Origin of the sequence: Exiguobacterium sp. s6 (assembly GCF_018618155.1) — a bacterium.
GTDB lineage: Bacteria > Bacillota > Bacilli > Exiguobacteriales > Exiguobacteriaceae > Exiguobacterium > Exiguobacterium mexicanum_A.
In genome coordinates this window covers 1-57,671 of the sequence record NZ_JACSLN010000002.1, presented here as the reverse complement: position 1 = coordinate 57,671, position 57,671 = coordinate 1, and the positions used below count along the sequence as shown (strand labels likewise).

Genomic DNA, 57,671 nt, shown 5'->3' with positions numbered 1-57,671 from the left:
CTTGACGATGACCGGATACGACTACTTTTTACTGCGCTCGCTCGACGTCCATATCCCGCTCTCGAAGCTGCTTCGCGCGGCATGGATCACTAACGCGATGAACGGCATGATCGGGTTTGGCGGCGTCATCGGCATCGCGCTCCGGACGTCGCTGTATCGTCCATATACGGACACGTTGCGGCTGCTTCGGGCCATCGGTTGGATGACCCCGACGCTCATCAGCGGCTTGTCGTTGCTTGCCGCAGGCGTGCTACTCGGGCTCTTCCCGGCTAGCGCGCTCACCGAAACAAAACAGTGGATTTGGCCCGTGCTCCTCGCGACACTCGCCGTCCTACCGCTCTATATCTATGTGACGCGGAAGCGGTCGAACTTGGATTGGCCCACATTGCTCGGCTATATCGCGACGTCGCTCGCCGAATGGGTGACGGCCGGACTCGTCGCCTTGTATGCCCTGCATTTGCTCGGAGGCGAAGCACCGCTCGCGGCCATGATGGGCGTCTTCATCGTCGCGACCATCGTCGGGGTCGTCTCGCTCGTCCCGGGTGGTGTCGGTTCGTTTGATCTATTATACCTCGTCGGGATGACCCAGCTCGGTATCGACCAAGAGATCGTCTTGTCTTCCTTGATTGTCTATCGCTTCGTCTACTTCATCGTCCCGTTCATGATCGGCCTGTTCTTGGCGGCGCTCGTCTTCGGGGACCAGGTCGTCAAACAGATCGAGTATAAGCCGATCATCGGGTCGTCCTATGAAATCGGAACCGTCGTCTGGCGCATCGTGTCGCGCACACTCGCCAAGACCGGACGGCTCGCCGGAAGCCTGATCGCATTGATGACGAGTCTCGTCTTGTGGTTCCAGACGCTGTTACCGAGCGTGTCACCGCTCTATTCGACCGCCCTCTGGTTACAGTGGGTCGGCACGCTCGCGCTGTTCACCGCCGGTCTGTTGACGCTACTGACCACGTTCGGGATGTACATCAGGACGAAACGCGTGCTCTGGCTCGTCGGCGTCGCAGTTTTCATTGCCAGTATCGGTGTCATCGCACGCGGCTTCAATCTGTTTGAAGCGTTCGTCGTCGGTGGGTTCGCCTTGTTCGTCTGGTTGACCCGGACCCAACACAAACGCTATCGCTCCATCGTGACCGTCAGCCGTTTCGTCCGCAACGTCGCCTATGTCGGCCTCTACGTCGGCACGCACGCGTTCCTGCTGCAGTCGTTCAGTCAGACCGACACGATTTTCTTCGACCCGGAAGCTGCCGCCGGGTTGAGCCTCGCCGCCGTCGTCTTGTCCGGACTGCTGTTGATTGGCATCTTCACGCTGTTCAACCGGTTGAAACGTCCGAAGCTCGGCACGTCGTTCGAACCGTCCCGCTTCGCGGCGTTTCAAGCCACGCATGCGACGACGAGCACGTTCGATTTGGCCTATATGAACGATAAGCTCGTCTACTATGGGCCAAACGACGAGGCGTGTCTCTTGTTCGCTGAATCTGGCAATCACGCCATCGTCCTCGGGGATGTGCAAGGAGCGCGAGACGCCGCATCACACCTGTTGCTCGCCTTTATCGAAGAGACGGACCGGCTCGGCTATATCCCGCTCTTTTATCAAGTCACCCCGGACTGGATGCCGCGCCTGCACGACGCCGGTTTCACGTTCTTCAAACTCGGTGAAGAGGCGACGGTCGACGTCGCCACGTTCTCGCTCACCGGAAAAAAGCGCGCCAACATGCGCTCGCTCCATAACCAATTCACGAAGCGGGGCTATACGACCGACATCGTCATGAACCCGTCATCCGAGTTGATGGTGTCGCTGCGCGGCATCTCGGACGACTGGCTCGGCAATCGAAGCGAGAAAGGCTTCTCGCTCGGCTTTTTCAATGAGCAGGCCTTGCTTCACTATCCGGTCGCCCTCCTTCGTGACGAGACCGGACAAGTCGTCGCCTTCATCACGTTGCTCCGCGGCAATGATACCGTCTCCATCGATTTGATGCGTTCCCATGGTGAGGCTCCGCCCGGATCGATCGAGGTGCTGATTCTGCATGTGATCGAGTGGGCTCGGGCCAATGACTACGCCCACGTCGGTCTCGGCATGGCACCGCTCGCCTCGGTCGGTGAGCAACCGTTCGCGTACTGGCCGGAGCGGATTGCGGCCGATATCTTCGAGAACATCAGTTACATCTATCCGTTCAGCGGGCTCCGTCAATTCAAACGCAAGTTCACACCGACGTGGGAAGCTAGATATTTGGCCATCCGCAAGCGTCGGAAACTGCTCCCGTCCTTGCTTCGGACGGCACGGTTGATTAGTCGGAAACGAGAATCTTAAAACGCCAAAGAGCGCCTCGCATGCGAGGCGCTCTTGCTTTCGATTATTTTACGGTCACGCTGACGTTATCGATCGTCACATCGTGCGCGCCGAGCGGCGAGCCTTCCGTGCGGCCGAGCAAGAATTTCATCGCTGTCATGTCCGTCTGGCCCATCGTGAGCTCGAACTCGTACGACTTCGTCTCAGGAGTGACTTGGACGATCTCGCTCAAGTAACGTGTGTATGCCGCGTTCTCGATTGTCACTTCCATGTTGCGGGCCACTGTCGATTTGGCGTCAAAGCGCACGACGTACGTTTGACCTGCATGCAACTCGAGACTGCCCTGTTCCATGAGCACGCTCCATGGCTCTTGTCCTTCTTGCGTGATTGACAACTGAGCCGCCTCGTTCACCGCTTCGACCGCCGCTTGGGCGTCAAAGTGGACGTACGAGCCCCAATGCGTCAACCCTTCTGTGAACGAACCGTTCTTGAGCGGTGAAGGATCGACCTCAATCGGTGTCACATCGAATAATTGCACATCATCGAGTGTGATTGTGCCTTTGGCAGAGCCGAGGACAAATTGGAGTTGGCTCAACAAGTCCGTCTCTTGTCCCATCGTGAATGGAATCTCGATTGCTTTGAACTTACGTGTCAACGACACGTCTTGGAGCGGGAGATACGCGTCTCCGTCCAATCCGTTCAAGCCGACTTGAAGCGATTTGATGCGTTCTGACTTGGCGTTGAAGCGGAGCACGTACTCACGGCCTTCTGTCAATTGAATGCCGTTTTGGACGAGTGTCGCCGGTTGGCCTTTTTTCTTGTTCGTGACGAACTCAAAATGACGGGCTTCCTCGTCAACTGTGCCTGTCCCTTTCGTCGCGCCTGGGTCGAACTGCCAGTACGTCAACCGGTCCATCGCCCCTTGGTCGAACGTGCCGTTATAGACGTGGTTCCCGTCTCCGAGCATCGGTTTCGTCGCATTCGGGTCGAGTGCTTCACGCGGTGTCTGTTCGACACGGACGTTCCCGATTTGAACGCCTGCCGTGCTGACTCCGACGTTGAACTCGAGGCGTGCCGCGAGATCTGTGTCTTCCGTCATGTCGAACGTCATCGAGTACGTCTGGACGTCGGTCGTCAAATCGAACGAGCCTTCATCCGAATACTTGGCGTAACCGCGGTCTGGTCCGCCGCCGACTTTGACAGCAATCGAACGGGCCGAGTCGGCACTCGCATCGAACGTCACTTTATAGTGACCGCCTTTGCCGAGTGACACGTTTTGAATCAATTGGTGCGAGTAAGGCTGACTGCCGGCTTGCGTGATCGAGATATCCGCGAAGCGTGAACCTGCTTGCTCAATCACGTCGATGGATCCGGCCCCACCAAAATCGGGTAACGCCACATAGTTCCAATTCACAGGGTCGAGCGCCTGCGAACCGTTCGTCACGGTCGTGATTGGCTCAGTGTAATCTTGATCGTAGACGAGATTGCCGTCTTCAGTCGGTTGTTTCGCCCCGTCCGGAAGCACGATCGTTTCATCCGTATACACCGGTTCGACCGCTTCGCGATAGTCGCGGTTCTTCAAATCGAAGACGCGGACATAATCGACTTTCATTTCGGCCGGGAATGGTGTCGTCGCATCGACGTCTCCATCAAACCAGCCGCCGACGGCCAAGTTCATAATCAAATAGAAGTTTTGATCGAACGGTGCCGGATAGCTATATTTTGTCGCTTGGTTCAACCCTTTCGAGTACCAATCGTTTTGAGTCTGGTACAATTCCCCATCGACGTACCAGCGCAACTCGCCGGGTTCCCACTCGACCGCATATGTATGCCATTTGTCGATGCCGTCGCCTTCTTCAAAGTGATAGTCTTTACCCGTATATTTATTGTTCGGCCAGTTCTCGCCGTAATGGATCGTTCCGGCGACCTTATCCGGCTGACTGCCCCATGATTCCATGATGTCGATTTCACCAGACGCGGCCCAGGCACCGTAGCGGTCCTGTTCTGGCAGCATCCAAAACGCCGGCCATAGCCCTTTGCCAGTCGGGAGCTTCGCCCGCATCTCATAGCGGCCATACGTTTGACTGAACTTGCCTTTGGTCGTCAACTTCGCCGACGTGTAATCGTATGACCCGAGTTCGTCTGTCACTTGTTCTTTTTTTGCACGGATGACGAGGTTCCCGTTTTTTACGAAAGCGTTTTCGTTTTTGTCCGTGTAAAATTGCTTCTCATTGTTTCCCCAACCCGGTGTGACCGGCGTACCGTCTTGGTCCTTCAACCAGTTCCCCGTGTCAAAATTCCACTTCGTTTGGTCAATTTTTGATTGGTTGAACTCATCCGACCAGACGAGCTTCCATTTCGTGTTGTCTTTTTTCTCCGGTTTTTCGGCAGATGCGCCTTGTGCGGCTGACAAGACAAGACCGGTCCCGAGTGCAAGTGCGACCCATTTCTTCATTACATTTCCTCCTTTGGCATGAATGAAGGCAGGGACGACGCAATCGACCTTGCCTCTGTAAGTGACGTACAAATTGAAAACGCTTTCCGAAAGCGCTTTCGTTAATTTCATTATAAATTTTTCCCATACCTAGATTCAACCATTTTCTTGAAGTGAAATGAAAATGACATAAAAAAGCATCGACCCATGACTCAAGTCGATGCTTCCGTGACTGTCCAATCTGAAATCGTGACTTTGAATCCAGGCGCCTCCGTATCGGGACTGCAAGCGTACGGTCCGACGCGTAACGTCGACACGTCATGGAGATGTGCAATCCGCAACTGTTCACGCGTACCATCCTCGTATTCGAAGAACACCTCAACATCTCCATCTGTATAGACAAGTTCGAACGTCAACCGTCCGTGAATATCCTTGTTCGGGAAATCACGCGTCGACCAATCCGAATAGCCAAAGGATGTAACGACGGCCCCGAGGTGTGACGGTCCGTCCGGGATATATTCAACGGACGTCTTAAGCCAATGGTCGTCGTTAACGTACAGCAGGATCCCGGCCTGGTCATATGTATGGCTCGGCCCCATCTCAATCGTCGCCCGGCACGTGAACCGCTCGGCCGAAACGGCCGTCACCAACGCGTGCGCCGTCATCCGGTTGAATCCGTAGTGGGTGTTTCGCCAAAAGTCGGTGTCTGGTGCTGTCTGGAACGTCAGGCTCTCACCTGCGCTCACTTCATTAGGTTCATTGATCCACGTGTACTGCTGCCACATGATTGATTCCTCCCCACTGGCCTCGCATCGCGAACAACAATGGAATCATCGGTTCGTGATACGGGATGAATTCACCTGAACGGATCATGTCGAGAATCGTCGCCTCATCCGCCCACTTTACGGCCTGCACTTCTGATTCCTGTAACGTCAACTCGTCGAGGTCGACTTCTGCCTCGACAAGATAGATATCATCGAACCCCTCGTCAAAGTTGACCGTCAAATGAGGCCTTGTGTGGGATAAATCGAGTTTCAGCCCGATTTCTTCTTCGAGCTCGCGCATCGCCGCCTGTTGGCTCGTATCGCCGACCGTGGCGCTACCACCGACCGTGATGTCCCACATGTTCGCCCAACCGTCTTTGAACGGTTGGCGCTGCTGAATCAACATCTGTCCGTCCTTGTTGAAAATGCAGACGTGGATGACGAGATGATAATCGCCGTTCTCGAGACGGTTGCCCCGCTGCCACGTCCGCCCGGTCTTCTTGCGGTCCACATCATACACATCCCAAAACTCCATCGTTCCATCCCCTTTATGTCGCCGCGCTAGCACCTGCGGCTTGGTCTGACTTCGCACAGTCGATGGCGACGACGATCGAGATGAGCATGTGCTCCATCGTCTCGTCCATCACTTGAATCTCGTAACTGTCGCCCCATGACAACCATTTCTTTTGGACGCTGCCGATGACTTGGCCGTTCTGCATCACTTGGAAGTCCATGTCCCACCAGTTGCCTTGCACATCGATTCCGGCCGCATCAATCGTATAACGCGGTTTGAATAACGTAAACTCTTTCGAAATCGTGACCGTCTCTTGGCCTTCGACGTCGACATAGAACTTCGGCAAGAAACTGAACGTCTTTTTCGTGATGGTCGTAATCTCATGGCCGTCTTTGTCCGAGATGGTAAACGACTTCGGAAGCTTCATGAAGCTCCCTTCGACGAAATACAAATCGTTCTCATCCGCATCCTTGATGGTGAAACGTCCGCGCAGGCTGAAAACCTTTTGTTTCATGTAGAGCGTGTTCATCGTCATCCCTCCGATTGTGTGTGATACCTTATATACGGTTATATGCCCACAAACGATTCATGTTTATCAAAACATATGGTGTCTCAGTTTTATGAATATTTATTTTATCCACAATTATCATTATTTCCTGGGACAGACTGATGTCATCGTGTCGATATGGATAGAAACACGATACAGTCGATGAGCTGCAATAACCCCTTCCTAACCAAGTAAAGAAGGACTATACGAGTAGTGTTCGCATAGTCCTTCTTCCGTTCTTATTTTTTGATTTTCCCACGGTTCTCCAACAACTCAAAAATACGCTGTGCTTGATCCGTGTTATCGATCATGCCCGTGAACTGCTCTTTTTGAGGACCGTACGCATAGACCGGCACATCGTCCCCAGTGTGACCGTCCGTCGTCCAACCCGTTCCTGAGCGGACGTCGAAGATTTTTTCAATCGCATTGTCAATCTTCGTCACGTCTTTCGTTTCGGCAGCTTGCTGGACCGATTTGATTTCAGCATCCGTCAGCTCAAGGTCGATCCATTCGTTCAAGACGGTTTCCACATCTTTTCCTGCTTCAATCTGTTTCGCCATGAAGTCCGGCGTCCGTTTTGCAGCTTGAATCGCAGCCGGGTCCCAATTATAGTTCCCGTCTGATCCGATTGAGAAGCCGCCGGTCGAATGGTCGGCCGTGACGATGACCAACGTCTCCCCGTTTTCTTTCGCAAAGTCTTCAACGACTTTGAATGCGTTCTCGAAGTCTTTCATTTCACTCATCGCGCCAACGACATCGTTGTCATGACCGGCCCAGTCGATTTGACTGCCTTCTACCATCAAGAAGAAACCGTCGCGGTCATCTTTCAACCGGTCGAGCGCCGACGTCGTCATATCAGCCAGGCTCGGCTGGCTGTCGTCCCGGTCAATCATCTTGTCGAGTCCGACCTCGGCGAATAGACCGAGCACTTGTTTATTCTCGTCCTGCTTCATCTCTTCTGCCGATGTTACATAGCTATATCCATCTTGTTGGAACTGTTTCGCGATATTGCGGTCCGAGCGTTCGAAGAAGTCGGTCCCACCGCCTAGCATGACGTCAATTTTATGTTCCCCATTGATTAACTCATCATAATAATCGTTAGCGATGGCGTTCTCACTCTTGCGCTCTTCTTCGTGGGCACCGTACGAGGCCGGTGTCGCATGCGTGATTTCAGACGTTGCGACGATTCCCGTCGACATGCCGTTCTCTTTTGCCTGCTCGAGGACGGTTTTCACATCCGTCTTATCGTTATCGACCGCGATGGCATTGTTATACGTCTTCACCCCGGCGCTCATCGCCGTGGCCGCTGCCGCCGAGTCCGTCACGTTCTCTTCTTCATCTTCAGGATACGTCGACTGTAATCCGACCAAGTGCGGGTCGAATGCCGTCTGCGGCATATCTACCCCTTCTGTATCGTTCATATAACGAAGCGCCGTCGTGTACGGCACACCCATCCCGTCCCCAATCATAAAGATGACGTTTTTCGCCTTGCCGTTCTTTCCTTCTTTCGCCTGTACTTCGGCCTCATTTTGTTGCATCCCAATCAGTCCACCCAGTGCGAGTGTCGACACGACCGCCAATGGAATCACTTTTTTCATGGATTTCTTCATTTCCTTAGTCCCTCCCGAATATGTACTGCTTGTGCTGACTTTTGTAGACTAAAGGAAATCTGTTAAGATGCTTTTTCAAAATCGCGTCAATCCTGTATAAGTTTTGTAAAGACAAGAAAACGCCGTCTCGAAAACGAGACGGCGATTCTTTCGTTATCCGTTTTTCATACTGAACGAGTCGACGAGCGTGAACGTGATGTCTTTCACGTCGAGACCGCCGAGCGCGAAGTAGAGCTGCAAATAGTTGTGTTGGTTCAAGAAGAACACTTGCTTCGTCTGCGTCATCCATTCCCCGTCCGTGCCGTTGAACGTGAACGTCGGGCCCGGGATGTTGTTGGCGAACAACGTGACCGGCATCTGGGCGAGTTCGCCTGCGTCCGACTTCGCCGTGATCGTCACGTCGTATGTGCCCGTTTCATCGACTGAGACGGCAAAGACGTGCGTGTTCCCCGTCGATGTGTCGGCGTCACTCAAACTGACGCTCTCCCCGTTTTCGAGGTGGCGATACGTCACATCGAAATCGATGACTTGTCCGGCTTCCTCGTCGAGTCCAATCACTTCGACCGTGCCGTCATGAATGCCGAGCTCGCGCTCCATCGCCGGTGACTGCAAGACAAAACGACAGATGTTCGCCGCACTCCGGAGCAGTTCACCGCGCGTGAGCGACCCGGCCGCGAGCGCCTCGCCCGTGTTGTCATCGAACGAGTTCGTGTCCGGACGGTCGACGACCATATACAAGTCGTTCTGCGACTGGACCATCGCCGCCGTGTTCTGACGGTTCGCCGGCTCGTCTTCTTGGTGGTTCACTTTCGCCCACCAGTCGGTCATGACGATGCCGTCAAAGCCCCACTCGTCACGGAGGATACGTGTGTTCTGGTCATAGAGCCCGGCCGTCCACACGCCGTTGACGGCGCCGTACGTCGTCATGATCGATGACGCCTTGCCTTCTTTGACGGCCATCTCGAACCCTTTCAAGTAAATCTCACGCAGCGCCCGCTCTGAAACGATTGAATCGATATCGTGACGGTGTGCCTCTTGGTTGTTGGCGCTGAAGTGTTTGAGCGTTCCCGTCACGCCGACGCGATGCATCCCGTTCAATTGGGCGATCGCCATCTTGCCGGTCACGTGTGGGTCTTCCGAGAAGTACTCGAAGTTCCGGCCGTTCAGCGGGTTGCGGTGGATGTTCATCCCAGGTCCGAGGAGCGTATCGACGCGATTTTTACGCATCTCGAGTCCGGTCATCTCGAACAGGTCTTCCACCAATTCGACGTTGAACGTCGAGGCGAGGAGCGTCCCGTTCGGAAGGGCGAACGCCTTCGTCCCGATATCCATCCGGATGCCGGACGGGCCGTCCGCGCAACATGCTGCTGGGATGCCTAATTCGTTCAAGCGGTCCGATACCCCACCGAACGCGGCGGCCGTCCCCGGTGTCACGCGCGGCGAGTTCATCCCTTGTCCACGCACGATGCAGGCGAGGTCTTCATCCGTCAATTGATCGAGGAACGCGTCGAGCTCGGCCTTGCCCGCGTAAACGTCCTTCAGTGTTAAGCCGTTGTCACCGGCGTAGTCGCGCGTGACCGGACGTTCGGCGAGATAGCGTGCCTCGACATCGACCGCACGGAGCGGCGTCGGCACGTATTCGACCAAATAGCCATGCTCGCCGACGACCGGCTTGATGCGGTCGAACGGGGTGACCGGGGCCATGTTCTCGCTGAGCGTCTCAACAAGTTGTTGGGATGCCACTTCATACGCGAACACCGGTCGCGCCGAGCGGACGTCGGTCCCGAGGTGAAGCTCGTATGTGCCGGCCTCGAGAACAAAGCTTGACGCGTTCCCGGTCGCGCCGTTGTCGTCATAGCTCGCGAAGTCCGTGACCGGTACGCTGAGTGTGAGCGTCGTCCGTTCCCCAGGTGCGAGCGTATCCGTCTTATCGAAGGCGACGAGCGAACGCGATGGGTTCCCGAGCGTTCCTTGTGGCTTCTCGACGTACAGCTGGACGACTTCTTTTCCGTCCACGGTGCCCGTGTTCGTCACATCGACGGTCACCGTGATCACGCCGTCCTGTTCGCTCGCCGTCGCGACGTCGGTCGTGAACGTCGTATACGATAAGCCGAAGCCGAACGGATAGAGAACTGAATCCTTAGCGAACGTCTCGAAATAGCGGTAGCCGACGTAGATGTCTTCTTGATAGATGCCCTTGTCCGCATGTCCGAAGTTTTTCGTCGATGGGTAATCCTCAATCGATTTGGCAATCGTATCGGTCAGCTTACCAGATGGCGTGACAGTACCCGTTAAGACGTCGACGAGTCCGGTTCCACCTTCTAATCCCCCTTGCCATGCGTAGAGGATTGCGCTCGGTTGATGCGCCCAGTCCATGTCGATGATATTGCCGACGTTCAAGACGACGGCGGTTTTCGCGAATTGTTTGGACACTTTCTCAATCAACGCCTGCTCGATGTCCGTCAACAAATAGCTGCCCGGGTCGGCCGTGTTATCCCGGTCCTCACCAGCCGTGCGTCCGATGAAGATGAGCGCCAAATCAGAAGCCCCGGCTGCTTCCGCGACGAGCTCGTCCGTTACCGCCATCTCTGGCTGCGACCACGGTTCACCGGCCCAACCGACACCTTGGTCGAACGGATTCGCTTCGACCCAAGTCTCGTACGTCTCAAGAAGCGACGCGTTCAATCGAATCCCTTCTGTCGCCTGAAGCGCCTCGAGCGGACTCGTCACGTGCGAGACGTTGACCATCCCACCTGATCCCGTTCCGCTCTTGTAGTAGTTGAATTGGCTGCGCCCGAAGACAGAAACGGTCGTCCCCGATTGAATCGGAAGCGTCGCCTGCTCGTTCTTCAAGAGGACGGCCCCTTCTGCGACGGCTGTCCGCGCCAATTGTTTATATGTATCCCAGTTCAATGTGTAAGTCTTCATCGTGTCATCTCCTTCATTCCATTTGCGATTTCAATCAAACAGTCTTCGGCTTGCGGGAAGTCGCCGAGCTTGTCCATAAAGGCGTGATCCATCCCGCGATATTGAATCAGTCGTGTCGGCACGCCATCGCGCGCCAGTTTCCGTGCGTACGCCTCGCCCTCGAGGCGAAGATAGTCGTATTCGGCCGTGACAATCAAAGCGGGCGGTAAGCCGGTCACATCATCCGCGAGCAACGGTGACACGAGCGGGTCGGTCAGCTCGGCCTTACCCTGTAAATAAAGCTGGTTGAAGAACCCTTCATTGTCAGCGAGCGCCATCACCACCCCACGGATCAAGTCGTGATGATGCTTGATCTCATAGCGGTCGAGCGTCCATTCATAGTCGTCTGTTGGAATCGAGCCCAGATTGACGACCGGATAAATGAGCGCCTGGAAACGAATCATGTTCGTCTCGTTCGATTGGTCGAGTAAGCAACACGCGGTCGCCAAGTTCCCACCGGCACTGTCGCCGGCGACCGCGATGTCGTCCCGTGACACATTAAGCTCATCGGCACGCTCGTGCACCCATTCGAGCGCCCGGTAACAGTCGTTCAATCCGGCCGGAAACGGATGCTCCGGCGCGAGCCGGTAATCGACCGAGACGACGAGGGCGTTCGCTTTCTCGGCGAGCAGTTTACACGGGTTCTCGACCGTATCGAGTGTCCCGCCGAAGAAGCCACCGCCGTGAAAGAACAGAATGGCCGGTAACGTCTCTTCCGTGCGCGGCCGATACAGGCGCGCCGGGATGTCGCCGTCAGTGCTTGGAATCAAAACGTGGTCTGTCGCGATGTCCATCGTCGTCACGTCACGGTTCGGCCAACCCATGCTGGCACGGGCAGACGCCAAGTCGAATGACGTTTCCGGCTCGGATGCGGCATATCCTTTGATGACGGCTAACACCCGTGGGTCGAGGTCTCCGGTCACATCAGCGTCTGGGACGGGTTTGATGATTGTTTCGACGCCGTTCTCATGATTCATGTTTTGAGACTGGCTCAAGAGCCTCACCAGCTGTGCATAAGTTTGTTTCATCACTGCATCCTCCTTATGTGATTAAAGGGTTTGCCCTCGATTGGTAGAATAAGGATTTATCATCTACGAAAACGAGGTCATTCTATGTACAGTACAGTTGAAAGAGACACACACTTCCAGCACGTTCTTAATCACCTACAAACCGACACAGGCGTTCAAGGTGTTGTTCAGCTCGGCTCCGGTGCCGCAGGATATCAGGACCGTTATTCCGATATCGATTTAATGGTGGCTGCCCGCACTGGCGTTGACCCCCAATCAATCAAGCGGCATTTGGCCGAATACTTTCTACAGTTATCCCCGGTTTTCATTAAAGAAAAGCAGTTCGGACCAGATATCTATTTATTGATTGTCCTGCTTGAGAACCGCTTAGAGTTTAACGTCTCCATCGCCCCGCTTGAAATACTCCCGGTTCGTTCCCCGCTTTGGAACGTCGTGGTCGATCGGAACGGGCAACTTCTCCAACACATGGAAACCGAACATGAACGGTTCATCGCCAGCCCAATCAGGTACGAGACTAGCGACGTTCCCTTCGAATTTATCTATGCTTCGCTGGCACTTGAGAAAGAGTTGAAGCGAAACAATCCTATCTATGCATTGAAGATGCTCGAGACGTTGCGCGAGTTGACGTTGACGGCCCAGACATTGAAAGAGGGGCGAAAAGTCCATCAATTCAAGGCGTATCACACGTTGAACAGTTCGTTCATTGAGGATTATTTACGGACGTATCCCGCTTCCATCAATCCGGTATCAATCCAACGCGCCAAGCAATCGATTCACACTTTATTCTCAGCCTGCTTGGAAGACCATCCGCAATTCAAACTTGAACCGTATATGCAGCGGTTGCTTCATGAGGAATGACATGCACAGGCTCCTGCTGAACGCACGTTGGCTATAAAAAGTCCGTTCGACTTGTCCAGCTTCACACTCGACCGATTTTCGGGATGAACGACGAACGGGTTGCTTTCGTGTATAATGAAGCGTAATACAAATTGCTAATGAAAATTTCTCGAATAGAAGTTTCTTACACGAAAATGAGGTAAACCTATGAATCAACCAAGCTTTTCAGACTATCGCCTAAGCGAAGATATCCAACGCGCACTAGGCATCATGAAATACGAATCACCGACCGAGGTCCAACAGAAAGTCATCCCGCTCGCACTCGAGCGTCAAGACTTGGTCGTCAAAGCCCAAACCGGGAGTGGTAAGACCGCAGCGTTCGGGATTCCGGTCACGGAACTCATCGAATGGGAAGAAAACAAGCCGCAAGTGCTGATTCTCACACCGACGCGCGAACTCGCCGTCCAAGTCCGTGAGGATATGACGAACATCGGTCGTTTCAAACGCATCAAGGCGACTGCCGTTTACGGCAAAGAACCGTTCTCGAAGCAACGTGATGAATTGAAACAGAAGACGCACGTCGTCGTCGGGACACCGGGACGCGTCATGGACCACATCGAACGGGAGACGCTCGTCCTCGATAAAATCGATTACTTGATCATCGATGAGGCCGACGAGATGTTGAACCGCGGTTTCCTCGCTGACGTCGAGGCGATTCTTCAAGAATTGCCGCGCGACCGCGTGACGATGGTGTTCTCAGCGACGTTCCCGAACGACATCGAGCGTTTATGTCAAAAGCACATGAACGAACCAGTCCGTGTCGCCATCGAATCGAGCGGGGTTACCGCCTCGACGATCGAACACGGCTTGATTGAAGTGCGCCGCGAAGACAAGCTCGCCGTGCTTCAAGATGTGACTGTCGTCGAAAATCCGGACAGTTGCCTCATCTTCTGCCGGACGAAAGAACACGTCGACACGGTGTACAGCGAACTCGACCAAGCCGGTTACTCGTGCGAACGACTCCACGGTGGCCTCGAGCAAGAGGACCGCTTCGCCGTCATGGAAGGTTTCAAGATGGGTAACTTCCGTTATCTCGTCGCGACCGATGTCGCAGCACGTGGGATTGACGTCGATAACGTCAACCTCGTCATCAACTATGACGTGCCGATGGAAAAAGAGAGCTACGTGCACCGGACCGGACGCACAGGCCGTGCCGGTAACGCCGGGAAAGCGATCACGCTCGCGACGCCTCACGAAGGCAAGTTCGTTCGCGCCATCGAGGCGTTCATCAAGTTCGATATCCCGGAGATAGATGCCCCGACCGAAACACAAGTCGCGCGCAACAAAGCCGCGTTCGAAGAGAAGTTGAGCGGACGACGCGTCGTTCGCAACAACAAGACGGCCCGGATTAACCAAGACATCATGAAACTTCACTTCAGCGGCGGGAAGAAGAAAAAACTCCGTGCCGTCGACTTCGTCGGTACGATCGCCAAAATCCCTGGTGTGACGGCAGACGATATCGGGATCATCACAATCAATGATCAGATGACGTATGTCGACATTTTGAACGGCAAAGGCTCACTCGTCCTTCAGGCGATGGAATCGACGCCGATTAAAGGTAAAAAGCTAAAAGTTAGTAAAGCCCATAAGTAAACAATCCAGGTTTCGGAGAGGATGATCTCTCCGGACCTTTTTTGTGTTTAACTAGCATTATCGAAAGCGCTTTCGGAAACTATTAAAAAAAACAACGTTGTTGAGAGAACGCTTTCAACAAAATCATACCGATAACCAGTCTTGAATTCAACCTTCCTCACCTGATTGTCATAAAAATAGCTCAGGCGTTGCGCCTGAGCCTTCGTCTTTTCAATGTAGAAAATCCATTTTCCCTTCGATTGTCGAACTATACCCTCGTTGCTCGACTTCACCTTGGTCTGTCACCCGATAATAATACTCCGCGTCAGGCTCACTAGAAAACGTCACATATATCGTGTATGGATCCGTACTCTCGTACCCCTCTGTCCGAAACGGGATCGTCGTGACGGTGAACGTTTCATTCGGATATCGTTCTTCGAGTTCGTCTTCAAGAATGATGACATCCGCCGCGACCCGGTCCTCGATTAAAGACGGGCGAATCGCATAAAACACCGCATACGCGATGATGCAGAGTACACCCAACAGACGCATCAACGTCCGCCATTTCCCACGAAATACATAGGACGCCGCAAAAATCAGCGTAACAATAACAGCTGCCATCAAATGTTCAATCAGCTCTATCGGATGCACTCGATGTCCTCCAGTCGGAATTTATTAGTCGAGCAGTTCTTCCGAGATCAACTTGAATCCTTCAATCTCCGTATCCTCTTCTAATTCAATCAACAGGCACCGTTTCCCTTTCACGTTCACTTGTCTCACGTACTTCAGGTCTTGCGGACTGATCGAGATATTGGCGACTTTCGTATTGATTTTAATCGACTTCGACGTGTATTTCGGGACAACGCTGCTCGCCTTCATCTCATATTGGCGGTCGTCGACGACTTGTTGGAACGCCTGCTCGACCTTCTCCGTCGTCACGTCCTCGACCCCGCTCGCCTTCAACACGATTTCGACGGTGCGGGCGTCAATCATCGGCACGCTCTCGTCCTCGTCCTCGCGTTCCGCTTCGGCTAGGATCATCTGATTGATTTCATCATAGACGGTGGCGAGCGTCCCGACGTTCACTTCTTCGCCGATCACAGTTTTGACGACCTCCTCGAACATCGCCTTTTCCTCGACCGCCGTCACGATCTCGGTCCCGTTCAACACGTTCTCGATGAATCCGAAGTCCGGTTGGTGCGCCTTCTGCGCCGCATACAGGATATGGTTGACGTCGGCCGCATTGTCTGTGAAGCACGGGAACAAGAAACCGCCGACCGGGGCGTCGAGCTTGATGACCGGGTTGATAAAGATGTTCGATTTGAACTCTCGCTCGATATAGTCGAACACGAGTGACTGTTTCGGGAGCTCGGTCTGGTTGATGCTACCGAGAATGAACCGCGACGTCCATACCTCGTCACGCATATCGATTTCCGTCTCCTCCGAATGGCGACGCGTCGGCTTATTGTATTTGAAGCGGATGAACGTGATGACCATGTCTTTCTCGAACGGTGCGTCCTGCACCATCTTGAGTGCGACCCGCTGCATCATGCCGGTCCATTCTTCGATGTCGTCTGTCCGGAGTGCTTCATACAATAACGTTTGCGTATGATCGGTCTGACCTGCTTCTGGATGCTGAAACTTCACTTCGAACAACTTCTCGTCAATCTTGCCGCCGAGCACTTTCTTGAAGTTGGCGAGGAACAGCTCTTGATGCTCCTGTTCGACAAACGGGAACGAGCGCAACTCCTCGTGGAAAATCTCGTTGCTGTCTTGGCGAATATAAATATTATAAATGTCAGCGATTTTGACCGCTTCCGCATTCAACTTGAAATGCTTGCGAATCGCCGCGATGTCTTTTTGATTCATTCATCCCAACTCCTTCGTCCTTTACTACAAACCGCCTTCATTATACCAATAGTTGGTGCTTGCGCGTATGTCAGTAGTGCTAAAGCCGGGACGTCTGATGTCATGTATCATGTCCCTGACCTCAAGTTTTATAATCGTTGGATTCATTTTTGGTAAATTTGCGTATTTCTCACTTCCTTGCCATGTATATTCGAGGTGCATCGTACGTTTACGAGGCGCGTCGTTCAGTCGTCATACATAATAGGAGGCACAAACATGCTTAAAAAATGCATCAGTTCGTTATTCGCCATCGTCTTGGTCACCACAACGCTTCACTTCACGACCCCGACCGCTTCGGCGCTCCCGCCAGGTATCCCATCTAAGTCAATGGCGTTATCTAAATTAAACGCCTTGACGGTGAAAAATGAAGGGTCGATGACCGGCTATAGTCGTGACTTGTTCCCCCATTGGAGCAGCCAAGGGAACGGTTGTAACACGCGGCACATCGTCTTGAAACGCGACGCCGACTCGGTCATCGATGAGTGTCCGGTCACCACCGGTAAGTGGTACAGTTACTATGACGGCATCACATTCACATCAGCGTCTGACATCGACATCGATCATGTCGTACCTTTGGCCGAAGCGTGGCGCTCAGGCGCCAACAGCTGGACGACGACGAAGCGTCAAAGCTTCGCCAATGATTTGAATGGGCCGCAGCTCATCGCCGTCTCGGCCAGCTCGAACCGTTCGAAAGGGGACCAAGACCCGTCGACATGGCAGCCACCACGCACCGGGGCGCGCTGTGCCTACGCGAAGATGTGGGTCGAGACGAAGAGCCGTTGGGGCCTCAGCCTCCAATCCACAGAAAAGACGGCCTTGCAAACGGCCATCAATGCTTGCATCTATTGATTCAGAAAGGAGTCTACGATGAACCAGCAATCTTCAGTGTTTAAAGCTTCCCACGGTGTCATGACCGAGGAAGTCGGCGTCATCAGTGGAGAACTTGAATTACGGACGACGTGCCAGGAAGACGGCACGCTCGAGCTCGCCATCACGTACGTCGGGGCGGCCGAGTGGTATACGTTACCGGGGAAAGGCTACAAACTGCATGATGTGCGTGACCACGAGGTCGTGCATCGCTTGCTCGTGAACGTCCTCGAGCGCGCATAACAAATGAGCCGACACGGCATCGTGTCGGCTCATTGTTTGTACTTCTCTAATAATGTCTTCGGGATATGGCAGTAATCGTCCGGACATCGCTCAAGCCTGTCTTGATGCTCGTCCGCGCTTCGGATGTAGTTCGTGAGTGGCAATACTTCTACCGCGATTCGGTCCGCATCGCTTCGGTTGTCGATCAATGTGCGTGCGACTTCCAAATGGCGTGGGTCTGCACTATAGACGCCGGTCCGATACTTTTCGCCGACATCTTCGCCTTGGCGATTGACGCTATACGGGTCGATGATTTCAAATAAGTAATTCATCAACTCCTTCATCGTGACGACGCTCGGATCGAACGTCGTTTTGACGCATTCGGCGTAGCCGTCATATGCTCCGTCAAGCGTATCCGTCGCTCCGTTCGCCCGTCCGGCCTCTGTTTCGATGACACCGGGTAACGTCTTGATGAACGCTTGGACGCCCCAGAGGCAGCCACCTGCTAAATAAACGGTTTCGATCAGTCTCACTCCTTGTCTGTCAGGTTTAGGCAATTCTAGTTATACTATCGTTATACATGATTATATCCAAAAAGGAGCACCATTTTGAAAACAATCAGACTCGCTCTTCTTCTATCCGCAGCACTCCATGTGATTTATGTTGTCGCCACGTTCGGAATCGGCTTCATCCGCACGCTCAATTATACACCCGACATCATCGCCGAGGCGGACAACGTCACTATGCTTCAAAACGAGATGGCCCTCGGGACGACTGGATCGCCATTGATCTACGTCTTCACATGGCTTGGTCTTGCCATCGTCCTAGCGATTGGAATGCTGACAGTTCAGCGGATCCGCCAAACTCGTTAAACAGGAAGGGAATCCAGGATAAATTCGCTACACTCGTGATAGAACCTAATTCAGGAGGGATGTCGTTTGAATCTCATTCAGCAAATCAGACAAATCTATGTGCCGGTGCACGACTTGGATCGCGCGGTACGTTTTTATCGGGACACGCTTCAGCTTCCGCTCTTATTCCAGGCAGACAACCTCGCCTTTTTAGAATGTAGCGGTGTGCGGCTCATGCTGTCGCGTCCCGAAAATGAAGATTTTGCGAAAGCGAGCTCTGTGCTATATCTCCAAGTGAACCATCTCACTGAGGCGTATGAACAGCTTTTGGCGAAAGATGTTCAGTTTATCGACGAGCCGCACCTCGTCGCGAAAATGGAGAATCTCGAGACGTGGATGGCTTTTTTCAAGGACTCTGAGGGTAACACGCATGCGTTGATGAGTGAGATTCATACAAAATGATAGGTTGCGGCTGTTCGGTGACCTTTCTTTTATTTTTTGACTAGTTTCTAGTGACTTACTCAATCGTTCCTTTACCATTTTTTAATCTGTTTGAATTACTTCAGCCAACCTCGCGACTTGAAGCTCAGTTTTCACTTCATTGATGGAAGAGATTGTTCGCTTCGATCGTTCGGCCATTTCTTCAGGAAGATCTTTTAGACGTTCTCTTGAATCTGCTAGCTCTTTTTCAATTCGATCGTACTTGTCCTGATCAATTTTATTTTCATTCTTTTCTTCTTTCCAAAATTGCAGTGTCTCGATGGCTTTTCCACCCGTCCTTTTCACCTTTTGATAGGAAGAAATTGTATAGTTCGCCGTTACAATGACATTTGTAGATAATTCTAGAGCTTCCCTAGCTTCGATTGTCGAGGTTCGAACGTCCTCAATTTGATAAACGAGTTCCGTATCCAATTCGTGCTCCATTTCTAATAGCAATGCTGGATCATTCTCAGTTTGGTAGGTCTCATATAATTGACTCACCCGTTTACGCGTCTCAGCCATCTCTTGTTTGATACTCGATAAGTGTTCTAGTCGAAATAAAACGTCATCCACTTCATTTAACGTGCTGTTGGCAGAACTTAAATAAGAACTCATTTTACCTAACACCGGACTACTAACCACACTGTTAACTCCTGAAATGAAAAGCGTTGCTGAATTGATATGTTCTAAAACGTTACGGACAGGGACCATATTTTCTTTTAACCAATCGACTTGTTGGACGAGTTGGGTTAAATCTTGATTGTATTCTTCTAAATCATTAATGATTTGCGGTACTTCTTTTTCAATGGTTGTGACAGATTCTGCTTGCATATCGTCGACGCGCGATTGCATCTCCGCTTGAGAAATAGACTCGTTCGTATCCCGATTCATATTAAATTGGCTAACAAAGTATCCGACTGTACCAGATACGACTACAGACGAAGCGATTGTGATTGGGATCAAATATCTTTGAAAAAATGATGTTCTTCTTGTCGTTCGTTCTCGTTTCGATTCCATTTTTGGAAAGCTCCTCTGCGCTTAAAAATATGATTTTTTATAAAAAATACCATTTTATGATGATTTTTATCTATATTGTAAATTCGAAACTGATAATCGACAATCCTTTTTAAATTGGACATAAAAAAGATTGGATTATGGTCTTAGTCTCTATTTAAAAATGTCTTCAGGACAAAATAAAAGGTTGATGAGCGTTGGCTCATCAACCTTTTATTAGACCTCATTTATTTATGGTAAGGCTCATTCCGGTTGATCCGATACGCTCGATAAATCTGTTCACACAAGACGAGCTTCATCAATTGATGCGGGAACGTCATTTTTGAGAAGGAGATCGTATCATCCGAGCGTTTCATGACGTCGTCCGATAACCCGAGCGAGCCGCCGATGACGAACGCGATTTTGCTCTTGCCGTACGTTGCGAGTTGATCGAGCTCACGGGCGAACTCTTCGCTCGTCCGTTGCTTGGCGTCGATGACCAAAGCAATCACATGCGTGTCCGGACTGATTTTCGCTAAAATCCGCTCGCCTTCTTTTTGTTTTACTAGAATCATGTCCGCTTCACTCAAATGCTCGGGCGCTTTCTCGTCCGCGACCTCGATTTCCTGCACTTTCGCATAGGCCGACAGGCGTTTTGTGTACTCGGCAATCCCTAGTTTCAAATACTTCTCTTTTAGTTTGCCGACCGTGATAATTGAAATATTCATCCAATTCTTCCTTTTTCCACAGTTTTTTTGGAGTTATCCATAGGGTTATCCACAGAGTTATCCACAAATCCACATGTTGATAATCATTTTTTGCTTGACACAACATATGTTGCGTCGGCATCACAGAACTCACATGTCACTTGTCCACTTGTGGATAGTTCTTCGAGCAACGGGTATTCCCCCGTCTCATCGACAATGATATCTAAAGCGATTTCAACATGTTCCTTGCATACTTTTTTTTCCACAATGTTTCCTCCTTAAAAAAGAAGCGTCGCCGCTCCTTTAGGTTGCTTCAGTTAATGTTGCCTCGGTCTTGCCTGCCTTGCCGCGTCGCGTATATTCAATCGTGACGTTATCGCCAACCGTGGCGTCACGATACAGCGCGTCCCGCAAATCGACGTAACGTTTGATGTCGCGGTCGCCGATTTTGACGATGACGTCACCGACGCGAAGGCCGGCCTCTTCGGCTGGACTGCCGGGCGTGATCGCCTCGACGAACACCCCGTCCTCGTTATCAAAGCTGATGCCGTATTCTTCCCGGACGTTACCCGGTACGGCGATGACTTCTTGAATCGTGACGCCGAGCTGGGCCCGCGTCACTTTCCCATCCCGCTCGAGCATATCGATGACCGGCAGCGCGACGTTGACGGGAATCGAGAAGCCGACCCCTTCGACGCTCGCCTCGGCGATTTTCATCGAGTTGATGCCGACGAGCTCGCCGCGGATGTTGATGAGTGCCCCGCCGGAGTTACCGGGGTTGATGGCGGCGTCGGTCTGGATGACCTCGGCATTGTAGTCCATGAGTCCGTCACTGTTCGTATCGACCGGCACGGTGCGTTCGACACCACTGACGATACCACGGGTGACCGAGTTTGAAAAGACGCCGAGCGGATTGCCAATCGCCATGACGGTCTCGCCTGCTTGAAGCACGGTCGAGTCCCCGAGCGTGATCGGAGCGACATCGATATTGGCCGGCAGTTCGACCGATGCGACAGCTAAATCGTTGAGCGGGTCCTCGCCGAGAATCGTCGCCGAAGCGACTTGTCCGTCAGAAAACGCGACGTTGATCTCGTCCGCTTCTTCGATGACGTGGAAGTTCGTGACGATATACGCCGTGTCGCCGTCGACCTTATAGATGACACCAGAGCCCGCTCCGGCCTCCCACTGCGAGTCCGAGGTGAACGCCCGCTGGATGTTCGTGATGCTGACGACGGACGTTTTAGCACCCGTCACAGCGCTCGTGATGTCGGATTCCGTGATGGTGACGGCTTGTTCCGTCCGAATCAGTTCATTTGTCACAAAACGAGAGGTTGGGGAATCCCAGAGCATCATCGCCAAAAAGAACAAAGCCGCTCCTAAGAATCCGCCAACCCCTCCGAGTAACAACGGTTTTAAGTTCATTCGCGGCTTATGGCGCACATGTTCTTCTTGTTTCGGGCGCCACTCGCTGCGAGATGGGTACGTCGGTTTTACATCGTTCATTGTATCTGCTTCGTGCTCTAAAGGTTCGACGTCTTGAGGTTCATACTCATGGTGTCTCTCTTCATTCACGACGCGTCCCCCCTTCAAGACAGTGTGTTATCTGTCTTTTCCCAAGTTCGCTTATAAAGAAACGAGCGAAGTGGGGGTCGATGGGTCGGTATCGCACAATTTGATGCGACCGAGGTCGACATCGCGCATCCCGAGTGTTTGGGAGACGCTCATTTGAGCGAGTTCTTTCATATTGTTGTCTTTACTGAGGTGAGCCAAATAAATCCGTTTCGTCTGGTCTCCGATGACCTCGCTCATCGCGATGGCCGCGTCTTCGTTCGAGACGTGACCGTAGTCCCCAAGAATCCGTCGTTTGACGCTCCACGGGTACCGTCCCATTTGGAGCATCGAGACGTCATGGTTCGATTCGAAAATAAAATCATCGGCCCCGCGGATGACGCCTTTCATCCGATCGGACACATAGCCCGTATCGGTGATGTGGGCGAGGCGTCTGCCGTCATGCGCGAACTGGTAGAACATCGGGTCGGCTGCGTCATGGCTGACGTTGAACGACTCGATTTCGATATCCCCGAACTGTTTAATCTCCCCTACCTCAAAGTGAAACTTCAAGGCCGGGTCGACTTTTCCAATCAACGATTCCATCGCGTCCCACGTCTTCGCGTTCGCATAAATCGGTAAGTTATATTTTCGAGCGAGAATCCCGACACCTTTAATATGGTCGGAGTGCTCATGCGTGACGAGCAGTGCATCGATCCCATCAAACGATCGTCCAATCTCAGTGATGCGTTGTTGCATCGCCTTCCCGGTCAATCCGGCATCGACGAGCAATTTCGCCCGTTCCGTCTCAATGTAGAGGGCGTTCCCGGTCGAACCGCTCGCAAGCACACTATAGCGTAAAGTCACTCGATCACTCCTTTCATTCTTCTGAATCAAATTCGACCCGTTCGACGGTCCCATCGATCGCATTGACGAAGTAGACGTCCTCGTCAATCGTGATCGACCATAGCGGCGGCATGATGATCAAGCTGCCGGAACTGTCGAGCGGCAGGCTATAGAAGCCCGTATTGATGGCCCGCATCTCTTGGTTCGGCTGGAAGTACTTCCGGGCCGCGAGTTGCGAGATCGCCTCGCTCGCCGTCAAGACGAGATCGTCTTGCGACTTCGAGGACAAGTTCGTCAAATGACGTTGTTTATAGTCGGTCACTTCAAGCGCTTCGTTCAATTGAAGCAACAGGAGCGACGGACCGATGTACTGCTCGGTCCCCCCATCGATCTCGGGGTTCGAGAAGATCTTATTGTTCTCATACGTCTGCACGAAGGCGACTTGACGCGTCTCGGCGTCATAGCGCCAGTACGCATACTCGGAACCGAACGGGACATACTCGGAGACGAACGTCGACGCAGTCGTCCGTAAATCGTCTTGATCGAGCGGGACCGGCTGTTTGAGCTCGACTTCGAGTTGCATATTGTCGAGCGTCGTCGCCAGCTGGGCTTCCCGGTTTTTCGTGATCATCGAGGCCGACATCTGTTCCGACGACCCCGTCAAATAACCGATATCCCGACCCATCCGCGGCAACTTCGACGCATCGACGTTTCGTTGGTCCAAGATTTGCGCGATCGACGTATTGTCGTTCGTCACGACCTCTGTCGCCCACGTTTCCGTCAAAAGCTGGAACAACAGGTAGATGTTCAGCGCGAGGAAGGCGAAGAGAAGAATCGTTTTCGCTTTACTCCAATCCACGATACATCATCCTTTCTGTCCAGTCATCCGGTTGATCGAATGGGATCCATCTTCCGGCTTCCCGAACGAACCAGTTCGGGGAGAACGTGACGTAACGGCTCGTGTCTTCATTGTATTCAATCTCATAACCGAGTCGAATCTCGGTCACGTTTTCAAATCGTCCGGCATTGACGAGCGTATCGACCACATCTTGTCCATCCGCGAGCTGTGTCGTCCCGACCGAGATCAAGCGATCGATCTCGAGATGGTGCCGAGTGATCGATCGGACTTGCGTCCCGTCGTTCTCGACACGCAACGTCGATAAGTCGACGGCATCGTTATTGATAAACGCCTCCCGTTGACTGAACACCGGGAAACCCTTCACGTGAAACCGGAACACGGTCGTTTCAAAGCCTTTGTTGGCCGGAGTGATCGCATCAAACCGAAGCGACAACCCTTGGCTCTCCGACGTCTCATCGACCCAACCTCCGTGGAAGTTGACGAACTCGACGATCGTGTCGAGTCCGATAACCGACTCCTGTTCCGAACTGTTGCGTGATAAGTTTCGATAACGGCTCGCGTTCAGGTTCGCATCATATTCGGCGACGCTAATCCCGTTCGTGAGGGCGCCCACGGAGCTGGCCGGATCGACTTCTTGTACATTCGGGTCGCCCGGGAAGAACGTATCACGCATCCAATCGAGACGGGCCGATATTTGAATTTGAGATACGTCGTAAGCGAACAGCTCGTTCATCTCCGGTCCGACGACGGGGATGTAGTTGACGCGTTCATCCGTGTACGTGACACGACGCATCGATCGATCTGAATCTTTCAAGAACAGACTGTTGACGTCCCCTTGGCCGACTTTCGACAAACGCCCTTCCCAAAGTGATTGGTCGCTCATGATCGTGCGGATGCGCCACGTGTCGTCCTCCATGAAGATGAGGGCCCGCTGTGGCACTTTCCCCGACAAGCTGTATGAGCCCGGAAGCATGTAGCTGAGCGTATCCGCATAATACGGCTCCGGTAAAATCAATTCGACGGCCTCATCGACACCCGCATACAAACTCGGGACGTTCTTGACGGCGAGCGGTTTAAATTCGCTCGCCTCGAACGACTCCCGGATGACACGCATAATCTGTTTCGGCGAGTTTTTCGTGGCGAAGACGGCGTTGTTCTCGTGGACGACCGTCTGGGCCGGTACGATGACTTGGCGCGGTTGTCGCTGAAGCGACTCATCCACCGTCGCGACTTGCGTCTCAGACTGGACCGACTGATACTTCGGATGGTAGTCCCAGAGGATGACCGTTTGGACGATGGACGTGACGATCAAGGTGAGCAAGACGAGCGATTTCACTAGTTCTGGCTTCGCCAAGAAGCGTGGTCGTTCCATCAGTCATTCACCTCCACGATCGTATCGAATGGGATGGTGAAGTAAATCGTCGTCCCGCGTCCGAACTCACTCTCGGCCCAAATGTCGCCGCCATGGGCGGAAACGACTTCTTTGGCAATCGACAATCCAAGTCCGGTCCCGCCGATATTGCGGGCCCGAGCCTTATCAACCCGATAGAACCGTTCAAAGATTTTCTTCAAATTCGATTTCGGAATGCCGACCCCTTCATCTTTAATACCGATGACGAGACGCTTGGCACGGAGCATCGTCCGGAACGTGATTGTCCCGCCTTCTGGCGAGAACTTGATCGCGTTCGTGATGATGTTGTCGATGACCTGCGTCATCTTATCTTGATCGGCGTGGACGTATACCCGGCGTTTCATGAGCTTCCGGCGGAACTGGATCGTCTCGCCTTTCGTCATCTCATGCCGGTCGATGATGTCGTTGAAGAACTGGATAAAATCGAACTTCACTTTTTGCATCGTATACTCTTTGCTGTCCATCTTCGATAGCTGCAACAGATCGTTGACGAGGCGAATCATCCGCTCCGTCTCATTCTGGGTCGTCTCGAGGAAGCGCGGGGCGAGCTCATCGTCCTTGTATGCGCCTTCCGCGAGCACTTCGAGGTAACTCCGCATCGTCGTGAGCGGCGTCCGCAGCTCGTGGCTGACGTTCGCGACGAACTCACGGCGGTCTTGCTCGACTTGTTCTTGCTCGGTCACATCGTGCAGAACGACGATGAGACCGGTGATCGGTCCGCTATGCTTTTGAATCGGTGAGAAGTAGGCGCGGACGAGGAACAGCTCTTCGTCCGTACTGAGGTCGATCAGTTTTGGCGGCATCGTCCCGTCTTCCGGGATGACGATCTCGTCATCGAATTCGAGCAAGTTCTGTAGGTTCGCCCCCATCGCTTCTTCTTCAGCGAGCCCGATCATATCGCGGGCTTGGTCGTTCATCAAGATGACGCGCAACGAACGATCCGTCGCGACGACCCCGTCCGACATGTTCTCGAGGACGCTCGTCAAGCGGCGCCGTTCGGCTTCCGTCGTTGCGTTCGCCTCCATGAGTTCATCGGTCAATTCGTTGAAGGCGTAAGCAAGTTGGCCGACCTCGTCGTCGGAATAGACTTTAACTTTCCGCGAGAAATTCCCTTTTCGCATCTCGACGGCTTGACGACGCATATCCGCAATCGGTCGCGTGATCGTCCGTGACAGCAACACTCCCAGGATCGATGTGATGATGAGAGCGATGAGTGTCCCGGTCGCGAGAATCCTCGTCACTTGTTCCATTTGGTTATAGATGGACTGCATCGAGGCCTCGATATAGATCATACCGGTCGTCGTCCCATCGACCTCGGATTTCACCGGGACGGCGACGACACGCATGCGTTCGTTCGAGTCTTCATAGACGAGCGTCTCTTGCGCTCCGCTCGTCGCAAACGATTTTTGAATGAACGAGTTCGCCGTCCGTTGTCCGACGAGACTTTGGTTATTCGGATTCGACGTCGCCCGGACGACACTGTTCGTGTCGATAATCTGGACTTCGCGAATGTCATCAGCTAGCGTCGTGCTCTCCGTAAACTCAGACAGCAGTTGATCCAGTACCTGGTTCAACTGCTGGTCCGAGGTCGAGTCACCGCCGTTCGATGCGATCCCTTCACTGACGTTATAGCTCAGAAGGTTGGCACGATCGACGAGCGACTGCGAGAAGTTGTTGATGTATTGTCGTTCGAGGGAGCGCACGAAGTACACTCCGATGACTTGCATCGCAACAAGAATGAGCAGCGCATAGATGACGACGAGCTTCCACTGGATAGATTTAAAGAAGTTCGTCCGTTTCATCGTTTAGTCTTCTTCTCCTGCTTTTAAATAGTAACCGACACCGCGGCGCGTGATGATATACGTCGGCGTCGATGGGTTGTCTTCGACTTTTTCGCGCAAACGTCGAACCGTCACATCGACCGTGCGGACGTCACCGAAGTAGTCATAGCCCCATACGGTCTGGAGCAAATGCTCGCGCGTCATGACTTGCCCGATGTTTTGGGCAAGATAATGGATGAGCTCGAACTCACGGTGTGTCAGTTCGATTTTCTCTTCCCGTTTCGTGACCATGTATGAATCCGGATGAATCGTCAAGTCACCGATGACGATATCATTGGCGTTGGCACCTTTCGTTTCTGGGGCCGGGGCTGTCGCATGACGGCGCATGTTCGCCTTGACGCGGGCCAAGAGCTCGCGCGAGCTGAACGGCTTCGTGACGTAATCGTCAGCACCGAGCTCGAGTCCGAGCACTTTATCGATCTCAGAGTCTTTCGCCGTCAACATGATGATCGGCATATCGTACTTCTTCCGGACTTCACGGCATACTTCCATACCGTCTTTGAGCGGCAACATGATGTCGAGCAAAATCAAATCTGGTTTGACTTCTTCGACTTTCACGAGCGCTTCTTCCCCGTCATATGCGACGTGGACTTGGTAACCTTCTTTTTCAAGCTTAAACTTCAATATATCTGCGATTGGTTGTTCGTCATCTACCACTAAAATCGTACGATCCATTCAGTGAGTCCTCCTCTTATCGTTAAACGTACATGTCTACATTGTAACTCTTTTTCTATAGGTTAGAAAGCGTGGTCCATTTCCGTGGAAATGAAAAGAGAGCCACGAGGGCTCTCTGTCTTATGCTTTGTAAATATCACGCAAGATGACCGTTTGCTCACGTGCCGGTCCGACCGAGAACGTCAACAATTCGATACCTGTCAACGCTTCGATGCGCTTGACATAGTTCTGCGCGTTCACCGGCAAGTCTTCGAACTTGCGAACGCCTGTGATGTCTTCTGTCCAGCCTGGAAGCTCTTCAAACACCGGCTTGCACTGTTCGAGCACGCGGAAGTTCGGCGGGTACTCGTCGAGGAGCTTGCCTTCGAACTCGTAGGCTGTACAAATCTTGAGCGTCTCAAGACCTGTCAACACGTCAATCGAGTTGAGGCAAAGGTCTGTGATGCCGCTGACGCGGCGCGAGTGGCGGACGACAACCGAGTCGAACCAACCGACGCGACGCGGACGTCCCGTCGTCGTACCGTACTCTTTTCCGACCTCACGGATCGTGTGACCGATCTCATCGTCAAGCTGGGTCGGGAACGGGCCGTCTCCGACACGTGACGTGTACGCCTTACAGACGCCGACGACGTGATGGATCTTCGATGGTCCGATTCCGGCACCGCTCGATACGCCGCCTGAAGCTGCGTTCGATGATGTGACGAACGGGTACGTTCCATGGTCGATGTCGAGCAAGACACCTTGTGCGCCTTCAAATAACACTTTCTGTTCTTCGTCGAGCGCGTTGTTCAACACGACCGATGTATCACATACGTACTTGGCGAACTGTTGGCCGTACGCGTAGTATTCTTCGAAGATGTCATCGAATTCGATCGCATCGACTTCATACATCTTCACGAACATGCGGTTTTTAATCGCGAGGACGGTCTTGAGCTTCTCGGCGAACACTTCTTTGTCGAGAAGGTCAGCGATGCGAATCCCGATACGCGCCGCTTTGTCCATGTAGCAAGGACCGATCCCTTTGAGCGTTGTCCCGACTTTGGCGTCGCCTTTCGCGTCCTCTTCGAGCTTGTCTTGCAACTGGTGGTACGGCAAGATGACGTGGGCCCGGTTCGAGATGCGGAGGTTATCCGTACTCACGCCACGCTCGTGCAAGTACGCGAGCTCCGTGACGAGCGATTTCGGATTGACGACCATCCCGTTCCCGATGACACATGTTTTGTCCGAGTAGAAGATCCCCGATGGAATCAAGTGAAGTTTATACTTCGTATCGTTGAAGACGATCGTATGACCAGCGTTGTCTCCCCCTTGATAACGCGCGACGACCTCGGCCTGCTTCGATAAGAAGTCCGTGATTTTCCCTTTACCTTCATCGCCCCACTGCGTTCCCACTACGACTACTGATGACATAATGAATCCTCCTTGTAGATAAACGTTCTATTCAAACCATCCGTAAGTGTACACTTGCTTCTCGTGAAAGTCAACCTAATACCGAACGATATTTTTATGTTGTAACCTTTCGTTCGTTATTGACGCATCATTTCTCATCCAATGAATGAATTCTTCAAAAATCGAATACGTTTAGGTCCAAAGACCGACAAAAAAGGCGACGTCTCGTGACGTCGCCTTTGGCGGAATGACTCGTCCTACATCGGTGGCGCAAAAGCTTGCGTCTCCATGTTGACGAACTTGTTATATTCTTTTCGGAACGAGAGCTTGACCGTCCCGGTCGGACCATTACGCTGTTTGGCGATGATGATCTCGATCGTGTTGGCGTCTTCACTCTCTTTATCGTAATAGTCGTCCCGATAGAGGAACGCGACGATATCGGCATCTTGCTCAATCGCCCCGGATTCCCGGATATCTGACATCATCGGCCGCTTGTCTTGACGGCTCTCAACACCACGGGAGAGCTGGGACAAGGCGATGACCGGCACTTGAAGCTCACGCGCGATCGCTTTGAGCGTACGCGAGATTTCCGAGACTTCTTGTTGCCGGTTCTCGCCCGGCTTACCGTTCCCGACGATGAGCTGCAAATAGTCAATCATGATCATGCCGAGGCCGTGCTCTTGTTTCAAGCGACGGCACTTGGCTCGGATCTCGTTGACCCGGAGACCCGGCGTATCATCGATATAGATACCGGCTTGTGACAGCGACGACATGGCGAGCGAGAGACGCCCCCAGTCCTCGGCCTCGAGCCGACCCGTCCGCAGACGCTGGGCATCGATATTGCCTTCCGCACAGAGCATCCGCATGACGAGCTGCTCGGCACCCATCTCCAAACTGAAGATGGCGACGTTCTCGCCGGTACGGACGGCCACGTTTTGCGAGATGTTCAAGGCGAAGGCCGTCTTCCCGACGGAAGGACGGGCCGCGACGATAATGAGGTCGTTACGTTGAAACCCGGCCGTCATCTTGTCGAGATCGCTGAACCCGGTCGCGATGCCGGTAATCTCCCCGCTCGATTGGTGCAGTTTTTCAATCGTCGAGTAAGCGTCCGATAAGACGGAACCGATCGGATGAAAGCTCGACTGCCCTTTTCGTTGCGAGACTTTCAAAATGTTCCGCTCAGCATCTGACAGGACGGCATCGACCTCGTCTTGGCGTTCATAGCCGTCCGAGACGATATTCGTCGCAGTCCGAATCAAGCGGCGGAGTGCCGCCTTTTGATCGACGACGTTCAAATAATACCCGATGTTCCCGATGGCTGGAACCGCCTCGGCGATTTCCGCCAAATAGTTCAATCCACCGATCTCATCGAGAATGCCTTGAGCTTGAAGCTCCGAACTGAGCGTGACCAAATCGACGAGTTCGCCCCGGTCATTGATCTTCAGCATCGCCTCAAAGATCCGTTGATGGCTGACACGATAAAAGTCGTCCGGGTCGACCCGTTCCGAGGCCGTGATCAGCCGATCGGAATCGAGAATGACGGCCCCGAGGACAGCTTGTTCCGCTTCGACGCTATGTGGCGGGGTATTGACTTGAATCGCATCACTCATACGTGTCTACCTCACCTTCACGCTTCTTGAACATGAACGTTTAACATAGCCGTGACGTCGTGGTGCAACTTCACCGGCACTTTCGTAAACCCGAGCGCTTTGATTGGGTGTTCAAGCTCGATTTTACGCTTGTCGATCTTGTAGCCCATCCCTTTCAACGCTTCACCGATTTGTTTGCTCGTGACCGATCCGAAGACGCGACCGCCCTCACCTGACTTCGTCTTGACGACGATCGTCTCTTTTTCAAGCTTGTCCTTCAACTGCTGGGCTTGTTTCAATTCTGCTTCAGCCGCTTCTTCGGCGCGTCGCTCTTTTGCGGCGAACGCCTTCAAGTTACCCGGTGTCGCTTCGACCGCCAAGTTCTTTTTAAAGAGTACGTTCTTCGCGTAAGCGTCCGCGACGTCTTTGACGTCACCAGCTTTACCTTGACCTTTAACATCTACTTTTAAAATGACTTTCATTCAGAATCCTCTCCCTCTGTTTCATCTGTCATATAATGATCAATCGCTTCTTGTAATAACGTTTTCGCCTGTTCCCGGCTCACGTTCAATTGTGTCGCCGCATTCGTCAAATGACCGCCCCCGTCCAGCATCTCCATGATGACTTGGACGTTGACATCACCGAGCGAACGGGCACTAATGCCGGTTCGGCCGTCGGGTAAGACGGCGATGACGAACGATGCTTTGACGCCCTCCATATTAAGGAGCTGGTCAGCGGATTGGGCGATCAACACTTGATGGTGCACTTCATCGTCCGAGGCGACGGCGATCGCCATGCCATCGGAATAGATGTCCGTGTTTTCGAGAATATGAGACTGTTCGATATACGAATCGAGGTCTTGCCGCATGAAGTGCTGGACGAGCACGGTGTCTGCCCCTTGAATCCGAAGGAAGGAAGCGGCATCGAACGTCCGCGACCCGGTCCGCAAGGTAAATCCTTTCGTGTCGACCACCATACCCGCAAGGAGCGACGTCGCTTCTAAAATCGATAGCTTGCGCGTACCGGCCTGATACTCGATCAACTCCGTTACGAGTTCGCACGTCGAGGATGCGTACGGTTCCATATAGACGAGGACCGGATCTTCAATGAACTCTTCACCACGACGATGGTGGTCGATGACGACGACCCGTTCCGCGCGGTCTAGAATATCCCGCGAGATGACGAGCGACGGCCGGTGCGTATCGACGACGACGAGGAGCGTCTGTTCGTCGATGAGCGGTTGAGCCTCGAACTCGGTCAAAAAACGGCTATACAGCTCTTCGTCGTTTTCGACTTCATTGACGAGACGTTGAATCCCAACGCTCGTCTCGCCGGCCGGGATGACGACGTACGCCTCACGTCCGACAAATTCAGCTAGTTTCATGATGCCGATGGATGCTCCAAGCGAGTCCATATCCGGGTTTTTATGCCCCATGATCAGGACACGGCTCGACTCGCGAATCAAATCGCGCATCGAGTTCGAGATGACGCGGGCGCGAACCCGGGTCCGTTTCTCGGTCGGGTTCGTCTTGCCGCCGAAAAAGCGGACTTTCCCGTTATGACGTTTGACGACGACTTGGTCCCCGCCGCGTCCGAGCCCTAAATCAAGGCTCGATTGCGACAAGTTCCCCAGTTCCGTCAGCGTCGTCTCCCCACAACCGATTCCGATGGAGAGTGTGAGCGGAATTTTATGCTCTTTCGTCGCCTCGCGGACCTCATCGAGAATCGAGAAGCGATTGTTCTCGAGTTCGGAGAGCGTCCGTTCGTTCATCACGAGAAAGAAACGATCGGCTGCCGTTCGACGCATATAGATGTGGTATTTTTGAGCCCATTGGTTCAAGAGGACGGTCACGCGTCGATTGATTTCACTCCGGACCTGTTCATCCACAGCGGTTGACATCTCATCATAGTTGTCTAAGTATAAGACGCCGATCACCGTCTGTGTTTCCGAGTATTTTTGTTCAATCTCTGCCTCATCCGTCATGTCGAACAAGTAAAGGGTCTGATACTCCTTATTGTAGAGGACCCGATAAACGCGGTCTCCGACTTCGATGGTCGCCTCGTCCTCTTCTTCCTCAATCAACTCGGTGAACGCCGAGTGAATCGAATCGATCGAGATCCCGAGTTCCATCTCGAGCTCAAAGATGAGTCGAGACTGTTCATTGAACCAGCTGATGCGACGAGTTTCGTCAAAGACGAGAATCCCAATCGGCATGCCGGTGAGCGCTTCTTTCCCGACGTCTTCGATTCGATGCGACAAAGAATGGACGTATTGTTCCCACGCCTTGCGTTCTCGTCGAATCGTCACTTGCTGATAGATGAAAAAAATCAGCGTGCCCACGAACAGGGTGATTGCCGCCACAATGCTGTAGAACGCCAATCCTAACGCGACAAGCAGTCCAATCACATATGGAACGGCGTGACGCGCGTACTGGTTCTTCACTGATGTTATTGCTTCACCACTGTGCATGTGTGCCTCCTAAAATGAGTGGTGTTCCACCCATGATATCTAAATGGTTTCTGCTCTATCATACCATATCCGTCCGTTTCACTTACACTCCTACATCGGCTCGGAAAACAAAAAACGACCTATCCCGAGGGATAAGCCGTGTGTCAAAAATTACTCTGCAACGTATGGAAGCAAAGCCATTTGACGTGAGCGCTTGATAGCGACAGTAAGTGGACGTTGGTATTTCGCTGAAGTACCAGTCACACGACGTGGAAGAATTTTACCACGCTCCGAAACGAAGCGTTTGAGCAATTCTACGTCTTTATAATCGATATGAGTGATGTTGTTCGACGTAAAGAAACATACTTTACGACGACGACGACCTCCTGGACGACGTGCCATGTGAAGACCTCCTTTTTAGTTTAGTTTCGAATCGACGCGATCAAAATGGTAGATCGTCATCCGATAAGTCGATTTTTCCGCCGCCCGAGAACGGGTCAGCTTCAAAACCTTTGTTTGAGTTCGAGGACTGAGATGAAGTCGAAGAAGCGGCTGCGCCCCATCCTGATCCACTTGACTCACCACCACCGAAGACATCTCCAGCCGGTGCTGTATCACGTTGCGTTGAAGCACCGCGTGGTTCAAGGAAGCGTACGCTATCGGCTACGACTTCTGCCCGGTAACGACGTTGGCCATCTTGACCTTCGTAACTACTGATTTGAAGGCGACCGTCTACGCCGGCCATGCTGCCTTTTTTCAAATATTGTGCTACGTTCTCTGCTTGTTTGCGCCAAACGACACAATCAATAAAGTCCGCCTCGCGCTTCCCATCTTGTCCAGTGAATGGACGATCGCAAGCGAGAGTGAAGCGAGTTACGGCAATCCCGCTCTGCGTATAACGCATTTCTGGATCGCGTGTCAATCGACCAACTAACACAACTCGGTTAATCATCTCAAAGCTCCCCTTTCGCAATATGAAGCGTTAAGAATTAACGCTCGTCTTTAGTTGTCATTTGACGGACAACGTCATCAGAGATCTTCATGAGACGCTCTGTTTCTTGAATCGCTTTAGGCTCAGCAGTGATGTTGAGAAGAACGTAGTGTCCTTCGCGCATCTTGTTGATTTCGTAAGCGAGACGACGTTTACCCATGTCTGTTGTTTTATCAACAGTACCACCGTTTTCAGTGATGACGTTGTTGAAGCGTTCGATTAAAGCTTTCTTAGCTTCCTCATCAACTGATGGACGGATAATGTAAAGAAGTTCGTATTTACGCATTATCTTTCACCTCCTCTTGGACTAACGGCTCCTACCGGTTGTAGGAGCAAGGAGCAAACAATTGTTTTACTCACGTCATAATATACTATCAAACTTCTGTTCATTTTACAATACATTTCCGGAAAATGGCTTAAACGTTGAAGCGGAACGTGACAACATCGCCGTCTTGGAAGACATACTCTTTTCCTTCTGAGCGAAGTTTGCCTTGTTCTTTAACTGCCGTCATGTTGCCGGCAGCTGACAAATCTTCATACGATACGACTTCGGCACGGATGAACCCACGTTCAAAGTCAGAGTGGATGACGCCCGCACATTGTGGAGCTTTCATGCCTTGCTTGAACGTCCAGGCGCGCACTTCTTTCTCACCAGCCGTGAAGTATGTGGCGAGACCGAGTGTCGAGTAGGCGGCACGAATCAATTGATCGAGCCCCGACTCTTCGATGCCGAGGTCTTGCAAGAACTCAAGGCGCTCTTCTGGCTCGAGTTCTGAGATTTCTTCCTCGATGCGAGCACAGATGACGATTACTTTCGCCTCTTCTGTCGCGGCGTGTTCACGAACTGCTTGGACGTAAGGATTTTGGTCCGCGTCAGCCACTTCGTCCTCACTCACGTTCGCGACGTAAAGCATCGGCTTCATCGTGAGCAACTGGAAATGTTTGACGATGGCGAGTTGATCTTCTGTCAATTCAGCAACACGAGCCGGGCGCTCCGATTCGAGGACTGCTTGAACGATTTCAAGTGCTTCGAGCTCTTGAGCTGCGCCTTTGTCTTTCGACTTGACCATTTTTTGAACGCGTGTGATGCGTTTCTCGACCAATTCAAGGTCGGCCAAAATCAATTCGAGGTTGATGGTCGTGATGTCATCGATCGGTGAGACTTTACCCGCGACGTGTGTGATGTTGTCATCTTCAAAGCAGCGGACGACTTGGCAAATCGCGTCGACTTCACGGATGTTAGCCAGGAATTTGTTTCCGAGCCCTTCCCCTTTTGATGCACCTTTTACGATTCCGGCGATGTCTGTAAACTCAAATGCGGTCGGTACGGTCTTCTTCGGTTTGACGAGTTCCGTCAACCGATCAAGACGCGCGTCCGGTACTTCGACGACCCCAACGTTCGGGTCGATCGTGGCGAACGGATAGTTGGCTGCCTCTACACCGGCTTGCGTGATGGCGTTAAATAATGTCGATTTCCCGACGTTCGGTAATCCGACGATTCCTGCTGTTAATCCCACTTGTATTTCCTCCTCATCCGGCTTTCCCGGGAAATGTTGATCCGTCTGTGGAGTGGGTACGTTCAGTACACCACACCGTCACATCCTTCACAATTATAGTTAGTCCTCGATTAAACCGCAACTCACGGTTGTAACATAGAGAAGAACGCCACTTATTCAGCGGCGTTCTCTTGTGGAAGCACTTTTTTCAATCGCTTATCAAAGTCTCGGCGCGGCATGAGTACACTCGCCCCGCAGCCTTGACACTTGATACGAATGTCCATCCCGACCCGAGTCACCTGCCAACGGTTCGTCTGACAGGCGTGTGGTTTCTTCATTTCTACAAAATCGTTCAACTCATACGATTTAGCCTGCATTTTCGGGCGCTCCTTTAGTCGATGTGGTTGGCGGCATCATGACGGTCCGCGGATACGGGATCTCGATTCCGCGCTCATCAAGTCCGGTTTTCAACTCTTTATGCAAAATCCGTCCGGCCGCGAAGTGTTGCGTCGGTGGCACTTCGGCCATGAGACGATAGACGACTTCCGACGGTCCGAGCGACTGGACCCCGGCGAGCGTGATCGGCTCGATGAACAAGTCGTGATACTTCTCTTCGACCGTCTTCGCGATCTCTTTCAACGCCTTCTCGACTTTGCCCATGTCTTCTTCATAGGCGACACCGATATCGACGACCGCGACGCTGTTCTCGAGCGAGTAGTTCGTCACTTGCATGATCTGTCCGTTCGGGATGATTGTCACTTGCCCGTTCAATCCCTTCAACTTCGTCGTCCGAATCCCGACTTCGATGACGGTCCCATCGACTTGTTGATTTAGATTGACGTAATCCCCGTTCTTGTATTGATTCTCAAAGATGATGAAGGCGCCCGTGATGACGTCTTTCACCAAGTTCTGCGCCCCAAACGAGATGGCGAGACCGGCGACCCCGGCCGATGCGATCAAACCAGCGATGTTGACGCCGAACTGGCCGAGCACCGTCAAAATCATAATCAAGCCAAGGACGTACCGAATCGTGTTTTGAGCCAGTTTTGACAGCGTCTCATTTTGGCGCTGGGCGACGATATTATCTTCTTTGATTTTGCGTAAGGCGAACACGCGCTGCACCATCGACGTCAAAATGCGTGACGCCACATAAAGCGCCAAGATGATGAGCGCGACACCTGTCAATTTAATGCCGAGCCCAATCCACATCTCCGTGTCTTGGAAATAAGCGACGAACCGATTGACGTTATCAATCGTCTCATCGGCCACTGTGCTCAAGTCTGTATCTGTATTTTGTGAAGCCATGTTGTCACCTCTAAAGTTATAGATTCTAACTCATCAAACCATAATTGACGACTTTTCTCAAACCCTACATCCGGACGTTATAAGTTTCGGTGTTCCGGGAATGGGATAATACGGTGTCATTCCGCAATTGCAACTAGACGCAGGCAGCTTAGAAGAGAGGATGAGATTCATGCCGTTTCGCCTAAAACCTCATAAACCATACTCTTTCTTCATCGAACATACCGAACGGAGTGGATCCAAGCTCTTTGCCGATCAACTGCACGACCAGTTGGCGAAAGAGACGCATCGTCCCATCGTCCTCGTGTGTATCGGCTCCGACCGTTCCACGGGGGATTCACTCGGACCGCTCGTCGGTACCTTCCTCGAAGAACGGTCCGTTCGCAATATCCATGTTTACGGAACGCTGACGAAACCGGTCCATGCCTTGAACCTCGTCGAGACGCTCCACGAGATTCAGACACGATTTCACCGCCCCCTCATCATTGCAATCGACGCCTGTCTCGGCCGATTGTCGAGTGTCGGGTATATCTTCTTTTCGGAAGGGCCGCTCGCTCCTGGCGCCGGCGTCCAAAAAGAGCTCCCTTCGGTCGGTGAATACAACATCAAAGCTGTCGTCAACGTGAGCGGCTTTATGGAGATGATGATTTTGCAGAACACACGCTTACATCTCGTCTACGAGTTGGCCCGTTTCATCACCGATGGCTTTGCCGAATTCGACTTACGAATCGGACGGCTCCATCAAGAAGAGGCAGCCATTACCCGGCTTCGTCAATCTCGCGACGAATCGAAATCTTGAGGCGATAAAAGCGTCAACAAATGCTCCAAATCGTCTTGCGAGAAATACTTCAGCTCGAGGACGCCCCCTTTTCGACGCGGGCGAATCGACACATCCATTTGAAGACGTTCCGCTAGCACCGCCTCGACGGCTTCGACGTCGGCGTCTGAGCGCTTGAGCGTCTTTTTTTCGATGCGTTCTTTTTGTAAGTAGCGCTCGAGCCGTCGGACCGTCCATTGCTCGGCGATGACGCGACGAGCAATCTGTTCCATCGCCTGAGCCGATTTCATGCCTGTAATGGCGCGGGCGTGGCCCATCGTCAATTCGCCAATCATGACCGCATGCTGGACCGCACTCGGTAACCGGAGCAGTCTGAGGCTGTTCGTCACATGGCTCCGACTCTTCCCGACACGTTCAGCGAGCTGTTGTTGCGTCAGACCGAGTGTCTGCATCAACTGTTCGTAGGCGAGCGCCTCTTCGATTGCGTTCAAGTCGGCGCGTTGAATATTCTCAATCAAGGCCAGCTCCATGACGCGGTCCGAGTCGGCTGTAACAATCAGCGCCGGGATATCCATCTTGCCGGCTAACTTCGCAGCTTGAAACCGGCGCTCGCCGGCGATGATTTCATAAAATCCACTCGCTTTACGGACGACGATTGGTTGCAACACACCGTAACGCTCAATCGACTGCCTGAGCTCGTCTAACTTTTCCGGCTCAAACTGTTTGCGGGGCTGGTTCGGGTTCGGGCGAATATGATTGATCGGTAATCGTTCCATCCTGATTCCTCCATTCCATCTGATTGCTACAAAAAAAGCACGGGCTCACTTTTGTGGCCGTGCTTTCGGGATTCGAATCCGAATTTCAACAAATTCATCTTCTTCGACTTCCTCGGTTTGGACTTCGATGCCGGTTTTACCGATCAAGCTGACCGAGTCCCGGATCGTGTTGATAGCGATTCGCGTATCTCTAGCAAAACTTTTCGTCCGACGGCGCTGTTTTTTCGGTTTCCGTTTCTCTTCCTCAATCGGTGTCGTCAAAAATTCGACGCGTTCTTCCGTCTCTTTGACGTTAAAGTCTTGTTCTAAAATTTCCATGAGCACTTGGATTTGAAGACCGGACTCTTTGAGCGGTAAAAGCGCCCGGGCATGACGTTCGTTGATTTGACGATCACGCAAACATTGCTTCACATCTTCCGGTAATTTTAATAGACGCAATTTATTGGCAATTGTCGACTGACTTTTGCCAAGACTCTTCGCAAGTGCGGCTTGTGTCAGTCCGTTCATTGCGAGCAGACGATCATATGCTTCCGCTTCCTCGATTGGACTGAGCTGTTCCCGTTGCAAGTTTTCAATCAGCGCCAAGGCAGCTGTCGTATCGTCATCCATCTCTCGGACGATAGCCGGAATGACAGACCATCCGAGCGACTTAACAGCCCGGAAACGACGCTCCCCAGCGATAATCTCGTAGCGATCCCCTTCCGCCTTGCGAACGACAATTGGCTGCAAAAGACCATGTTCGTCAATCGTGACGGCCAATTCGTCAATTTTAGCCGGCTCGAATACTTTACGCGGTTGATAACGGTTCGGTAAAAGCAACGATAAGGCAATTTCTTGGACAGCATCATTCGATTTGACTTCTGCCAGTTCCGCGACGGCTACTTCCGGACGACTTCCAAACAGTTTAGCAATTGTTTTCTTCAACGTCGGCACCCCTTTATGTAAAAAATAAGCAGATTCCACTACCGGAATCTGCTTTTGGTTTCACGTGAAACACTATTGCTCAGATTAGCGGCTCTTTCGCCGGTGTACCCGCTTTACGTGGATATTTCCCAGGCGTTTTTCGTAATTTATCTACAATTACGATATTACGCTCACTCATCTCTCCTGGCAATAGGAACTGGTGTGTCGTTTTTATTTCCCCACCGAGCACGGCCAAGGCGTTTTTCGCATCGATAAGCTCGTCAGAAACCTTCGCTGCTTTGAGCGCTACGAACGTTCCTCCGACTTTTGCGAGCGGTAAACAGTACTCGGCGAGCACCGTCATCCGGGCAACTGCACGGGCGGTTACGACATCAAATTGTTCACGAAATTTTCTATTTTTTCCAAACTCTTCGGCGCGTCCGTGATGGAACGCGACACCTTCTAGCCCGAGCGCGAGCGCGAGTTCGTTTAAGAACGTGATTCGCTTGTTGAGCGAGTCAATAATCGTTACATGAAGGTGCGGGAATAGAATTTTGAGCGGCAAGCTCGGGAATCCTGCCCCGGCACCGACGTCACAGACGGTCTCGACGTTTGAGAAATCGAAATGGAACGCCGCGCTAAGTGAGTCGTAGAAATGCTTCAAATACACTTCTTCCTTATCTGTGATCGCCGTCAAATTCATCTTCTCATTCCACTCGACGAGCATCTCGAAATACAGTTCGAACTGAGCGAGTTGTTTCTCGCTCAATTCAAATCCTTCTGCCTGCAACGCCTCAATAAATTGGGATTGGTTCATCGTTTCACTCCACTGTCGCGTATTGTCCTTGCTCGATATAGACAAGAAGGATCGAAACGTCCGCAGGGTTTACCCCGGAAATACGTGACGCTTGTCCAATCGAGAGCGGACGAACTTGTTTTAGTTTTTGTTTCGCTTCCGTCGCAAGACCACCGATTGCATCGTAATCGAGTTTCTCCGGAATCCGTTTTTCTTCCATCCGACGCATCTTCTCGACTTGCTCGAGCTGCTTCGAGATGTAGCCTTCGTATTTCACTTGAATCTCGACTTGCTCCGCCACTTCAAACGGCACTTCGATCGGTGCCGGTGCAAAGCGCATGAGCGTCGCGTACGTCACTTCTGGCCGCTTCAACAAAATGCTGGCATGCGTCGCTTCTTTGAGCGGGTTCGCGCCAACTTCTTCGAGCACGGCGTTCACGTCAGCGGACGGTTTGATGACGAGTCCGTTGAGACGCTTCACTTCTGCCGCGATGGCGACTCGTTTGTCTTCAAGGTGGGCATGACGCTCTAGTGACAATAGACCGACCTCGTGGCCGATGTCGCTCAAACGAAGGTCCGCATTGTCGTGGCGCAAAAGCAACCGATACTCGGCGCGGGATGTGAGCAGACGGTATGGCTCGTTCGTCCCTTTCGTCACGAGATCATCAATCAAGACGCCGATATACGCCTGTGAGCGGTCCAAGATGACTGGCTCTTTGCCGAGAACTTGGCATGCGGCGTTGATTCCGGCCATGATGCCTTGTCCAGCCGCTTCTTCATAGCCGCTCGTCCCATTGATTTGACCTGCCGTGAACAATCCGCCAACCGTCTTCGTCTCGAGTGTCGGCCAAAGTTGCGTCGGTACGACTGCATCGTACTCAATCGCGTATCCAGGGCGCATCATCTCTGAGTTCTCAAGCCCTGGAATCGTCCGGAGCATTTGATGCTGAACGTCTTCCGGCATACTCGTCGAGAAGCCTTGCACGTAAATTTCTTCCGTATCGCGACCTTCTGGCTCGAGGAAGATTTGGTGACGCGGTTTATCGTTGAACCGGACGACTTTATCTTCAATCGATGGGCAGTAACGTGGGCCCGTCCCTTTGATGGCACCTGAGTACATTGGCGAACGATGCAAGTTCTCGTCAATCAACTGGTGCGTCCGCTCGCTCGTGTAGGTGAGCCAGCACGGGATTTGCTCGATCGGGTCGAGGTCTTTCGACGTGTAGGAGAAGAGCGACGGATTGTCGTCCCCTGGTTGAATCTCCGTCTTCGAGTAATCGATCGTCTTGCCGTCGATGCGTGGCGGTGTCCCCGTTTTGAAACGAACGAGTTCGAGCCCGAGCTCTTCTAAATGCTTCGACAATTCGACCGAAGGCATCTGGTTGTTCGGACCGCTCTCATACGACAATTCGCCGATGATGATTTGACCGCGCATGAACGTACCCGTTGTGACGATGACCGCTTTCGAGCGGTACTCCGAACCAGTATTCGTGACGACGCCGGCGACTTTCCCGTCTTCGATGAGAAGTCGTTCGACGAGCGCTTGACGAAGCAATAGGTTCGGTTCGTCTTCAAGCACTTTCTTCATATGATTTTGGTATTGGAATTTGTCCGCTTGCGCCCGTAATGCGCGCACTGCTGGACCTTTTGATGTGTTGAGCATCTTCATTTGAATGTACGTCGCATCGATCGCCTTCGCCATTTCGCCACCAAGGGCATCGATTTCGCGAACGACAATCCCTTTCGCGGGACCACCGATCGATGGATTGCAGTACATGAATCCGACCATATCCGGATTCATCGTGAGCATCGCCGTTTTCGCGCCCATGCGCGCCGAAGCCAGTGCTGCCTCGATTCCCGCATGACCGGCTCCGATGACGATGACATCAAACTCGCCTGCCGTGTAAGCCATAGTTGTTCCTCCTTATTATTTCCCAAGACAAAACTGTGAAAAGAGTTGATCAATCAAACTTTCTTGAACGGTGTCCCCGTTGATTTCGCCGAGCGTATCCCACGCCCGCCGTAAATCGATTTGGACCATATCAATCGGCAAATTCATGGCGGCGCTTCCGAGCGCCTCATCGATTTGTTCGATCGTCCGTTTGATGAGCTGAATGTGTCGTGCGTTCGAGATATATGTCATATCCTGTGATTCGACGCCTTTGGCGAAGAACAAGTTCGAGATCGCCTTCTCCAATGCATCGATTCCCTCTTCTAATAAGAGAGACGTCGCCACAATCGGGCGACCTGCCGCTAGTTTCTCCAGCTTAGAAGAATCCATACTTTGTGGCAAGTCCGTCTTATTGATGATGATGATGGCATTCATACCAGCAATCGCCTCAAACAAGGCCTCATCCTCGACAGTCAGACCTTCGTGCCCGTTCAAGACGAGCAAAATCAAGTCCGCCCCGGCGAGCGCCTTGCGCGATTTCTCGACACCGATCCGCTCGACGATGTCTTCCGTCTCGCGAATCCCTGCCGTATCAATCAATTTGAGCGGAACGCCTTTGACGTTCACATACTCTTCAATCGTATCGCGCGTCGTGCCTGCGATTTCCGTGACGATCGCTTTCGTCTCTTGTACGAGCGTGTTCATGAGCGATGACTTGCCGACGTTCGGTCGACCGATAATCGCTGTCGCGAGCCCTTCTCGTAAAATCTTGCCTTGTCGCGCCGTCTCAAGTAGCTGCTCGAGCACACGTTTCACTTCGCCCGCCTTGTCTTCGACGATGGCCTGGGTCATCTCTTCGGCGTCGTATTCCGGGTAGTCGATATTGACCTCGACCGCCGCAATCGTCTCAAGCAACAATTGACGCAACTCGCGGACAAGCCGTGACAAACGTCCTTCCATTTGTGACATAGCGACGTTCATGGCCCGATCCGTTTTGGCACGAATCAAATCCATGACGGCCTCGGCTTGCGACAAATCGATGCGTCCATTTAAAAAGGCGCGTTTCGTGAACTCGCCCGGTTCTGCCAAGCGGATGTCCGGTTGTTCAAGAATCAGTTCGAGGACACGATTGACCGCGACGATTCCTCCGTGGCAATTGATTTCGACGACGTCTTCTCGCGTGAACGTCTTCGGTGCGCGCATGATGCTCACCATGACTTCATCGACGACCTCGTCCGTGCCAGGACGTTTCAATTTTCCGTAATGGATCGTATGTGACTCCACTTTCGTCAAATCTTTTCCAGAAAACACACGGCCCACCGTCTCGACGGCGCGGTCACCGGACAAGCGGACGATTCCGATTGCCCCTTCACCCATCGGCGTCGAAATCGCCGTAATCGTGTCAAACTCTAGCATCATCTTTCCCTCCCATACTTCTTACTACTTCCTCTATCTTATGCATAACGCACCTACTATACACGATATTTGTCTCGAACGAAAGAGTCCGACCTCTCGAGCAACGGTTGCATTTCAAGGAATTACTTTAGTACAATAAAGGAATATATTTCCATGGAGGACGTGATGAAATGCGACAGCAAGATGCCATCGCCACATTGACCGACAGCCTCATCTCCGACACGGATGTGCAGGCCATTTTCTTGAAAGGATCGTTCGGACGTGGTGAAGCGGACGAACATTCCGATGTCGACTTGTACGTCATGGTCGCCCCTGACAGCCTGAATGAGTTCTTGCCGCGCCGCCGCGACCATCTGGCCACATATCGCCCGATCCTGCTCGAGGACGAAATCGATATCGTGGCCCCGCAACTGATCGTCGTCTATGATGATTTCTTGCATCTCGACTTCTTCACGGTGACGGCGGACACGTTGAACCATCAAGACACAATCACGGTGCTGTACGATCCGGAACACCGACTGCAACATCACCCGAGTTCGCTCACTTTATCTGTTGAAGATTTGAGCGGACACGTGTTTGATGCGATTTGGTTCTTTTTCCAATATACGAAAGCCCGTGACCGCGGCAACGATGTCTGGGCCGTCGAGATGCTCCGGCAAGGCATGAGTCATTTCGCTTACGCACTTGCCGCTCATTACGAACCCGAACGGGCCGCACTCGGGTTGAAAGACGTGGCCGCCCGGCAGCGGATTGAAATCCGGACCTTTTATGAAGCGTTGACACCCGACCATCATGCGACAGCCGCTCGCTGGTATATCTCCCGTCTCGAAGCCGAGCGTCCCTTCTTCGAGACGACCGTTGCGTTCGAAGTGATTCGTCCGTTTTTGGACCGACTCGTCATCCGTGAAAAAAGCCGCTCCTGATGTGAGCGGCTTTCGTTTATGCTTGCTGACGTCTCGACGAGCGGAGCGTGAAATAGAGCACCCATTCGATCACCCCGACGGCGATGAGAAAACCGCCGAACAATTGGAACAAGACGAGCAGGCTGTCAAACGGGTTCGCCAACATGAGCAGGCCAATCCCAATCCACAATAGACTGCTCAGCATGAAGTACATCCACCGATTGGCGATCGTCCGGCGAAATCCGACGGCTTGAATCAACCGGATGATCCCCCCGAACAAGAAAAGGGCACCGATGAAGATTGGAAGCAGGCTCGCTAACGTCTCGGCGAAGAAAAAGACGATCAAGGCGATCAATAGATAGATGACTCCCATAAAAAATCCGGGTGGGAGGCCGTTTCGTTTGTGGCGCAACCCTTGAACGATGGCGATTAGACCGATGATGGCAAAATAAGCAGCGACCACATAGACAATCGCATCAAAAAAGAAACGTGGATATAAGATGATGAGTAAACCGATGATGACATAAAGTGTTGCCTGAATGAATGTCGACCGTTCCAACCGTTTAATAAGCGTCTCCATTTGAAAGACCCCTTTCCGATGTAACGAAGTAGACCACTTCTTCCTTTATTCCCGTATTCGGCCCTTATCCATCCGAAGCGACAAAAAAAGGCTGTGGATTGGTTATCCACAGCCTTAGGATTTATTTACGTTTTTTCTTTTTCGTCTTCTTCTCTTCTTCAGCAAGCGCGGCACGTTCTGCTTCTTTCGCCGCAATCTTCGCTTCAGCTTGGACTTTCATCTTCTCACGCATCGGGAGCATGATTGCCATCGTCACGATGATCGAGATGATGTAACCGACGACCCAGTACATCGAGAGGGCGGCCGGAAGGGTGATCGACATGACGAAGATCATCACCGGGAAGATGTAGAGCATCATTTTCAATTGTGGGTTTTGTTCTTGGCCCGCCATTGAAATTTTTTGCTGTGCAAACGTCAAGATTGCCGCGAGAATCGGCAAGATGAACGTCGGATCTGGTGCCCCGAGGTCGAACCAAAGGAACTGCGCTTCAAAGATTTCAGGTGTCCGACGGATCGCATCGTAGAACGCGAAGAGGATCGGCATTTGAATCAAGATTGGCAAGCAGCCCGCGAGCGGGTTGATTTGATACTCTTGATACATCTTCATCATTTCTTCTTGAAGCTTGCGTTGCGTCTCTTGGTCTTTCGAGCTGTACTTCTCACGAAGCTTGAGCATTTCCGGTTGCAACACTTGCATCGCACCCATGCTCTTCGTCTGCTTGATCATAAGCGGTAAAATCAAGAGACGAACGATAATCGTCGCAACGATGATCGAGTATCCGTACTGCCACGTCCCACCGATTAAGTAAGCCGCTTCTTTCAACAACCATGCCAATGGCCAAACAAAGTATTTCGACCAGAAGCCTTCCGTCTCAGCCGTGATCGGCTCTCCTTGGATCGTCGATGGGTCGACACAACCAGCCATCAACATGATGACGCCGGTCATGACGGCCAACAATCCTAATTTTAGCTTTTTGCTCATAGTTCCTCCTACGCTTTCTTTATCGATTCTTTTGTTTCATCACACGTCTATCGGTCAATCCTAATTAGTTCGCGTTATATATGAAAGAACGAGCTCGGATTGTTACGATCGATCGACTTGTCTCTGCTTCCAAACTTTAGCCCGTTTAAAGACGTGTTTCAAGCTTTCCGTCACTTCATCTTGTGTAAGGGACGTCGCAGGTTTGCGCGCAATGATGACGTAATTGTGCGGAGCCACGTTTGGTTCGAGCAAGCGAAGTGATTCACGCATCAATCGTTTCATCCGGTTTCGTTCCACGGCATTTCCAAGCTTTTTACTGACCGAAAGTCCGACCCGGAAGTGCGCTTGATCCGCTTTTTGCGTGTAGACGACAAACTGACGATTGGCCACGGAGCGTCCTTCACGAAACACCGCTTGGAACTCTTCATTCTTTTGCAGGCGGTATTCTTTTTTCAAAATTCTCACTCCATCCTTCACTTCAAAAATCGTCAACTAACATCATACCATATCCCATTCGTTTCAACGAGGGCGAATCAGCTTTTTCCGTCCGTTTGTGTGACTTCTGTGACGATATAAAAAAAGATTGCCCAAGGAAAAATCCTCGGGCAATCTCATGATCTTTATTAGACAGTCAAGGCTTTGCGGCCTTTACGACGGCGAGCTGCAAGAATGTTGCGGCCGTTTTTAGTCGCCATGCGAGCACGGAATCCGTGGACTTTCTTACGCTTACGGTTGTTAGGATTGAAAGTTGGTTTCATGGTTAAAGCACCTCCTCAAGGTTAACGCTCTATTAGCAAGTTATAGTTTCATTTAAGGCAGTCTTTAAGATTATATAAACAGTTCCCCAGATTGTCAATGAATTTTCGTTAGGTTTTCCATTAGGGCGAAATCAATTGCCAGGGGAGGGGGAGACGATCTCTGGATGGCACGATTTAGAAGAAACGGAAGCGTTAAGTAACATCGAGAATTAACAATCTTACAGTGACTTTTTTACAAACAGCTGTCTTAAGCCATTTTATCCACATATCCCAAGAGTTATCCACACTTATATGTGAATAACTCCTTCTTTTTCAACAAATTAAGCATGCCGTTTTTTAATTTTTCATTTTCTTCTCTTAAAAAAATATTCTTCTCCATTCCTTCTTCCTCTTTTGTGTATAACTTTTCTGACCACAACTTTGCTTACTAACAATTATCCACAACATATCCACAGTTTATCCACACTGTACACAGCATGTGGATAACTGCCTGTGGATTCTTTTGGTCGTCTGTGGATAAATATCAAAAACCGTTGCCACGTCTATTTTATTTTGATAAACTGAATGTGCACAAACTTGTGGATGAACTTTTAGCAATTCCAAGATATACACAGGCTGTGGATAACTGTTATCCCCAACATCAACACCATGTGGATAACGTTATCCACAGTTTTTGTTCTCTGGGGATAACCCTAGTATCTACTATAGAATAGTGAATGTGTATATCATGTGAATAAGTTTCGCCAACATGTGAGTAAAGGAGGTCTTTCATTGAAGAATGCTCGCGAGATTTGGAGAAATGTTTTATCTCTGATTGAAGAAGAGGAACGAACGCCAAAAGCCAGCTTTGATATGTGGTTGAAATCAACAGAAGGAATTTCGTTGATGGGGACGACGCTCGTCGTATCCGCGCCAGCCAGTTTCATTGTGACTTGGCTTGAACGTCAGTACTTGTCATTGTTACAAGATACGATTGAAGAAGTGACAAACAACAAGCTTGAGATTCATTTTATCGAGGAGTCGCAAGCACACAAGTATGCACCTGCGGATGGATCGAAAGAAACGATTGCTGCCACAGAAATGAAAGAACAGCCGCTTCCAGTACTGCCAAAAGAGGAAGGGAACCTCGGACAACTGAATGACAAATACATTTTCGAGACATTTGTCATCGGCTCCGGAAACCGGTTTGCCCATGCCGCCTCGCTCGCCGTGGCAGAAGCTCCGGCCCGCGCCTATAACCCGCTCTTCATTTATGGGGGAGTCGGACTCGGCAAGACACATTTGATGCATGCGATTGGGCATTACGTGAAAGGGCAAAAGCCTGGCGCACGAATTGCTTACGTATCATCTGAAAAGTTCACAAATGAGTTCATCAACTCGATTCGTGACAATAAGACCGAAGAGTTCCGTAACCGTTATCGGAACATCGATGTCCTCTTGATTGATGACATTCAGTTCTTGGCCGGTAAAGAGCAGACGCAGGAAGAGTTCTTCCATACGTTCAATGCGCTTCATAACGACCAAAAACAGATTGTGATTTCTAGCGACCGACCGCCTAAAGAGATCCCGACGCTCGAAGATCGTCTTCGTTCGCGGTTCGAATGGGGTCTTATCACAGATATCACACCGCCTGACCTCGAAACGCGGATTGCCATCTTACGTAAGAAGGCGACAGCAGAAGGACTTGATATCGCGAACGACGTCATGCTGTACATCGCCAATCAAATCGACACGAACATTCGTGAGCTCGAAGGGGCGTTGACGCGCGTCGTCGCCTACGCCAAACTCGTCGGTCGTCCAATTGATCCGGATGTCGCTGCCGAAGCGTTGCACAATATCATGCCGGTCCAAGAAGCGAAGAAGATCGTCATTCGTGACATTCAAGAGATCGTCGGTCGGCACTTTAATATTGAAGTCGATGAGCTGAAAGCGAAGAAACGAACGAAGACGCTCGCATTCCCTCGTCAAATCGCGATGTACTTGTCCCGTGAGATGACGGAAAGCTCGCTTCCTAAGATAGGAGAAGAGTTCGGCGGACGTGATCACACGACCGTTATCCACGCTCATGAGAAAATTAGTACGTTACTCAAGCATGATCCAGAGATGCAAGAGACGATTCAGACACTAAAGAAGGCTTTGTCCTAACGTCTTATGTTTCGCTGTGGATATCCTGTGGATAAATCCACATAGTTATCCACATGTTATTCACAGGCAGAATGGCTTAGTACGAGTGGTTCAAGTGACTTATCCCCAGTATCCACAGCCCTTATTACTATTATGACTTAAATAATACTATTATTATTAAACTATATGACTCAGTTCACTTAGGAGGAATTATCCACATGCACTTAACGATTCAGCGAGATGTATTCATGCAAGCCGTACAAGACGTATCGAAGGCCGTTGCTTCTAGAACGACGATTCCAATCCTCACAGGTTTAAAGCTTGAGGCTCATGCCGATGGGTTGACACTCACAGGAAGTGATACCGAGATTTCAATCGAACGCTTAATCCCGATTGAAGAAGGCGGAATCGAACTCATTCAAATCCAACGAGCAGGCAGCGTCGTGCTCAATGCACGCTTCCTTGGCGAAATTGTTAAAAAGTTGCCGACGAATGAAGTGACACTTGAAGTGTCTCCAAACTTTATGACGCGGATTGAGTCAGGACAAGCCGAATTCCACTTGAACGGACTCGACCCAGATGAATACCCACGTCTTCCTGAGCTTTCAAGCGAGCGTCGTTTTTACTTGCCGGCTGATTTGTTGAAGACAATCATCCGCCAGACGAGCTTCGCTGTATCAGCACAAGAGACACGTCCCGTTCTTACAGGGGTTAACTTCTCAGCAGAGAAAGGATTTTTGACTTGTGTCGCCACGGATAGCCACCGTTTAGCCCTCCGTCGGGCACGGTTCGAGACAGACAACGATTTGACGTTCCAAAACGTTGTCGTACCGGGCCGCTCATTGAACGAGCTCGCTAAATTGCTCGACCGCGAAGAATTGCCAGTCGAGATTGTTTTGACGGATCAACAAATTTTATTCCGAATGAAAAACATCTCGTTCTTCTCACGTCTCTTAGACGGGGCGTACCCGGACACATCACGTTTGATTCCGGAAGAATACCGGACAGCGGTCCGTTTGAACGCTAAAGATTTCTTGCAGGCAATTGACCGAGCCTCGCTGCTCGCCCGGGCCGATCGCAACAACGTCATTAAATTTGTCGCGGAAGAAGCGACGACGGTTGAAGTTTCGTCCCACTCTCCAGAAGTCGGGAAAGTGTCAGAACGCGTCAGCATCCTGTCGCTTGAAGGAGAAGAGTTAAAAATTTCATTCAACTCTAAATTTGTGATGGATGCACTCCGTGCGCTTGATGCTTCAGAAATCGAAATCCAGTTTACGGGTTCGATGCGACCGTTCATCTTGCGTCCGGTCGAACAGGATAGCGTCCTTCAGTTGATCTTGCCAGTCCGTACGTCTTAAATCTGACGGAGCGGATTCGGGGATGATGAGGTGTTTCACCTTATCATCCCCGTTTTTGCCTTATTCGACGTTTTTCGATAAACTAATAAGTATGGCGATTTTTTGTACTAAGTATGAAAGAAAGGAAGTGACGACATGCAAAAAGTGTCGATTACAACCGAGTATGTAACACTCGGACAATTTTTGAAGTTGGCTGATATTATTTCAAGCGGAGGCCAAGCGAAGTTCTTTTTAGAGGACGTTCAGATCAAAGTGAACGGCGAGGTCGATCAACGTCGCGGACGGAAACTACGGGATGGGGATACGATCGAAGTCGAAGGCTTCGGAGACTTCCAAATCGAGGGGAACTAACGTGCACTTAAAGTCGATCCGATTGCAAAACTACCGCAACTACGAAACCCTCGAGCTAGATTTTTCAGAACAGACGAACGTTCTCATCGGGGAAAATGCCCAAGGGAAAACGAATCTACTCGAATCGATTTACGTACTTGCGCTCGCGAAGTCACATCGGACGACGCAAGACCGTGAACTGATCGGCTGGGAAGCGGATGCTGCGATGGTCGAAGGGCGGATTCATAAACGGACCGGTGAGACGGTCCAATCGCTCACGTTTTCACCGAAAGGGAAAAAAGCGAAATTGAACCATCTCGAACAACGTCGTCTCAGCGACTACGTCGGGGCCTTCAACGTCGTACTGTTCGCACCAGAAGACCTCGCCATCGTCAAAGGCAGCCCGCAAGGACGACGTCGGTTTTTAGATATGGAGATCGGGCAAGTGAGTCCTGTTTATCTACATGAATTAAACCAGTACTTGAAGACGCTAAAGCAACGAAACGCCCTGTTGAAACAGCTCTCAATCAAAGGCGGGGATGAGACACTGCTCGAGGTACTCACCGATCAAATGATTGAACTTGCGGTGAAAATCGTTTCACGGCGCCATCATTTCATCGATCAACTCGAAAAATGGGCCGGGCCGATTCACGCCGGCATCACGCGAAACTTGGAGACACTGACGATTCAGTACGTATCGGATACATTCCAAAAAGAACGTTACCCAAAAGATGCGATGTTTGAAACGTATCGTCGAAAGTTTGATAAAATAAGAGAGAACGAACGAAGACGAGGTGTGACGTTATTTGGTCCGCATCGAGATGATTTTGAGTTGTACGTCAACAATCGCAATGTCCAAACGTTCGGTTCGCAAGGTCAGCAGCGCACAGCGGCTTTGTCTTTAAAGCTAGCGGAGATTGAACTGATTCACGAAGAGGTCGGGGAATATCCGCTGCTCTTGTTAGATGACGTGTTATCTGAATTAGACGACCATCGCCAAACCCATCTGCTCGACACGATGGGCCAAAAAGTCCAAACGATTATCACGACAACCAATATTGATGGGATCGCTCACGAAACGATTCAACAAGCAAAGGTGTTTCACGTGAAACAGGGCGAAGTTGAAACAGAATCTGTATGAAGTAAGACCAATCCATTTGAACACCAATTCATGTATAGTAGGTGAATGAAACCGATGAGTAACGAAAACGAAAAACAAATGCAAGATTATGGTGCCGATCAGATTCAAGTACTTGAAGGATTAGAAGCTGTTCGCAAACGCCCGGGGATGTATATCGGTTCGACGAGCTCACGAGGACTCCATCACTTAGTATGGGAAATCGTCGATAACTCGATTGACGAAGCACTCGCGGGACACTGTGACACGATTACGGTCACGGTCGAGCCGGGTAACTCAGTCGTCGTTGAAGACAACGGGCGAGGCATCCCGGTCGATGTTCAAAAGAAAACGGGACGTCCAGCCGTTGAAGTCATTTTCACGGTCCTTCACGCCGGAGGTAAATTCGGTGGTGGCGGATATAAAGTCTCAGGCGGGCTGCACGGCGTCGGAGCCTCGGTCGTTAACGCCTTGTCGACGAAACTTGAAGTGTTCGTTCGCCGTAACGGCAACGTCTACTACCAATCATTCAAACGCGGTGTCCCACAAGGAGAACTCGAAATCGTTGGTACGACTGATACGACGGGTACGACTGTCCGTTTCTTCCCGGACGGCGATATCTTTGAGGAGACGCTCGAATACGACTTTGATTTACTCGCCACACGTCTGCGCGAACTTGCCTTCCTGAACAAAGGGCTTCGCATCGTCGCAAAAGACGAGCGCAGTGATGAGACGATTGAACGCAACTATCATTACGAGGGCGGAATCAAGTCATACGTTGAACACTTGAACCGCTCAAAAGCCTCAATCCACGATGAGCCTGTCTATGTACATGGCACGAAGGATGGGATTGAAGTTGAGATCGCGCTTCAGTACAACGAAGGATTTGCGAGCAACATCTATTCATTCACGAACAACATTCCGACCCACGAGGGCGGAACGCACGAGACAGGGTTCAAAACGGCACTGACTCGTTCGATCAACGACTATGCAAAACGCTTCGGTCTCATGAAAGAAGCCGATGGTAGCTTGTCAGGGGATGACGTACGTGAAGGATTGACGGCGATTGTCTCGGTCAAACACCCATCGCCACAGTTCGAGGGTCAAACGAAGACAAAGCTCGGCAACGCTGACGCTCGTACAGCGACAGACTCGCTCTTCACAGACACGTTTGAGCAGTTCTTGCTTGAGAACCCGTCTGTCGGGCGATTGATTGTCGACAAAGGTTTAATGGCGGCACGTGCTCGTCTTGCAGCGAAACGTGCTCGTGAAATGACTCGCCGAAAAGGAATCCTCGAAGTCAGTTCATTGCCTGGGAAACTAGCAGACTGTTCATCGAAAGATGCATCGAAGTCTGAATTGTACATCGTTGAGGGTGACTCGGCCGGTGGCTCTGCAAAATCAGGTCGCGATCGTCACTTCCAAGCGATCTTGCCGATTCGAGGTAAAATCATCAACGTCGAAAAAGCGAGACTCGATAAGATTTTAGCCAACCAAGAAGTTCGTACAATTATTACGGCGCTCGGGACTGGGATCGCGGAAGAGTTCGATCTCGCGAAGGCGCGGTACCATAAATTGATTATCATGACCGATGCCGACGTCGATGGAGCCCACATTCGGACACTGCTCTTGACGTTCTTCTACCGTTACATGCGTCCGCTCGTTGAAAGCGGCTATGTGTATATCGCGCAACCGCCACTTTACGGCTTGAAGCACGGAAAAGACGTCACCTACGTCCAAAATGAACGGGAACTGCAAGAAGCGATTAAACAGCTTCCAGAAAATGCTCGTTACAGTGTACAGCGTTACAAAGGTCTCGGTGAGATGGACCCTGAACAACTGTGGAGCACGACGATGAATCCAGAGACACGCTCGATGCTTCGTGTCGACCTTCAAGACGCCATTGAGGCGGATGAGATCTTTGAAACACTCATGGGTGACAATGTCGAGCCGCGACGTGACTTCATCCAATCACATGCGCATTACGTGAAAAACCTCGATATTTAAAAAGAAGGGTAGGCAATAACGAATGGCAGAACAAGAAAATATCAAGGATATAAATATTAGCCAAGAGATGCGCACCTCGTTCATGGACTATGCGATGAGCGTAATCGTGTCACGTGCCCTCCCAGATGTACGAGACGGTTTGAAGCCGGTTCACCGCCGCATTCTTTATGCGATGAACGAACTTGGAATTCGTGCTGACAAGCCCCATAAGAAATCGGCGCGTGTTGTCGGTGACGTTATCGGTAAGTATCACCCACACGGTGACTCTGCCGTTTACGAGACGATGGTTCGGATGGCGCAAGACTTTAGTTACCGTTACGAACTCGTAGATGGCCACGGAAACTTTGGTTCTGTCGACGGTGACTCGGCGGCAGCGATGCGTTACACAGAAGCGCGGATGTCGAAAATCGCGATGGAACTCGTCCGTGATATCGGGAAGAATACAATCGATTACCAACCGAACTTTGACGGGGAAGAAAAAGAACCGGTCGTCATGCCTGCCCGGTTCCCGAACTTCTTGGTTAATGGAACGAGCGGGATTGCAGTCGGGATGGCCACGAACGTACCGCCGCATAACTTGAACGAAGTGATTGATGGGGTGCTTGCATTGACGCATAATCCGGATATCACGATTTCTGAGTTGATGCAGCATATTCCTGGTCCTGATTTCCCGACAGCTGGTGAGATTTTAGGACGTAGCGGAATTCGCCGCGCCTATGAGACGGGTCGTGGATCGATCACGATGCGTGCCAAAGCTGAGATCGAAGTGTTGAAAAATGGCCGTGAGCGCATTCTCGTTCATGAAATCCCGTATCAAGTGAACAAAGCGCGCCTCGTCGAAAAGATTGCCGATTTGGTACGCGACAAGAAAATCGAAGGCATCACCGACCTTCGTGACGAATCAGACCGTAACGGGATGCGTGTCGTCATCGAAGTACGCCGCGATGCGAATGCCAGCGTCATTTTGAACAACTTGTACAAACAGACGCCGATGCAAACGACGTTTGGTGTCAACATGCTCGCCCTCGTCGGCGGTCGACCGAAGACACTCAACTTGAAGCAGGCGATTTATTACTATATCGAGCACCAAAAAGAAGTCGTTCGTCGTCGGACACAATTCGACCTCGACAAGGCTGAGGCACGTGCGCACATCCTTGAAGGATTGCGCGTGGCACTCGATCATTTGGACGAAGTCATCGCCATCATCCGTAGTACACGGACCGGTGACGAGGCTCGCGAGAAGTTGATTGCCCGTTTCGGGTTATCGACCGAGCAGACACAAGCGATTCTCGATATGCGTCTTCAACGTTTGACTGGACTTGAGCGTGAGAAAATCGAAGGCGAGTATCGTGAGATTCGTGCCTTGATCGAAGAACTTCGTGCCATTTTAGGGGACGAAGAGCTCTTGCTCCAAATCATCCGCAACGAATTGACAGAAATCAAAGAGCGTTACGGCGATCCACGTCGGACGGTAATCCGTACGGACATCATCGAACTCGAAGATGAAGATTTGATTCCGGTCCGTGACATGATGATCACACTTACGAGTGAAGGATACATCAAGTCGATCCCGAGTGACTCATATCGTACGCAACGCCGTGGTGGACGAGGGAAACAAGGAATGGGCACGAACGATGAAGACTTCGTGTTACGTCTTTTGTCTGCATCTACGCATGATACGATTCTCTTCTTTACGAATTTCGGCCGTGTCTTCCGCTTGAAAGGCTATGAGATTCCTGAGATGAGTCGGACTGCGAAAGGGATGCCGATTATCAACTTGCTCCAAGTCGATAAAGGTGAGAAAGTCGAAACGATGATTCCGGTCGATTTCCAGAGTTACTTGGCGGACAAGGCCATCGTCGAGGATGGCACTGAAGACTCGGAAGCGGAAGTGGCGGATGAGCAATTGTCGCTCGTATTCATTACGAAACAAGGACTCGTTAAACGTTCACCGCTCTCGGCGTATGCCCGCATCAATAAAAATGGACTTCGTGCCATCAGTTTGAATGACACCGATGAACTCGTCACCGTTCGTCTCGCGAAGAGCGACGACGAAATGTTGATTGTGACGCGTGAAGGGATGTCGATTCGTTTCCCACTTGAAGGGGAAGTGCGTTCGATGGGCCGTACAGCTCGCGGCGTTCGTGCCATCCGATTGAAAAAGGACGATGATCAAGTTGTCTCGATGGAAATCGTACGACCGACACAAGACGTATTGATCATCACGGAAAAAGGTTACGGAAAACGTACCGCAATGGAGCAATTCCGTACGCAAGGTCGAGGTGGTTCTGGAATCATCGGAATCAAGACCGACCGCGGTACCGTCGTCGGTATGCGAGTCGTGGATGAGGACGACGATATCATGCTCATGACCGAGCTCGGTGTCGCCATTCGAATTGACGCACAGACGATTTCACAAATGGGTCGCAGTACGCGCGGTGTGAAAGTCATGAACATCGAGGACGGCGATCGCTTAGCGACCATCGCAAAATTGAAAAAAGATGAGCTAGAAGAGGAATCAGCAGATGAGATGGAGAATGGATTTGATGGTGAAGCACCAGAAACCGACCTATCGTCTGAAGTGACTGAATAAGGCGAAACAGGTCGAACGGAGCTTCCGTTCGACCTGTTTTCATACGATCAGGAGGGATGAGCATGCGACTCGCTATTTCAAACGTTCACGTAGGGATGGTCCTAAAAACATCGGTCTCTTCATTAGAGGCTGGCATTAGACTGACGAATGAACATTTACGCTTGCTTCGGTTTTTAAAAGTGGAGACGATTGAAGTTGCTCCTGTGGAACGTCGTCGCTTCACGCAAGAAGAAGAACGCGATTTGTGTGAGAAGATCCTCCAATATGAACGTCACTATAATCAATGGGAGGAACGGATTGCTCCGAATCCCTATGAAGCCTTAGAGTTTATCCATCAATTGTTTCGTCGTGATTATCCATTATCAGCTATCGTTACATTTTTCACGAAACAACCACTCCGAAAAAATCACGTCATTCATCATGCGATTTATCGCGCACTCGTTTCAAGGACCTTGTCCAAGTATCGGGGGGATGAACATCGACTCCAGTTCGACTACGGCATCGCCTCGTATTTTGCAGACGCCAGCTACGCAAAAATTCGAAAATGGTCGCATATGCGTTATTTCACAAAAATGGAACGAGAGTTATTGTATCAACATCCACTCGTATCGATGGCGATGTTGCCTCAAGATCAGACGCTGCGCCAGCGCGTCAGTAAGTTGGTTGCGGAACACCATGAGCGTCTTGATGGTTCTGGCTTTCCGAATCGTCTCGAGGAGCGGTCGCTCCATCCGGCCTCGCCGCTGTTCATTGTGGCAGATCGATTTTGTCAGTTGACAGCCCCACGCACGTTTCGAGACGCTTTGACACCGGAAGAGGCATATTTCTATATGTGGCAAAATGAAGCTTACGATGGGGAAGCACTTACCCTTTTGGCGACATTGCTTGGATTTTATGAAGTCGGTCGAACCGTGTTGTTGAGTAGTGGGGTTCGAGGTACCATCCGTAACTATACACCGAACGTCGAACAACCGATTGTCATATCTGAACCGACGCAAGAAATGTACGATTTGACTCGTTTAGATGAAGTTCGAATCATTGCATTCCAATGATCTGTGGTGTGTTTCTTCTATATAGTGGCGACCGAAAACACACCACGTTTTTATTCTTTTAAAATATTTTATTTTTATAGTTGACGAATAGTAGATCAGGTGCTATTATTAATGAGTCGCTAAGAGCGGCAGACGAACTTTGAAAACTGAACGATGAGGCAAAAATGTTTTACAATTTTTGAATGAAGCGCAAGCTTCGTCATTTTTAAAGAGCTATATCAAATTCTTTGGAGAGTTTGATCCTGGCTCAGGACG

54 protein-coding genes (1 of these 54 running past the window's edge) are annotated in these 57,671 nt (G+C 51.4%); 16 read left to right on the top strand and 38 right to left on the bottom strand.

Annotated elements, in window-relative coordinates:
- Positions 1-2,317, top strand: the 3' portion of a protein-coding gene (gene mprF, locus KNP75_RS11265) for a bifunctional lysylphosphatidylglycerol flippase/synthetase MprF (RefSeq protein WP_215190447.1). The gene continues 182 nt to the left of window position 1, outside the view; only the last 2,317 of its 2,499 coding nucleotides appear in the window; the start codon falls outside the window, past its left edge; the stop codon is at positions 2,315-2,317.
- Positions 2,318-2,360: 43 nt separating this feature from the next.
- On the opposite strand, the gene KNP75_RS11260 is transcribed toward mprF, so the two are convergent.
- From KNP75_RS11260 to KNP75_RS11230, 7 genes are all read right to left on the bottom strand, one after another.
- On the bottom strand, positions 2,361-4,751 hold the full coding sequence (locus KNP75_RS11260; RefSeq protein WP_215190446.1) for a carbohydrate binding domain-containing protein: 2,391 nt from the start codon (positions 4,749-4,751) through the stop codon (positions 2,361-2,363).
- Between the two features lie 191 nt (positions 4,752-4,942).
- Positions 4,943-5,515, bottom strand: coding sequence for a DUF1349 domain-containing protein (locus KNP75_RS11255; protein WP_215190445.1), 573 nt, complete (start codon positions 5,513-5,515; stop codon positions 4,943-4,945).
- A complete protein-coding gene (locus tag KNP75_RS11250; RefSeq protein WP_215190444.1) occupies positions 5,487-6,029 on the bottom strand; it encodes an NUDIX hydrolase in 543 nt (180 codons plus the stop codon). Before KNP75_RS11250 ends, KNP75_RS11255 begins: the two co-directional genes overlap by 29 nt.
- A 13-nt stretch (positions 6,030-6,042) precedes the next feature.
- Positions 6,043-6,537: an LURP-one-related/scramblase family protein gene (locus KNP75_RS11245; protein ID WP_214797344.1), complete on the bottom strand. Its 495-nt coding sequence runs from the start codon at positions 6,535-6,537 to the stop codon at positions 6,043-6,045.
- A 257-nt stretch (positions 6,538-6,794) separates the two neighbouring features.
- Entirely contained in the window at positions 6,795-8,165 is a 1,371-nt protein-coding gene (locus tag KNP75_RS11240; RefSeq protein WP_215190443.1) for an alkaline phosphatase, read from the bottom strand.
- Between the two features lie 153 nt (positions 8,166-8,318).
- On the bottom strand, positions 8,319-11,093 hold the full coding sequence (locus KNP75_RS11235) for a glycoside hydrolase family 3 protein (RefSeq protein WP_215190442.1): 2,775 nt from the start codon (positions 11,091-11,093) through the stop codon (positions 8,319-8,321).
- Complete coding sequence (locus tag KNP75_RS11230; protein ID WP_215190441.1) at positions 11,090-12,160, bottom strand: alpha/beta hydrolase; 1,071 nt, start codon at positions 12,158-12,160, stop codon at positions 11,090-11,092. The genes KNP75_RS11235 and KNP75_RS11230 overlap by 4 nt, the downstream gene beginning before the upstream one ends.
- Positions 12,161-12,244: 84 nt before the next feature.
- Between KNP75_RS11230 and KNP75_RS11225 the strand changes: the two genes are divergently transcribed.
- A complete protein-coding gene (locus tag KNP75_RS11225) occupies positions 12,245-13,018 on the top strand; it encodes an aminoglycoside 6-adenylyltransferase (RefSeq protein ID WP_215190440.1) in 774 nt (257 codons plus the stop codon).
- A 186-nt stretch (positions 13,019-13,204) separates the two neighbouring features.
- Positions 13,205-14,650: a DEAD/DEAH box helicase gene (locus tag KNP75_RS11220; RefSeq protein ID WP_215190439.1), complete on the top strand. Its 1,446-nt coding sequence runs from the start codon at positions 13,205-13,207 to the stop codon at positions 14,648-14,650.
- Positions 14,651-14,860: 210 nt separating this feature from the next.
- Here the strand turns inward: KNP75_RS11220 and KNP75_RS11215 are convergent, their stop codons facing one another.
- Both KNP75_RS11215 and KNP75_RS11210 read right to left on the bottom strand, forming a co-directional pair.
- Entirely contained in the window at positions 14,861-15,280 is a 420-nt protein-coding gene (locus KNP75_RS11215; protein WP_215190438.1) for a hypothetical protein, read from the bottom strand.
- A gap of 24 nt (positions 15,281-15,304) precedes the next feature.
- A complete protein-coding gene (locus tag KNP75_RS11210) occupies positions 15,305-16,498 on the bottom strand; it encodes a DUF4317 domain-containing protein (RefSeq protein WP_215190437.1) in 1,194 nt (397 codons plus the stop codon).
- 255 nt (positions 16,499-16,753) lie between these two features.
- Between KNP75_RS11210 and KNP75_RS11205 the strand changes: the two genes are divergently transcribed.
- Together KNP75_RS11205 and KNP75_RS11200 are read left to right on the top strand one after the other, a co-directional pair.
- A complete protein-coding gene (locus KNP75_RS11205) occupies positions 16,754-17,386 on the top strand; it encodes an HNH endonuclease family protein (protein WP_215190436.1) in 633 nt (210 codons plus the stop codon).
- A gap of 18 nt (positions 17,387-17,404) precedes the next feature.
- Positions 17,405-17,647: a hypothetical protein gene (locus KNP75_RS11200; protein WP_215190435.1), complete on the top strand. Its 243-nt coding sequence runs from the start codon at positions 17,405-17,407 to the stop codon at positions 17,645-17,647.
- A gap of 29 nt (positions 17,648-17,676) precedes the next feature.
- Here the strand turns inward: KNP75_RS11200 and KNP75_RS11195 are convergent, their stop codons facing one another.
- Positions 17,677-18,150, bottom strand: coding sequence for a peptide-methionine (S)-S-oxide reductase (locus KNP75_RS11195; RefSeq protein WP_215190574.1), 474 nt, complete (start codon positions 18,148-18,150; stop codon positions 17,677-17,679).
- An 84-nt stretch (positions 18,151-18,234) separates the two neighbouring features.
- On the opposite strand from KNP75_RS11195, the gene KNP75_RS11190 reads away from it, so the two are divergent.
- Entirely contained in the window at positions 18,235-18,498 is a 264-nt protein-coding gene (locus tag KNP75_RS11190; RefSeq protein WP_215190434.1) for a hypothetical protein, read from the top strand.
- Positions 18,499-18,564: 66 nt separating this feature from the next.
- On the top strand, positions 18,565-18,939 hold the full coding sequence (locus KNP75_RS11185; protein ID WP_215190433.1) for a VOC family protein: 375 nt from the start codon (positions 18,565-18,567) through the stop codon (positions 18,937-18,939).
- Between the two features lie 81 nt (positions 18,940-19,020).
- Here KNP75_RS11185 and KNP75_RS11180 read toward each other — a convergent pair whose 3' ends face one another.
- The 19 genes from KNP75_RS11180 to KNP75_RS11090 form a co-directional block, all read right to left on the bottom strand.
- Positions 19,021-19,974: a hypothetical protein gene (locus tag KNP75_RS11180; RefSeq protein WP_215190432.1), complete on the bottom strand. Its 954-nt coding sequence runs from the start codon at positions 19,972-19,974 to the stop codon at positions 19,021-19,023.
- A gap of 224 nt (positions 19,975-20,198) precedes the next feature.
- Positions 20,199-20,678 (bottom strand): 23S rRNA (pseudouridine(1915)-N(3))-methyltransferase RlmH, encoded by a 480-nt coding sequence (gene rlmH, locus KNP75_RS11175; RefSeq protein ID WP_215190431.1) that lies wholly within the window; start codon positions 20,676-20,678, stop codon positions 20,199-20,201.
- A gap of 83 nt (positions 20,679-20,761) precedes the next feature.
- Entirely contained in the window at positions 20,762-20,923 is a 162-nt protein-coding gene (locus tag KNP75_RS11170) for a CxxH/CxxC protein (protein ID WP_021067873.1), read from the bottom strand.
- Positions 20,924-20,960: 37 nt separating this feature from the next.
- Positions 20,961-22,229, bottom strand: coding sequence for a S1C family serine protease (locus KNP75_RS11165; RefSeq protein WP_214824078.1), 1,269 nt, complete (start codon positions 22,227-22,229; stop codon positions 20,961-20,963).
- A gap of 51 nt (positions 22,230-22,280) precedes the next feature.
- Positions 22,281-23,072: an MBL fold metallo-hydrolase gene (locus KNP75_RS11160; protein ID WP_034780331.1), complete on the bottom strand. Its 792-nt coding sequence runs from the start codon at positions 23,070-23,072 to the stop codon at positions 22,281-22,283.
- Positions 23,073-23,085: 13 nt separating this feature from the next.
- Complete coding sequence (locus KNP75_RS11155; RefSeq protein ID WP_138860240.1) at positions 23,086-23,910, bottom strand: two-component system regulatory protein YycI; 825 nt, start codon at positions 23,908-23,910, stop codon at positions 23,086-23,088.
- Positions 23,897-25,282 carry a two-component system activity regulator YycH gene (gene yycH, locus KNP75_RS11150; RefSeq protein WP_034780327.1) on the bottom strand — a complete coding sequence of 462 codons (1,386 nt, stop codon included), beginning with the start codon at positions 25,280-25,282 and terminating at the stop codon, positions 23,897-23,899. Before yycH ends, KNP75_RS11155 begins: the two co-directional genes overlap by 14 nt.
- Positions 25,282-27,123: a cell wall metabolism sensor histidine kinase WalK gene (gene walK / locus KNP75_RS11145; RefSeq protein ID WP_214824072.1), complete on the bottom strand. Its 1,842-nt coding sequence runs from the start codon at positions 27,121-27,123 to the stop codon at positions 25,282-25,284. Before walK ends, yycH begins: the two co-directional genes overlap by 1 nt.
- 3 nt (positions 27,124-27,126) lie before the next feature.
- On the bottom strand, positions 27,127-27,837 hold the full coding sequence (yycF, locus tag KNP75_RS11140; protein ID WP_034780323.1) for a response regulator YycF: 711 nt from the start codon (positions 27,835-27,837) through the stop codon (positions 27,127-27,129).
- Positions 27,838-27,957: 120 nt separating this feature from the next.
- Positions 27,958-29,247, bottom strand: a complete 1,290-nt coding sequence (locus KNP75_RS11135; protein WP_214755109.1) for an adenylosuccinate synthase — start codon at positions 29,245-29,247, stop codon at positions 27,958-27,960.
- A gap of 236 nt (positions 29,248-29,483) precedes the next feature.
- Positions 29,484-30,836, bottom strand: coding sequence for a replicative DNA helicase (gene dnaB, locus KNP75_RS11130; RefSeq protein WP_021067865.1), 1,353 nt, complete (start codon positions 30,834-30,836; stop codon positions 29,484-29,486).
- 17 nt (positions 30,837-30,853) lie between these two features.
- A complete protein-coding gene (rplI, locus tag KNP75_RS11125) occupies positions 30,854-31,297 on the bottom strand; it encodes a 50S ribosomal protein L9 (protein ID WP_214718796.1) in 444 nt (147 codons plus the stop codon).
- Positions 31,294-33,285 (bottom strand): DHH family phosphoesterase, encoded by a 1,992-nt coding sequence (locus KNP75_RS11120; RefSeq protein ID WP_214755111.1) that lies wholly within the window; start codon positions 33,283-33,285, stop codon positions 31,294-31,296. Before KNP75_RS11120 ends, rplI begins: the two co-directional genes overlap by 4 nt.
- A 150-nt stretch (positions 33,286-33,435) precedes the next feature.
- Positions 33,436-33,666 (bottom strand): 30S ribosomal protein S18, encoded by a 231-nt coding sequence (gene rpsR / locus KNP75_RS11115; protein ID WP_015880232.1) that lies wholly within the window; start codon positions 33,664-33,666, stop codon positions 33,436-33,438.
- A gap of 40 nt (positions 33,667-33,706) precedes the next feature.
- Positions 33,707-34,216: a single-stranded DNA-binding protein gene (ssb, locus tag KNP75_RS11110; RefSeq protein ID WP_024371077.1), complete on the bottom strand. Its 510-nt coding sequence runs from the start codon at positions 34,214-34,216 to the stop codon at positions 33,707-33,709.
- Positions 34,217-34,253: 37 nt separating this feature from the next.
- Positions 34,254-34,541, bottom strand: coding sequence for a 30S ribosomal protein S6 (gene rpsF, locus KNP75_RS11105; RefSeq protein ID WP_021067861.1), 288 nt, complete (start codon positions 34,539-34,541; stop codon positions 34,254-34,256).
- A gap of 130 nt (positions 34,542-34,671) precedes the next feature.
- Positions 34,672-35,772 (bottom strand): redox-regulated ATPase YchF, encoded by a 1,101-nt coding sequence (ychF, locus tag KNP75_RS11100; protein ID WP_034780315.1) that lies wholly within the window; start codon positions 35,770-35,772, stop codon positions 34,672-34,674.
- 152 nt (positions 35,773-35,924) lie between these two features.
- Positions 35,925-36,128 carry a DUF951 domain-containing protein gene (locus tag KNP75_RS11095; RefSeq protein WP_034780313.1) on the bottom strand — a complete coding sequence of 68 codons (204 nt, stop codon included), beginning with the start codon at positions 36,126-36,128 and terminating at the stop codon, positions 35,925-35,927.
- Positions 36,118-37,056, bottom strand: coding sequence for a mechanosensitive ion channel family protein (locus tag KNP75_RS11090; protein ID WP_138860244.1), 939 nt, complete (start codon positions 37,054-37,056; stop codon positions 36,118-36,120). Before KNP75_RS11090 ends, KNP75_RS11095 begins: the two co-directional genes overlap by 11 nt.
- A gap of 169 nt (positions 37,057-37,225) precedes the next feature.
- Here KNP75_RS11090 and yyaC point away from each other — a divergent pair, with 169 nt between their 5' ends.
- A complete protein-coding gene (gene yyaC, locus KNP75_RS11085) occupies positions 37,226-37,852 on the top strand; it encodes a spore protease YyaC (protein ID WP_034780311.1) in 627 nt (208 codons plus the stop codon).
- Here the strand turns inward: yyaC and KNP75_RS11080 are convergent.
- The 5 genes from KNP75_RS11080 to mnmE all read right to left on the bottom strand — a co-directional run bounded on the left by KNP75_RS11080 (position 37,825) and on the right by mnmE (position 43,613).
- Positions 37,825-38,607 (bottom strand): ParB/RepB/Spo0J family partition protein, encoded by a 783-nt coding sequence (locus tag KNP75_RS11080; RefSeq protein WP_215190430.1) that lies wholly within the window; start codon positions 38,605-38,607, stop codon positions 37,825-37,827. The genes yyaC and KNP75_RS11080 overlap by 28 nt on opposite strands.
- A gap of 45 nt (positions 38,608-38,652) precedes the next feature.
- Positions 38,653-39,531: a nucleoid occlusion protein gene (noc, locus tag KNP75_RS11075; RefSeq protein WP_214755117.1), complete on the bottom strand. Its 879-nt coding sequence runs from the start codon at positions 39,529-39,531 to the stop codon at positions 38,653-38,655.
- A gap of 79 nt (positions 39,532-39,610) precedes the next feature.
- Complete coding sequence (gene rsmG, locus KNP75_RS11070; protein ID WP_214755119.1) at positions 39,611-40,327, bottom strand: 16S rRNA (guanine(527)-N(7))-methyltransferase RsmG; 717 nt, start codon at positions 40,325-40,327, stop codon at positions 39,611-39,613.
- A 4-nt stretch (positions 40,328-40,331) separates the two neighbouring features.
- A complete protein-coding gene (mnmG, locus tag KNP75_RS11065) occupies positions 40,332-42,218 on the bottom strand; it encodes a tRNA uridine-5-carboxymethylaminomethyl(34) synthesis enzyme MnmG (RefSeq protein WP_215190429.1) in 1,887 nt (628 codons plus the stop codon).
- A gap of 15 nt (positions 42,219-42,233) precedes the next feature.
- On the bottom strand, positions 42,234-43,613 hold the full coding sequence (gene mnmE / locus KNP75_RS11060) for a tRNA uridine-5-carboxymethylaminomethyl(34) synthesis GTPase MnmE (RefSeq protein ID WP_021067853.1): 1,380 nt from the start codon (positions 43,611-43,613) through the stop codon (positions 42,234-42,236).
- A 170-nt stretch (positions 43,614-43,783) separates the two neighbouring features.
- Between mnmE and KNP75_RS11055 the strand changes: the two genes are divergently transcribed.
- Entirely contained in the window at positions 43,784-44,536 is a 753-nt protein-coding gene (locus KNP75_RS11055; RefSeq protein ID WP_215190428.1) for a nucleotidyltransferase domain-containing protein, read from the top strand.
- 16 nt (positions 44,537-44,552) lie between these two features.
- Here the strand turns inward: KNP75_RS11055 and KNP75_RS11050 are convergent, their stop codons facing one another.
- From KNP75_RS11050 to rpmH, 4 genes are all read right to left on the bottom strand, one after another.
- A complete protein-coding gene (locus tag KNP75_RS11050) occupies positions 44,553-45,095 on the bottom strand; it encodes an HdeD family acid-resistance protein (protein ID WP_214755125.1) in 543 nt (180 codons plus the stop codon).
- 121 nt (positions 45,096-45,216) lie between these two features.
- Positions 45,217-46,077 (bottom strand): membrane protein insertase YidC, encoded by an 861-nt coding sequence (gene yidC, locus KNP75_RS11045; RefSeq protein ID WP_034780298.1) that lies wholly within the window; start codon positions 46,075-46,077, stop codon positions 45,217-45,219.
- A gap of 102 nt (positions 46,078-46,179) precedes the next feature.
- A complete protein-coding gene (gene rnpA, locus KNP75_RS11040) occupies positions 46,180-46,533 on the bottom strand; it encodes a ribonuclease P protein component (protein ID WP_034780297.1) in 354 nt (117 codons plus the stop codon).
- A 167-nt stretch (positions 46,534-46,700) separates the two neighbouring features.
- Positions 46,701-46,835, bottom strand: a complete 135-nt coding sequence (gene rpmH / locus KNP75_RS11035; protein ID WP_015880216.1) for a 50S ribosomal protein L34 — start codon at positions 46,833-46,835, stop codon at positions 46,701-46,703.
- A gap of 771 nt (positions 46,836-47,606) precedes the next feature.
- Here rpmH and dnaA point away from each other — a divergent pair.
- From dnaA to KNP75_RS11000, 7 genes are all read left to right on the top strand, one after another.
- On the top strand, positions 47,607-48,980 hold the full coding sequence (gene dnaA, locus KNP75_RS11030; protein ID WP_021067847.1) for a chromosomal replication initiator protein DnaA: 1,374 nt from the start codon (positions 47,607-47,609) through the stop codon (positions 48,978-48,980).
- Positions 48,981-49,177: 197 nt separating this feature from the next.
- Positions 49,178-50,317, top strand: coding sequence for a DNA polymerase III subunit beta (dnaN, locus tag KNP75_RS11025; RefSeq protein WP_034780296.1), 1,140 nt, complete (start codon positions 49,178-49,180; stop codon positions 50,315-50,317).
- A gap of 135 nt (positions 50,318-50,452) precedes the next feature.
- Positions 50,453-50,668, top strand: a complete 216-nt coding sequence (yaaA, locus tag KNP75_RS11020; RefSeq protein WP_034780295.1) for a S4 domain-containing protein YaaA — start codon at positions 50,453-50,455, stop codon at positions 50,666-50,668.
- A 1-nt stretch (position 50,669) separates the two neighbouring features.
- A complete protein-coding gene (gene recF, locus KNP75_RS11015) occupies positions 50,670-51,788 on the top strand; it encodes a DNA replication/repair protein RecF (protein ID WP_034780294.1) in 1,119 nt (372 codons plus the stop codon).
- A 54-nt stretch (positions 51,789-51,842) separates the two neighbouring features.
- Complete coding sequence (gene gyrB / locus KNP75_RS11010) at positions 51,843-53,771, top strand: DNA topoisomerase (ATP-hydrolyzing) subunit B (protein ID WP_034780293.1); 1,929 nt, start codon at positions 51,843-51,845, stop codon at positions 53,769-53,771.
- Between the two features lie 22 nt (positions 53,772-53,793).
- Positions 53,794-56,364, top strand: a complete 2,571-nt coding sequence (gyrA, locus tag KNP75_RS11005; RefSeq protein WP_034780292.1) for a DNA gyrase subunit A — start codon at positions 53,794-53,796, stop codon at positions 56,362-56,364.
- Between the two features lie 62 nt (positions 56,365-56,426).
- Positions 56,427-57,416 (top strand): HD-GYP domain-containing protein, encoded by a 990-nt coding sequence (locus tag KNP75_RS11000; RefSeq protein WP_215190427.1) that lies wholly within the window; start codon positions 56,427-56,429, stop codon positions 57,414-57,416.
- Positions 57,417-57,671 lie beyond the last annotated feature (255 nt).

Excerpts from the sequence above, each read along its gene's own strand:
- KNP75_RS11260 (WP_215190446.1), bottom strand. The coding sequence starts at position 4,751 with ATGAAGAAATGGGTCGCACTTGCACTCGGGACCGGTCTTGTCTTGTCA.
- KNP75_RS11255 (WP_215190445.1), bottom strand. The coding sequence starts at position 5,515 with ATGTGGCAGCAGTACACGTGGATCAATGAACCTAATGAAGTGAGCGCA.
- KNP75_RS11250 (WP_215190444.1), bottom strand. The coding sequence starts at position 6,029 with ATGGAGTTTTGGGATGTGTATGATGTGGACCGCAAGAAGACCGGGCGG.
- KNP75_RS11245 (WP_214797344.1), bottom strand. The coding sequence starts at position 6,537 with ATGAACACGCTCTACATGAAACAAAAGGTTTTCAGCCTGCGCGGACGT.
- KNP75_RS11240 (WP_215190443.1), bottom strand. The coding sequence starts at position 8,165 with ATGAAGAAATCCATGAAAAAAGTGATTCCATTGGCGGTCGTGTCGACA.
- KNP75_RS11235 (WP_215190442.1), bottom strand. The coding sequence starts at position 11,093 with ATGAAGACTTACACATTGAACTGGGATACATATAAACAATTGGCGCGG.
- KNP75_RS11230 (WP_215190441.1), bottom strand. The coding sequence starts at position 12,160 with ATGAAACAAACTTATGCACAGCTGGTGAGGCTCTTGAGCCAGTCTCAA.
- KNP75_RS11225 (WP_215190440.1), top strand. The coding sequence starts at position 12,245 with ATGTACAGTACAGTTGAAAGAGACACACACTTCCAGCACGTTCTTAAT.
- KNP75_RS11220 (WP_215190439.1), top strand. The coding sequence starts at position 13,205 with ATGAATCAACCAAGCTTTTCAGACTATCGCCTAAGCGAAGATATCCAA.
- KNP75_RS11210 (WP_215190437.1), bottom strand. The coding sequence starts at position 16,498 with ATGAATCAAAAAGACATCGCGGCGATTCGCAAGCATTTCAAGTTGAAT.
- KNP75_RS11205 (WP_215190436.1), top strand. The coding sequence starts at position 16,754 with ATGCTTAAAAAATGCATCAGTTCGTTATTCGCCATCGTCTTGGTCACC.
- KNP75_RS11200 (WP_215190435.1), top strand. The coding sequence starts at position 17,405 with ATGAACCAGCAATCTTCAGTGTTTAAAGCTTCCCACGGTGTCATGACC.
- KNP75_RS11180 (WP_215190432.1), bottom strand. The coding sequence starts at position 19,974 with ATGGAATCGAAACGAGAACGAACGACAAGAAGAACATCATTTTTTCAA.
- rlmH (WP_215190431.1), bottom strand. The coding sequence starts at position 20,678 with ATGAATATTTCAATTATCACGGTCGGCAAACTAAAAGAGAAGTATTTG.
- yycH (WP_034780327.1), bottom strand. The coding sequence starts at position 25,282 with ATGGAACGACCACGCTTCTTGGCGAAGCCAGAACTAGTGAAATCGCTC.
- walK (WP_214824072.1), bottom strand. The coding sequence starts at position 27,123 with ATGAAACGGACGAACTTCTTTAAATCTATCCAGTGGAAGCTCGTCGTC.
- yycF (WP_034780323.1), bottom strand. The coding sequence starts at position 27,837 with ATGGATCGTACGATTTTAGTGGTAGATGACGAACAACCAATCGCAGAT.
- KNP75_RS11135 (WP_214755109.1), bottom strand. The coding sequence starts at position 29,247 with ATGTCATCAGTAGTCGTAGTGGGAACGCAGTGGGGCGATGAAGGTAAA.
- dnaB (WP_021067865.1), bottom strand. The coding sequence starts at position 30,836 with ATGAGTGATGCGATTCAAGTCAATACCCCGCCACATAGCGTCGAAGCG.
- rplI (WP_214718796.1), bottom strand. The coding sequence starts at position 31,297 with ATGAAAGTCATTTTAAAAGTAGATGTTAAAGGTCAAGGTAAAGCTGGT.
- KNP75_RS11120 (WP_214755111.1), bottom strand. The coding sequence starts at position 33,285 with ATGCACAGTGGTGAAGCAATAACATCAGTGAAGAACCAGTACGCGCGT.
- rpsR (WP_015880232.1), bottom strand. The coding sequence starts at position 33,666 with ATGGCACGTCGTCCAGGAGGTCGTCGTCGTCGTAAAGTATGTTTCTTT.
- ssb (WP_024371077.1), bottom strand. The coding sequence starts at position 34,216 with ATGATTAACCGAGTTGTGTTAGTTGGTCGATTGACACGCGATCCAGAA.
- rpsF (WP_021067861.1), bottom strand. The coding sequence starts at position 34,541 with ATGCGTAAATACGAACTTCTTTACATTATCCGTCCATCAGTTGATGAG.
- KNP75_RS11095 (WP_034780313.1), bottom strand. The coding sequence starts at position 36,128 with ATGCAGGCTAAATCGTATGAGTTGAACGATTTTGTAGAAATGAAGAAA.
- KNP75_RS11090 (WP_138860244.1), bottom strand. The coding sequence starts at position 37,056 with ATGGCTTCACAAAATACAGATACAGACTTGAGCACAGTGGCCGATGAG.
- yyaC (WP_034780311.1), top strand. The coding sequence starts at position 37,226 with ATGCCGTTTCGCCTAAAACCTCATAAACCATACTCTTTCTTCATCGAA.
- KNP75_RS11080 (WP_215190430.1), bottom strand. The coding sequence starts at position 38,607 with ATGGAACGATTACCGATCAATCATATTCGCCCGAACCCGAACCAGCCC.
- rsmG (WP_214755119.1), bottom strand. The coding sequence starts at position 40,327 with ATGAACCAATCCCAATTTATTGAGGCGTTGCAGGCAGAAGGATTTGAA.
- mnmG (WP_215190429.1), bottom strand. The coding sequence starts at position 42,218 with ATGGCTTACACGGCAGGCGAGTTTGATGTCATCGTCATCGGAGCCGGT.
- mnmE (WP_021067853.1), bottom strand. The coding sequence starts at position 43,613 with ATGCTAGAGTTTGACACGATTACGGCGATTTCGACGCCGATGGGTGAA.
- KNP75_RS11055 (WP_215190428.1), top strand. The coding sequence starts at position 43,784 with ATGCGACAGCAAGATGCCATCGCCACATTGACCGACAGCCTCATCTCC.
- KNP75_RS11050 (WP_214755125.1), bottom strand. The coding sequence starts at position 45,095 with ATGGAGACGCTTATTAAACGGTTGGAACGGTCGACATTCATTCAGGCA.
- yidC (WP_034780298.1), bottom strand. The coding sequence starts at position 46,077 with ATGAGCAAAAAGCTAAAATTAGGATTGTTGGCCGTCATGACCGGCGTC.
- rpmH (WP_015880216.1), bottom strand. The coding sequence starts at position 46,835 with ATGAAACCAACTTTCAATCCTAACAACCGTAAGCGTAAGAAAGTCCAC.
- dnaN (WP_034780296.1), top strand. The coding sequence starts at position 49,178 with ATGCACTTAACGATTCAGCGAGATGTATTCATGCAAGCCGTACAAGAC.
- yaaA (WP_034780295.1), top strand. The coding sequence starts at position 50,453 with ATGCAAAAAGTGTCGATTACAACCGAGTATGTAACACTCGGACAATTT.
- gyrB (WP_034780293.1), top strand. The coding sequence starts at position 51,843 with ATGAGTAACGAAAACGAAAAACAAATGCAAGATTATGGTGCCGATCAG.
- gyrA (WP_034780292.1), top strand. The coding sequence starts at position 53,794 with ATGGCAGAACAAGAAAATATCAAGGATATAAATATTAGCCAAGAGATG.
- KNP75_RS11000 (WP_215190427.1), top strand. The coding sequence starts at position 56,427 with ATGCGACTCGCTATTTCAAACGTTCACGTAGGGATGGTCCTAAAAACA.